Genomic DNA, 57,671 nt, shown 5'->3' on the forward strand with positions numbered 1-57,671 from the left:
AGGGCCGGGAGATCAGCCGCGAGCAAATGGCCCAACTCAACCTCCATCCGGACGCGTTTCACGGCGACTGGAACTACACGATCACGCCACGCGGACACCATCGGAAATAGAGCGATAATTTTCTAACGAGCCCTAAGGAATGATCTCGGTGGTGTTGTTGAACGGTGGGTACGCGATTTCCTCCCGTGTCACGCGACCGGCGGCCATTAGGGCGTCCACCTTGGGGCGGGCGTCCTCCATTTCCGCGATGAGATGCTTCACGGTCCGGCATACTAGGTCGAACTCCTTCCTCTTCGCGCGTCCCTCCATGTTCGCGAAGAGACATCGGCCGCCACAGACGTTTGCCACCGGGCAGCTGCGGCACGGTCCCTGCATCTCGAGGCGGTCTTTCAGCGTCTCTGGATCCACTTGGTCGAGTGTGCCGAGCCGGTTCCATTCGTATTCCGGGCCGATCGGACACGCGAGTATCCGACCGTCGGTCGTGATCGCGAAGGCGTCCCGGCCCGCCCCGCATGGAAGGCCCTTGGCGCCGGAACGGAGGCGCTCCATGACGCCTTGGAACGGGACGATCCCCAGGACCCGACCTCCACGCATCTCTTCGAGCCAACGCTTCTTGAGACGCGTGATCCCCGGAAGGTAGCTCTTCTCGATCCAGCCTCCGAAGTCGGTCCACGACCCTTCGGGGCTCCAGATCGCGTTGAGTTGCCAATGGACGTGGTCGAAACCTTGCGACAGGAGATGGGTCACATCTAGGTAGATGTCGGACTCCTCGCTCACGGTCATGCGCGCGACGAGATCTCCTGAGAAGCGGGGGCGGATCTTGGCCACCTTTTCCATGACGTGTCCGTGGATTCCGGGACCCCGGTGCGCGTTGGTGACCTCGGGTCGCCCGTCGAGCGAAACGAGGATCGTGTCGAGTCGGCGCACGCAGTCATCGGGGATCGAGTCCAAGAAGAGCCCGTTTGTCTGCAGGACGAAGTGCTTTGCCTGAACACGGTCCATGATCTCTCGCACCAGGGATACGCGTAGGAGCGGTTCGCCCCCGTAGAACGCCACCACGGCATCCTTGTCCCTCTCCACGAGGGCCCGGAGCGCTTCGGTAGGGTAACCGACTTCGCGTGGCATCACGGATGCCGGAAAGGAGCCTCCACAGTAGTCACATGCGAGGTTGCAGACCCCCGTCGTTGAGACTATGTAGAGCATGGGAGTCGCAACCGGTCCCCACCATAAAGCCTCGGTGGAATCCACGCCTCATGGATGTCGAAGCCGCCCTCGCGCCCGGAGAAAGAATCCGCAGGGGCGAGTGTTTCTCTCGCCGCCAATGACCACCGGTCTTAACCGATTTCCATGCGCAGCACGAGCATACCCGGACTCACTTCGGTCTCGGAAGATTTTCCAAGAAGCGATTTGGCGCCCGCGGCCAGATAGTGGCGGAGGAACAACGTGTACTTCTCGCCGAGGTCGTGGCGGATCTTGACCGTGACCGTGCGGCCGCTCCTCGCCACTTCGGTCTGTGCTTGTCGATAGTATCGGTTGATGAAATCGATGTACTGGAGGAACGTCTCGGGCGTCGCCTGGCCGAACCAGAAGAGCGAGATCTCCCGCGGCAGGTGGGCCCCAAGGTCCTCCCCGATCCGCGCGATTGTGTCGTCGTCGAGCGCGTCCAAAAGGCTTCGAAAGAACTCTCGCGACATCGCGACGTGACCGAACTTCTCCGCGAACCGGCCGTACCGCGAGTAGCGAAGGAGAATCGAGGCGATGAGGTGGTTCACGCTCTCGCCGCGGGCCTCGGCGTCGGCCTGGAGGATCTTCTCGACCTCGGCTGGGAGACGGACGCTGCGGAGGACGGTCTTTTGGGATGGATTCACGATGCGCCGACCCATTCGCCATTATTAAGTATTTCCACAGTACGCGCCAGCATTCGCCATTATCAGGTATTTCCACAGTACGCGCCAGATGTGTTACGATGTACACATCGACCTCTTGGGTCACGACGCCTACAGTGGGTCGGTGACATGAACCATGGAACTGATGAAGCGCGTAAGAATCGTAGGACTTGTCCTCGTGGCCGCCGGTCTTGCCGTGGCCGGAGGCGGCTTCCTCTACGGAATGCCTCAGGCGACCGACGGCCTTGCTTCGGCGCAGGCCTTGTATGAGGCCCAGGGCGTGAAGCTGAGCTACAACGAAGCGGGTCAACTCGTCGACCGCGGGACCCCAGAAGGCGCTCAGAAGATCCTCGCGCTTCTGGAGCAGGACTGGAAGTACCCGGTCAACCACAAGAACCTCGACCCCAACGATCCGCTCGTCAACACGCGTGACGAGTTGATGTATCAGTACGCCACCATCACGTACCATGTCCTCCACAGCGAGGTGACCGTGAAACTGACCGACAAGGACGTTCCGATCACCTATCAAGGCGTGACCTACGACAAGCCCGGTGAGTACAAGATCCCCGTCGGGAAGTTCTACGCCCAGCTCGACCGCACGAACCCGATCGAAAAGCAGCTCCGCGACGCGTGGACGCCGCAGGCATTGGCCCTGACCGGGATCCTTGCCACGGGACACGCGAACCAAGCGGTGGGCGACCTTGCCGCCGCGACGACCTTGGGCATAGGATCGGTGGGGCTCCTGTTCGCGGTCGTCGGAGCCGGCCTGCTCTGGGTGAGCCTCGCAAAGGATCCCGTGCCCGATGCGAAACGCCGTGCGGCCGTAGCGGACGCCATCCTGTCGGTGAAATAGCGACTCTTTGGCCCTGTCCAAGTGCACCCGCGAGGGTCCACAACCGGGTGGGATCCTCGAGCCTCCACCCGTGCATCTTCCTCCAAGCGTGTCGCCTCCCCTCACGCTTGGAGGAGGACGCTTTTCGCCACGCCCCGGTCCGTTGTTTGTCGCACGCTCACCCGTCGCACAATGGTGGCTTTCTCGTCGCCGAAAATCGTGGGAGTACTAATGTAGAGGGGTCGGGACTGCCAGGGTCCGAGGTAAATGGTCCAAGAAGGCGACAGCCGCCCCGACGGGCGTACTCAGACTGGTTGCGCTGGGGCGTGCGCGGGCTGCGAACAGGGGCCGCAGACCCGGCCGAGACAGGATCCCCCAGATTCGCACCCAGCCCACGTGGAGACGCAAGCCATCACTGCACGCGTCCACCTCGTCGTCAGTCTGACCTTCTTTCTAGCAGGGCTCCTCTGGCTTGTGTGGACCGGACCCACCTTGGCCGGTCTCATAGGTTCCGTTCCCCTCATCGCGATGGGGGCTTTCAGCATCCTGATATTCGGGACGAGCCGGCTCTTGCTTGCGGGCGCGGGCGGACGCCGGGTGGCCGGCTCCGGTTTCGTGCCGTTCGTGCCGCTCATCCTCGTTTCGATCGGGAGCGGCGCGGCTTTTCTGTCCGGGAACGGGGACGATCGCTTGGCGGGGGACGGCGTCATGCTCTGGTCGGCCGGTATGATGGTCCATGTGGGGCTCATGGGGGCCACCGTCCGCCGCCCCAGGATCGTCGGCACGGCATCGCAACTTGCGCAAGGTGCAGGGATGCGTCTTCTCCACGGCGCGGCGCTGGCGTATGGAGCGGCGACGATCATCGCGATCCCGCTCGCCTTCCGCGGAGCAATCGCGCTGCCGTCCGCCTATCACCTGCTTCTAGCGGGCTTCGTCACTAACACTCTCATGTCGGTGGCCTTGAGTTTGCTTCCACGCTTCACGTCGGTCCATCCGCCACCACGGGTCGTTGGCCTGATCGCGGTCCCGGCCGCGGTCGGTCCCGTCCTCCTTGCTTTAGGCATCGTCGGCGATCCGACCATATTCATGGTCGGGGCGATACTGGAGGCGAGTGCGCTCATCCTTTTTGCCTGGACCGTGTTCGCGCTTCTCGTGCGTTCGACCGCGAGGCGGCCGAGCTTCGTCGCGTACGGGTGGGGCGCGTTGGCCATCACGGCCGGTGCGGCGCTCGGCCTGCTGTTCGCGATCGACCCACCGCTCAGGGCCTTTGCGCCGGCTCACGCGTTCACGAACCTGTTGGGATTCGTGGGGTTCTTCATGCTGGGCGCTTCCATGGACATGTACGCCCCCGCGATCTCCATCCGGGCCGCCCGGTTGCGCGGCCAATGGGTCGCGACGATGGTCTTGGCGATCGTCGGACTCTCTGGATCGGTGGCGGGCGTCCTGCTCTCCTTAGACATGGTCGCGCGCGGTGGACTGGTCCTTTATTCGATGGCGTTGCTGATTCACGCTTTGGGCGCCGTCGCGACGCTTAGGAGGACCGTGGCGTTGCGTCCCATGGCCGCCTGACGTCCATCTTCTTCGCTTGCCACAGGTCTTCCATGGTCGCCTTGGATTTTCCGGCCCAAGACTTGACGCGGATGGTCGCTGCGTGAGGATACCCGGCCGGGGGCGGGCAGGCACCTGGCCGACTTTGGTAGGACCCGGAGCGCCCGAGGTACGGGGGCGCGGCCGGCTGGTCACCGGCGCTTTCTTTCCTAATGCCCGCCCGGGGTGGCCGGGCACCCGCCGCATGCGTGTTCGTCCGGTCCCTGGGCGAGCATGTCGCTCCATGCGGGCGGCGCCGCTGGGTGGAGTCCGAGGGCGTGGACGTCTCCCTCGACGACCGTGCGCGTCAGGCGCGTGATCTCCACGAAGAACGGGTTTGCCCCCGAGGAACCGACAACCTCCTCCATGCGGCCGAGAAAACGCCCAGTGTGCGACTCGAGGAACTTACGCGTGGCGTCGAGGCAGGTGGCAGCGCCTTCTGCATCGCCCGCACGCTGGAGGACCGCTTCCCGGTGGCCAAGCGCGTAGAGGAAATCCAGTTCGAGCGCCACATGGTCCACACGGTCTCCTCCCGGGGCCGGAGCATAACCGAAGGCGCGGTAGAAACCCGAGATATCGGCAAGTTCACGCGCCTGCATGAAGGCGTGGGATGACGTGTAGTCCGTTTCGTAGGGCGAGCACGAGATCCTGCCCCCGAAAGTCGCATGGTAGGCGCCCTCGAAGGATTCGGCGTCGGCGAAGATCTCTCCTGCTTGGCTCAAAGTCTTGATGTTTCCCGACTCTGCCGGCGGTCCATCCGCGCCGTTGATTCGCGCGAGGCCCTCGCGCCACTCCGGGCTGCGGATCACCGCCCACGAGCGCCTGTCCGCGGCCAGGAAGCCCCATCTAAGGAGCGCGTACCGCTCCATTCGCGCCTCGGCGTCGGTGGGGGACATCTCATCCCTTCCTCAACGGAGGGTCGTCGCCCCCGCGCGCGTTCTCCATGCGCCGGCGAATGGCCCATGCGATGGCCGCCGCGGTGGCACCGGCCGCGATCGCGCCGGGTGTCGCGATGCCCGGGATCGACGACTTCGGCTTCTCGTCGGATCGGCCCTCGATCTGGAAAGAATGCCACTCGTAGGAAGGACTCTTGCGCGCGCCGACCTCGCCCTCGCCACCATCCCAGACGGCGAAGTTCATGGCTCCCTGCCCGCCGACCTTCAATGGCGGATATTGCGCGGGCAGGGGGCGAAGGAAGACGACGCTCCATGCGCCGTTTTCGAACGCGCTCTTGATCTGCAGATCGGGGTCCTCCGTGCGTGTCAGAGTGCCAAAGCCCTCGGTGACCATGACGTTGGCACGGCCTTCGTGAGGACGGTCCCCCACCTTGGCGAACGCCGCGTCGTTGGAGGGATTGTAGTAGTCCGCGTACTCGGGGTAGTGCGTCGTGCGGGCAGTCTCCTGCGCGATAGGGTCTTCCCAGTCCGGCTTCCACTGCCAGACGACGACGGGCTTCCCGGGTCCACCCATGAAGAAGGGCGGCAGTTCACCCGGGAGGGCGGGGAACATCACGGCGCACGCGTCCCGGTGGCTTCGGATGCCGACGTTGCCGTCACGCTTGGGATTCATCCACGAGAGGCGCACGCCGAATCGGCGACCATCGGTGAGCGCCTGCACGTCCAAGGCGGTGACGGCACCGCCACCGATGGGAAGCGTCATCTTCTGGGACGAGAGGTCGACGCGATAGGGCGGGCCGGCTTGCCACGCGGCGTCCGCGGGCGAGAGGGGGACCTCGTCCACCTTGCGCGCGAGGATCTTGGCCGTTTCCGCAGGTTGTGCCATGGTGTCTCGTTCCTCCTGTTCACGTGATGTTGAGTCGCGGGATCCCGAGGGCCGGATCGAACGGGTCGCGAACGACTTGCGGCTCGTACAACGGCGTCCGCGCCACCTCTTTCCCCTCGGCGTCGTACCCGATGGCGTCGTCGCCCTTGATCGCGAAGCGTTCGATGATTCGGTCGGTGCTTCCGAAGAGTTGGATGAGACCCACGATCTCCGGGTCGTCTTTGGCATTGCGGTACGTCTCGACCGCGTGGGGCACGCCGGGCCCGAACATCTGGATGAGCGGTTCGAAGGGGACGTGGATGGGGGGGATGTAGTAGACGTTGGGCTCAAGGCCGAGCTGTGGGTAGAGCGGGAGGCCCAGCTTCTTCTCGTGGACGAGGAAATCGAGAGGGTTGTCGGGTCTCGACTCGTCCGGGGGGCTCAGGAAACCGTTGATGCGGATCTTCCCGATGCAATTCTGCACGCATTGTGTCTGAAATCCCTTTTCGATCTGCGGAAAGCACGCGATGCATTTCTCTGAGACCTGCGTCGTCGTGCGGAAGAACGGCTTCTTGTAGGGGCATCCTTTCACGCATTCACGGTAGCCGCGGCAGCGGTCCTGGTCGATGAGGACGATACCGTCCTCCTCTCGCTTGTAGATGCTTCCTCGCGGGCACGCCGCGAGGCATGCGGGGTACGTGCAGTGGTTGCAGATGCGAGGGAGGTAGAACATCCACGGCACGTGCGGGATGAGCATCTTGACACCCTGTTGGACTATGTCGGCGACCTCGTCCTCCCCGATGTTCGGGTGCGCGTAATCCTCGTCCTCGGGACGATACCCGAGAACGCGCTCGCCGGAGGGCTTGGCCTCGAAGATCGTCTTGCCCCTGTACGTTTCCCCGTCCCACTCTTGGGGGCCGAGGAGTTCGAGGACCTTCTGGTCGTAGGCAAGGGGAAAGCCGCCGCGGGGCTTGGTCTCGACGTTGTTCCAGAACATGTACTCCTGACCGCGCCCGCTCGTCCACGCGTTCTTGCACGCGATGGTGCAGGTCTGGCACGCGATGCACTTGTTCGTGTCGAAGACCCAAGCGACCTGCCGCTTCGGGCGACTACCCTCGTACATGTAGTCCATCTCACGGCCTAGTTGCCAGTTGTAGACCTTGGGCATGGGATCAGATCCTCCGTATGTAGCCGCCGGCAACGAAACGCTTCACGGCATCCGTCTCGTACCCGGGTCTAAGACCTAGGGCGGCGGGTCGCCAAAGACCGCCGTCGGGGGCACCAGGTTCCGCGCGCGTGAGTCTCACGAACGATTCCTTCGGCGCGCCGTTCACGGTGTAGATGTCGACTTCGTATCCCTTTCCGATCTCTTGGCCGAAGAAGTTCTTGCGCGCCACGTCCTCGCCCATGAGGGTGGGTCTTAGCCAGGCGCGCGTCGCGGACTGGTGGGCACCGTAACGGAACATGGCCTGATAGCCGGTCGTGGGGCTTCGCGCGAGGCCGTCCGGGTTCGTCTCGTGGCCCTTCACGCTCCCGAACGTCGAGACGTACATGTTGTGGAACGTGCGCGCGACGCCGTGAGGGATCCCTGGGTAGTAACGTGCGCGTAGCAGGCCTCTTGCGACCTTGTATTCCTCCGTGCCGGTCTTCCAACCGCGGTAGGGCCGGTCGCCTGGGTCCCCGTCAAGCCAGACGTAGTCCCCGTCATCGATACCGAGTGACTTGGCGTCTTCGGGATTGATGTCAACGTATCCTTCCCCGACCCATGGCGTCCGCTTGTCGCGGCGGTACATGTCGCCAAAGGGGCCGAACCAGACCGCCATCATGTCAAGATCGACGGGCGTCGTGTGCGCGCCATGGCGGTACTTGGGTGTGATGTAGACATGCGAGAAACCGCGGGCGCGCAGGGGGTGGCGCGTCGCGACGAGCGCGTCGGCCGTGACCATGACGTTGCGGACTTGACGGCTCTCGGAGTCCAGGTCCGACGTCTTGAATCCCCAGTCCTCCGGTGTCTTTGGCGCGATGAACGAGTGGGGACGCGCGACGATGACGTTGGGCTCGTAGACCGTCGCATCGACCGGCTCGCGATGGACGGGAAGATTCTCTCCATGATCCCGGAAGTCGGACTCGTCACGGTAGAATTCGAGGCGCCCCGTCTTCGTGTACCAGGGTTTGCTGTCGTGGATCTGCTCATAGCCCATCGTCTTCGGGGTCGTCCGCGTCATGAGAAGCGCGGGAATGCCCTGCTTCGCCTTTTCGTGCAGTTGGGCAAAATCGTAGCCCTTGAGCGTCGCGCTCGTGTCGATGATGCGCTGAAGGTATACCTCGGGTCGTCCCTCAAGGGCGAACTTGAAGTAGTCGCTTAGACGCGCGTCTCCCGTCTCGCGCGCGAGAGCATCCGCGATGCCTGCGACGATATCGAGGTCGGAGCGCGTGTCGTGCAGCCGCGCGAATGGCGTGACGGGGAAGACCTGGAAGAACGGGTTCGTGACGCTCGCCGTGAAGTCTGGACTCTTCGTCTCGGCCCAGGAGTCGACGGCGAACACGATGTCGGCATACTCGCACGAGGCCGTCCACCACCAGTCGGCGACCGTGATGAGCTCCATGCGCGGAAGCGTGTTGTTCACGACGTCGTAGTGCCACTTCGCGTTCCCGATGATGCTGTTCGAGTTCGACAGCATCAGGGCCTTCGACGGCGTAGGCATGTGGCTTGGGCCGGTGAAGAGCTTCTTTCCAGCGCGCAGCGGCCGGTCACCGTAGTTCCAATAGTGCGCGGATTCGTACTTGAAGAGCTTGCGCTTCTTGACCGCCGAAGCGGCAAGGGCGGGATCGAGCGAAGGGGCGAACGGGTCCTCGGTCACCCAGGTGGGAAGGCCGTTGAAGAACGCCGACCGGTAGTTGCCCGCATAGGAACCGACGTTCCCGCCGGGCTTTCCGACGTTGGCGGTGAGGGACGCGACGAGAAGGACTGCGCGATCCTTGAGGTCCGCGTTGAAGAAGTGGTTGGGCCCCATCCCGCAGGCGAAGAGCGTCTTTCCCGGATGGGCGGCGATGTCGCGCGCGAGACTCGTGACGGCCTCGGGCGCGAGCCACGTGATCTTCGAGACCGACGCGGGATCGTAGCTTTGGGAAAGGTGCTCACGCAATACGGCGAAGAGGGGCCGAGCGTTCACCTTCTCGCCGCCCACGAGCGTGACCTCGTGCGCGCCATCGAGGTCAGGCTGGATGTCGCCTTCGAGGAACCGCGCGCCCGTGTCGTCCATGGTCACGACGCGTGGCGCGTTCGCGGCCGCGTCCCATACGACGTAGTCCCCCCACGCTTCGCGCAGCGCCGTCGTGAGGATCGGCTTGCCCTGGAGGCCTGGTGCGACCGCGGACTCGCCCTCCTTGAGGACGAGGACCTCCGCGAGCTCGGCCGGAGCGTATCCCGGGATGATGTCACGCGCATTCAGCCGCTCGTGCGTGTCGGTGCGCACTAGGAGGGGAAGGTCCGTGAAGGCCTTCACGAAGGCTTCGTCGTAGAGCTTCTCGCGGAGGATGACCTCGGCGAGACCGAGGGCGAGCGCGGTGTCGGTGCCGGGGCGGAGGATGAGGACTTCGTCGGCCTTGTTGGCGGTCGCTTGGTACTCGCACGCGATGACGACGACCTTCGTGCCCTTTAGACGCGCTTCGGTGAGCCAGTGGCTGTCCGGCATCTTGGTCGTGATCCAGTTGATACCCCAAAGGGTCACGATGTCGGCTTGCTCCACGTTCACGAGGTCCCAGTCCATCGTCTGCTGGCCCGTGACCAGGGGGTGGCCCGGCGGGAGATCGGTGTGCCAAGCATAGCTGTCCCACCCACGTGCACCGTATGCGTGGGCCGCGTCTACTTCACGGATGCCGGCGTCGAGGAGCGCGAGGCCGTTGGCCAGTCTGTACATGGCTATGAGGCGAAGCGCGCCGAGAAAGGCCATGCCGCCGCGGATCTTGATGGCCTGCGTCCCGGCGCCGTGCATGGCCTCGATCATGGACTCGTCGTACTCTTGGGCACGCAGGCGACGAGCACCCTCGTCGCCGGAGTACGTTCGGGCGATGTTGTCGAGCGCCTTGGCGGTGAGGGTGAAGGCCTCGTCCCACGTCGCCTTCACGTAGGTGTCACGGCCGCGTTGCATGTACTCGGCGGCTGGTCTTCCGTCCTCGCCGCGGGGAAAACCGGCTTCGGCCCATCGCTTGAACCCCGCGCGGATCATGGGCGATTTCGGGCGGCGGTTACCGTGGATTCTTCGCAAGAGCGCCAGGCCCTTTTGGCACAGACGCGGGTCCCAACGCGCGCTCATCTTGTTGCCATAGATGTCCGTGGCCTTGCCGTAGCCGTAACTGGGCCCGATACGCACTATGTAGTCGTTCTTCACGTAGGCCTTGAGATAACAGTTGTGTGTATCATTGGGGGCGCAAAGGAAGACAAAGGACGAATCTTCCAAGAACAGGTTGCGATAGATCTTCTCCCAACCTCGATCCGGGTACGCCTTGAGCGGGTTGTCCACCCGCACCACGGGCTGTAACGCCGCCAGGGCCGGGCCCTCTGCGCGGGCTAGGATCCCTTGAACATCGAGTAGATCCTCCGCGAGGACGGCGCCCGCACCCGCGAGGGCGGCCTTCTTCAGAAACGTCCTGCGATCGAGCCCCGGATCCGCGCTGGTCACGTCCTGCCCCGTCCGTGTTCCGTCGCATCCTTCCGTCTCGCTACGTCGCACGCCATAGAACCATTCCCCTCGTCGATGTCCGAGGAGCGAGAGAATCACCCATGTTTATTGTCCCTGACGTGTCAGGTTTTCGGCTTTTCATCGGAAGGAGATCAGAGTAGCGCGGGCGCGAGAGTCCTGGTGGCAGCGATCGCAAGTACCGCCCCGAGAGATCTTTGGACCGTGAGAGCCGACAACCTGAACGCGCCGACCCTTGAACCCAGGAGTCCACCGAGGACGGCGAACGGCCCGAGGGCCCAAAGTAGCGAGAGATCGAGATCGGTCAGGAGAGCTCGCGCGGCGAGGCCGCTCACGGAATTAAGTACAATGAAGGCCGCGGCGACCGGTGCGGCGCCCTTCGCGTCCGTCCAGCCGGCGAGGATCAAGAGCGGGCTGAGGAATATCCCGCCACCGATGCCGGTCGCGCCGGCCAGGAAACCGAGGCTCGCGCCCGCGCCAAGTGCTGCGAAGAAGAACGTGGGCGATCCTTCCTCCACGATCGGACGTGATTTCAAGGTCGGAAGCAAGAGAAGTCGCGCCGCCGCGAAGAGAAGCGCAGTGCCGAGGATGAGCGCCTGCACGCGCGGCTCTATGTGATGGGAGCCCCCGATGAACGCGGCGGGGACCGATGCGAGCGCGAACGGTACGAGGACGCGTGGCCTGAAATGCCCGGCGGCCTTGTAGTTGGCGAACGCTATCCCCGCGACGGCCACGTTGATGACCAGGACGGGTGCTGCGACGTCGGCCGGCGCGAAACCCGCCAGCATCAGGACCGCCAAGTACGCCGTGGCCCCCCCGTGGCCGACCGAAGAGTAGATGACGGCGGCCACGAAGATGCCAATCGCGACGAGCCACCCTTCGAGCATCGTTCAGGTTTTCCTCGCTTGCCCCTTGTGCTCCGCGACGGTCTCGTCGATCCACGTCTGCGTGGCGACCGCGCTCGGGAACCCGATAGTCGTCGCGGCAAGCAACGCGGTGTGGCGCAGTTCCTCTGTCGTTGCCCCGGCCCCCAGGGCCCGTCGTGCGTGCGCGTGGACGGCGCCTTCCAGTCGCGCCCCGATGCTGATGCCGAGCTTCACAAGCGATTGGGTCTTGGCGTCGAGCGGTCCGGCGCGCGCGCAGGCCGAACCGAGTTGGTCGTGCGCCGCCGCGATCTCCGGGTGCTCGTCCTTCAGTTTGGTGTACGCTTTGGGTAGTTTTTCCATGGTTTCACGTCCCGTTTCGTCTTCTTGGGATGATAACTATGCTTCCCCGTTCTATGCCGTGAGGCGAGCTCATGAGCGGTCACTCTCCCGTTGTCGCGGCCGTGTCTCGCCGTGGACCCGGCGGAGGTGGTCCTTGAGCCCCGCTTCGCGTAGCGTGGCGCCACACTGCGAGCACGCGATGAAAGCGCCGCGCTTGCCCGGTGGAGGCTTGCGTCGCGAGTTGCCAGTCGCACCCCAGAGGCCGACGCGTCTCGCGACGAGAAGTCCGCCTCCGATCACGGCGACGAGCAGGGCGGCTGCGGTGAAGACCTGCGAATACCGTTCGGTGATGGGGGCGGGTTCGCCCTCAGCGGAGGCGAGGACGGCGAGGTCCCACGCATCGTACGAGGAGTTGCTATGGTCGCCGTTCGCTGCGAGGCCGGCGAGCTCCATTGTGACGGGACCTGTCCCGGGCTCCGGAGCGGTCCATTGGACGCGCCACTGCCGTTGGTTCGCGCCCTCGTGGGTGAAGCTGAGTTCGCCCCACGTCGAAGGCGCGAATGGGGTCTCTTCATGGCCGCCCGCCGTCATGTCGTGCCAGGTGTCTCCCTTCTTGCTCAGCATCACCGCGTCGCTGGCGAGGGGGACGGCGAGCTTGCCGGCCGACGCGCGGAGGTTGAAACCACCCGCGTGGCCACCCTGCGTCGTCACGCTTGGCGGTCCGCCAAGGATCGAGATCTTGAGATCGTAGTTTCTCCCTGGCGCGTACGTCTGGGGAAACCCGTCGAGGACCACCTCGACGTCGGATGCGGGAGACGGCGAGTGACAGACGCACCCGGTCGCGGCGTAGCCGACGATGCCGTGAGGATTCGCCTCCGCGGCCGAAAACGCCACGAGGAGGAGAGCGATGGCAGCGAGCGAGACCTTCAGCGAGGCGCCGACGCGGCGAGCGAACCGCCGCCCGTGGGCCTTTGGCGCCTGTTCGCATCCATCCCGGGCTGGTGGCGCGTCGCAGACGTCGGCCGGGCCTTCGCGTAGGATCCCTCGCGGGCGGGGCGCCCAGGTCTTCCCACGGGACTGGTCCGCAGGCACGGTTTGAGGCATCGTCCGTTCACCACCCGCCCTTCGAGTCCGCCCCACGGGCGTTCAATATCTCGCGAGCCTCTTTTCGAAAGTCGATGGGAAAGGCCTCGGCGCCGACGTACGCGGGGAAGACGATGGGAACGACCGGGAACAGGTCCACGATCGACCAGAGATCCATCCATAATCCCCGGGCCGGCTCTGTGGGCCCTATGACGCGGACCGAATCCCCGATCTGGCCCGCCCTCTTCACGATCTCGTTTACGGCCACCGCGGATTCCGCGGCCCTGGATATCGAGGCGCTGCACGGTTCGGTCCGCGGGCACGCGACGAGGACCATCCCGCAGGCGCCCCGGCGAAGGCTCGCGAGCATCAGGCCGGGGCTCACCGCGGCAGCGCACGGGACTTCCAATGGGAGCACCAGCCGCCGGAGCCTCTCTCGATCCCGGTCGCCCGTCACGGACGCGAGGGCGGCCGGCGAGCCGACGAGGAGGAGGGGCCCATCCCGCTGCGTGCTTTGCAACAGGAACTCGATCCGCCGAAGGAGTGAACCCTCCGTCGACCCGGATAGCTCCAAAGCACCCGAGGGGCAGGCCGCGACACAGATGCCGCACGAGACACACGTCTCCTTCGAGACTCTTGCGGTCCCGTTGGTCGCGATCGCGTTCACGGGACAGGCGTCGCGGCAAGTGGTGCAACCACGCGCCGCTTGGCACTTTTCTTCACTCACCACGGGCACCGTGACGGTGACGGGGACCACGTACGATCTCGCGGGCTCAGTCTCTGACGCCTCCCGTACCCGTCGCACGTCGATGACGTGCCTTGCGTCCTTGCCGAGCGGGCGGTAATCCGTTGCAGAAGAGGCGGTGGCCGCCGCCAAGAGCGCCAGCGTCTCGAGGGGCATGGGCCCGTGCAACACCGTGGAAACGCTGGCAGCCGGAATGGCCTCGAAGTTCATGTCGTCCACTTGCGAAAGCCTCGCGAGCTCCGCCGTGAACGGCGACAGGTCGCGCGTCCCGTTGGACACGGTCACGACGCACTCCGTGCCCTCGGCCACAAGATTCGGGGCGATGCGTCGTGGGTCGGGGGGGATCGTGTGCGTCAGCACGATCGTGAACTGGGCCGGCAGGAGAGATCGCAACTTTGCCGCGAGCCTCTTTCCGGGCACGCCGCGTCTCGCATCGTCGACAACCACGACGGCCGTCTTCATTCTTCGTCACTCCCCGCGTTCGACCGCGAAGGCGCATGTTCCGGACGTGGTGTCGAAAGGACCTCCTGCACGTCTAGGCCCTTCATCGCAGGCGCCGTACCGATCTCGAAGGCAATGGCCGCACGTTTGTGGAACCTCGGGTACGCCCCCTCGATGGTCCCGGTGATGGCCCTTTGCCTGGAACCGGCGGCGAGGTGGCGGACCAAGTGCTCACTCTGTCGATCGAACGTCCGTGAGAGGGCCGGGTAGGTCGCGCCCCGCCGTTCCCCCGTAGGCGCGAGATCGGCCTCCACGAAGCCCCGAGCGTGTCTCTCGAATCTGGCCCGGGATCGTGGCACGCCTAGTGGCGACGCCCTTGACCGTGATGGCATTCCCGACTTGGTCTTTCCCCGTGTATCCGCGATCACGGCTGCATCACCGCCGCTTTTACGTCCTCTTGACTCCAGAATGGCGCGCGCCGACTCGCAGCCTCGGTGAAGAGTCTGGAGATCTCCGGGCGCCCCGCCCCCCGGCGAAGAGGTCCAAGGACATCGACGAGGTTGTCGTCGCGCATGAGGCACGGTTTGAGGAGTCCATCATGGGTAAGCCGAAGTCTCTTGCAGGCGCGGCAGAAATCGGGATTGTACTGCGGACGCGTGACTTCGACCGCTGTGCGGGCCAGTCTGAACCTCATGCGTCCGTGGAGCCGGTGCCGTTCCTCCGAGACCGCCATGCCCTGCAATCGGGTCTCGAAGTCCGCAAGGTCGATCCTTTCCTCCAGCAGACCCGGAGGTGAGCCGGGAGGAGCGTGGAGCTCGATGAACTGTACCATGACGCCCTGGGATGCGGCCCACCGGATGAACTCATCGAGACCGTCGGTGGTCCTCCGGGTGACGACTGCGTTGACCTTGACGGGGTCGAGGCCGGCCGCCACCGCCTCGCGGATGCCATCGAGCACCGGTTCCAAACGCCCCCCGGTGGCCTTCGCATACCCGGACGCGGTAAGAGCCGGTAGGCTGACGTTCACGCGCGTGAGGCCCGCCGCCTTGAGTCTTCGCGCGTTTCGCCGCAAGAGCTGTCCATTAGTGACCAAGGAGACCTCTTCGAAGAGGGGCGCCGCGCGTGCGACGATCCTGGCTATGTCGCGCCGCAGGAGCGGCTCGCCTCCGGTGATCTTGAGAAAACGGATCCCGAGGTCGCTCGCCACCTCGCATAGGGACTCGACCTCATCCGCGGTCATGATGTCGGCTCCCGGCCGCATACCCTCACGGTGGCAGAACCAACAGGCCAGGTTGCAGTCGCTCGTCAGGCTGATGCGCAGATCGTCGACCGGGCGTCCGAACGGATCTACCAATGGGCCGGCGCCGCCAGCCGTTGCGATCATCGCCGGTGTGCATTCGCCGCGACCGCTCCCCTTCCCCATCAGGCCACCCCCTTCGCGCGGCAATCGAGGCAGAGGGAGGCCCAGGACGGTGAGTCGACAGTGCCGATCATGGTCAAGATGCGCCTCTGCATGGAGGCGGACGCGATCACCGAGCTGCACTTCCTGCAACTGACCACGGCCTCGCGTTTGAGCACGCGTCGGCCCGACTCTACGAGCGCCGAATCAGCCACCCTCAATAGCCTGATGGCGCCTTCTTTCGGCTCGGGACACGCCGGGAGGCACAGTGCGCACCCGACGCAGAGCGAGGGGTGGAACGCGATGTTCAGCCCCGTACCCGTCTCTTCCGTCCGCAGTGCACCCGTGGGGCAGACCATGGCGCACGTGCCGCAAAGGGTGCACGCATCGCCTAGGCGGATCTCGCCGAGGCTCAGCGCGGGGTCCTCGATGCGAAGCGACCTATTGGTCGCCGCCGCGAGCGCCGCCACGACGCGCGGCGGCGCATCGTGGTCGAAGGGGAGCGTGACGGATGCCCTGGGCATGCCGTTCGGTGCGGGCTCGACAGTGAGGCGTTCCGGACCACAGACGAGTCCATCCGGAAGATCCGAGGCCTTGAGGATCGCCTCGGCGGCCCTGGTCGATCGGGGCTGTCCCAATCCTTCTGTGGCAGACGTCTCACGGGCTGACCGGCATGCACTTGTGCAAGGGACGAGAGCGACCTGGGAAGCGCCAAGGAGGAGTCCCGCAATCAACCAGGTCGGCGGCACCATTCTCGTGCACGGGACCTCGACCGGATACCAGCCCTCGGCCATCGGGAGAGGGACGTTACCCGCGCAAGCGAAGACGAGGCCGGCGGGAGCAGGGGCGGTTTCGAGGATGGCGCGAACTTGCGCCTCGATCATCTTCGACGAGAACGCGGGATCCATGAGTGCCCCCGTCGGGCAGGCGGAGACGCAAAGGTCGCATCCCGTGCATCTTCCCGGATCGATCCTCATGAGGCCGCCGTCGGTCTCGATCGCTTCAAAGGGGCATGCCCGCACACAGGCGCGGCAGCCTGTCTGGAAGGCGCACCGGCGCGGGGCGAGGACGGGAATGGATTGGTACTCGAAGTGGACTCCCGTGAAGAGCGCCCGGCGGCTGAGGCTTCGTGCCAACCGGGCCTTGCGGCCCTCGGGAGGCGAATCCTCGAACGCTCGCGCGCGTGCCACGGCTGCGTCCACCATTACGGGCCGACCGTCTCCCTTGCCGGGTGGTGGGGGGATCTGGATGCCGAGCGGGTCGAGGCCTGCCCTGATGGCAGCCGCCTGGAACTCGGCGATCAATGGCCTTCCATCGCAGAGCAGAAGGACAAGACGGTCTGACCTCGTGGCCTTGATGCGGCGTTCCGCCTCGTCCGGTCGGTGGCAGAGATCCCTGACGCACTCCATCACCTCATCGGCGCCCTCAAGCCCGAGGTCGCCATCCGGGCGATCCGCGCATAGGAGCACAAGTACGCGCCTCACGCATCGACCTCCTTCACCGCGGAGCCGCCTAGGGCCCGCAATACGGCGACATCATGCGCGAGAAACGCCTGTGCCGAGTCGACGACGAGCGCGTGGAAGCCGAACCGATCGTGCGCGCGCACTGCGTCGCGGAACCCGGGGAACCATCGCGTGACGTGACTCTTGAGAAATGTCAATTGCGAGTCGCGGATCGCTTCCGCCGCGTCTGCGTTCGTTTCCTCGAGCGCACGGGCTTCCGCCCCCGCGAGGACGGCCAAGACCTCCAGTTCGACCGACGCCTGGTCAGGCCTTCCTTCGAGGCCGCGCACCGCTTCGATGCCGTGGTCAGTGTAGAACCGCGTAAGCTCCGCGAGGTCTTCTCCCGGGCCGCCTGCCTTCGTGCCGAGGTACTCGAACCCGAACGGGGGACAAAGGACGCCCTCCGCGTTGGAGGCGAAGAGGCGTGCGTACGACGCACGGGCCGCTTCCACGTCGACGCCGCGCGTGAGGGTCTTTGCGAGCCGACCGAGTTCCAACCTCAGGGGAAGCGACGCGGCCCCATCGGCCAGAAGTCGTCCCGCTTCATGGTCGAGTCGCTCCAGGCGGGCGGGGTCGGGGAGGAGGAGCGCGGAGGCGTGGAACCCGTAGAGTCCTTCACGAAGCGAAGCTAGCCGACCTTCGCCCTCATTCAACCTTCCCCATCCCCCTGTCGGGCAGGATCTCGTAGACGACCGCGGCGAGGAACACGAGTGTGACACCGATGACGAAGAGGCCCGGTGCGAAGGGAACGCGCGGATTGCTGAACTCCTCGCTCGACGGGGGAAACCCCCATGGAGCGGCGAAGAGGAAATAACTGGTCACCATCAGGACCGCTCCCGCCGTCACCATCGCGAGGGCCACGACACCTCTGCCCCTCATTGCGGCCCACTCTCCTCGACTGGAAGGATCGGGAACGCCTTCATGAAAAGAAGGAAGAGCATCGCCCCGAGCGCGAAAAGGCCGAGGATGACGCCTATCTCGACCATGGTGGGCGAATAAGAACCGGCCTCGTACGGCATCAGCATCCCCACGGTCTGCGATGGCACCACAATGAGGTAGCGCTTCTCGATCGCCGCGACGTTCACCATGAGGCCCACGAGGACCAAGGGCCCGATGGACCACTTCTTGGTGAACGCCATCCAGACGAGCGCCGCAGCCGAAAGGGCGAGCAGCGCGACCGCCGACCAATAGATGCCGGAAAACGCTCCCGTGAGCATTGCGGCGGTCACGCGGGCGTCCGCCGCACTCGCGGCGTAGACACCGGTGAGGAGGTCTACCAGGATGAAGTAGAGGTACGTGAGCGTCAAGACGAGGAGGAAGAGACCCAGCAGCTTGAAAACGGGTCGCCCGAGTCTCTGCTCTTCGCCGAGGACGCGCCGCAGAAGGGCCGCGACGACGATGAGTAATCCGACACCCGAGACTCCCGCGAGTACTACGAATCCCGGCGCTTGGAGCGCGCTGAACCAGCCCGGTCGGCCTACCTGCAGGCCGAAGACGAAACCGAGTGTCGAGTGGGCCGTCACTAGCAATGGGACGATACCGAGGGCGAGCCAGAAACTAGTCTTCCGGTGCCGCTCCCGTTCAACCTGCGTGTCCCTGTACCCGGCCGCCCACATCCTATGGAGCCATTGTAGCGGGCCCGGATGCTTGGCACAGATGGCCGCGTCGCGGCGTGCGTCTAGGTAGAAGTAGACGAGGCTCGCGAAGAGGTAACCCGACGTGACGAGGGTGAAAGTGCCGAAGAACGGCGATTGTGGCCTCGCGTAGAGGAAGAGGTTGATGAGACCGCGCTCTGGTCGGCCGATGTCGATTATGATGCTCAACGCACCCAGAATGATGGTGATGACGGTGAGAAGCTCCGCGATCCGAGCGACTGGCCGCAGTTCCTTGATGTCCATCAGGCGGATGAGCGCCGCAATCACTATGCCGGCGAAGCTTACGCCGATGAAGTAGACCACGAAGACGATGTATAGGCCCCACGGGGCACCGCCCATGGTGCCGACGTCGCGCATCCCTGTGACGATCTCCCCTTCCTCTAGCTGCCGCCAGTACTGGGAGAGGCCGAACGCGAAGATGGCGGCTGCCACGAGGAACGCGATCCACCAGCCTGCCGTCAGCTTGCCCACGCCGTACGGAAGGCCATCGATTGCCCGCTCCTCTTTACCCGTAGCCATTGCCATGTCTAGAGCCTCCCTTTCACCGTTTCAATGGGTCTCGACTCCGCGGTGGGCGGAGTGCCGCCGATGTAGTGGACGCGGGGCGACGTGCCTGCCTCCTCGAGGAGCCTGAAACTCTTGTTCTTGGCGAGAAGTTTCGAGACGGAGCTGTTCGGATCGTCCAGGTCGCCGAAGATGAGGGCGTCCACCGGGCAGTTGGCGACACACGCGGGTTGGAGTCCCTTATCAAGCCGGTGCACGCAGAAAGTGCACTTCTCCATGACACCCTTGTAGTGGCCGCTGCCCGAGACGAGCCGGCCGTCAGGACCGAAGCGCTTGTCGTGGTCGGGGTTCTTGTACGGGGGAACCGCGCCTCCCGTAACAGCGACGATCGAGGGATCGTGCCAATCCATGTATTGCCGCTTCTCGGGTGCTTTCCAATTGAAGTAGTTGACGCCGTAGGGGCAAGCGACCTCGCAGTAGCGGCACCCGATGCAACGCTCGAAATCGGTGAGCACCAGCCCGTCCTCGCGCTTGAAGCGGGCGCCGACGGGGCAGACTTTCACGCAAGGCGCGTTGTCGCAGTGCTGGCAGGGACGAGGAAGGAAGGTGACCTTCGAGTCGGGGTATTCGCCCTCCTCGAAGCGGAAGACGTGCATCCAGAACTCCGCCTCCTGCGTGTTGTTCTCGATCTTGCACGCCATCATGCACGCTCTGCAACCCATGCAGGCGTCGAGGTCGATGACCATGCCGTGCTTCACCATCAGGCGACACCTCCGATGTCCTTGGTGACGCTGACCTTGACGTGGAACGACTGGTCGGCGGTCATTCCGACATAGCCCGGACCGGTGAAGAACAGCGCGTTCGCGGTGGGTCCTTGGCCGACCGATCCGGTGTGCCGCGCGACATTCCCATAATGGTGGGGTAGGCCGACGACATCGGGCCGGATGGTCTCTCGCAGGGCTGCCCGCACCCTGATCTTTCGCGTCTCGCCCGTGACGGCGTTGTGCGATTCGACCCATACCCAGTCACCCTCGCCGATGCCGTGGGAGCGCGCAGCCTCCGTGTTGATCTCCAGCATCTGCTCTGGAGCGAGCTCCGCGAGGAGGGGAACCTGCGAGGCGCGGCCTTGCTTGAACTCTATCTTCTTGTAGGAGACGAGGGTGAAGGCGTACTTCGCCGGGCTCGAATCCATCGTGGGGGCGCGCCAAGTGGGGAAGGCCGTGTAGTCCAGCCAGTAGAGCTTGTTCGCCTCCGCCTCGGAACCGAAAGCCGTCTTCATGGCGTGCTGCGTTTCGACCAGGGATGCACCATAGAAGCGGTGGACTATGACCTTCGTCGGGTCCAACGCACTCTTGAAGGGCGGGCTGCTTGCGAAGCCATAGAACTTCTTCGCCGACACGGCACCTTTGACCTTGACTCCGTTCTTCTCGAAGAAGGAGACGCCCTCGGTTATCCCCTGCTGTCTTGCCCAGGCGTCGAAGACTGCGCGCGTCGTCGGTTTCGTTTCAGTGGGAAGGGCGTTCGCGTCCTTCAGCCCGAGCACGCGGTTCATCTCCGCGATGAAGCCCTTCGCGCCCGTCAGGTCGCCCGTCTTCTCGCAGAGATCGATGTAGATGTCTATCTCGCCCTTGGATTCGAACAACGGATCGGTGACGGGGACGCGGATGACGGAGGCGTCGGTGTACATGTCGCTCCCGCTGTTCGGTCCTTCGTACTTCTCCATGGTCGCCGCGGGCAGGATGACGTCCGCGAAAAGGTCGGCCGTTCGCGACATCCAGGGGTCGATCGCTGCGACGAACCTGTACTGCCCCAACATGCGTTCGATGTCCGGTTGCGACGCGAAAGAAACGCTCATGTTTGCCATGTGGATGAGCAGGACCTCGGGGATTGTGGCCGGATCGACCCCCCATTTGGCGGGGTCCTTGAAAACGGTGGCGATGACGCCGGGATTGCCGCTGTTGATCGGGTAGTACTTGCTGTCCGCGAGCGCATAGTTGTAGCCCGTCGCCTTGACCTTTGGGTGTCCGAGTTTTTCGTAGTTCTTGTACTCCTTCCACGTCGAATCGATGCGCTGTCCGCCGACGGCCTCGACGGCGCCAAGAAGCATCATCACCATCAGCATGATCCTGATGGCGCCGAAGCCGTGCTCCTGCTGCGACATGTGGTATGCCATGATGCTCACAGGGCGGTAGGGTAGCTTCACGCCCTCGAGCTCGATGGTGCTTCCGATCTGCGCGTTCTCGACCAGGTCCTTGGCGACTTGGCGGATGGACGCCTCCGGGACGCCGCACACCGAAGCGGCCCACGTGGGAGTATACTGCTCGACGTGCGTCTTGAAGAGTTCGTACCCCGTCTTCGCGTTCTTGCCGTCGATCGCGTAGCTCCCCTCGAGGGCGGGGGTCACGCCTGCCGCGTCGAACGGAACGGCGGTGCCCGTGGCGGTGTCCCAGACAAGTTCCTTCGCCACGTCGGTCTCCTTGCCGTCCTTTGTGACCTTGACGGTCTTGGTGAGGAAGAGCCCGTCCTCGCCGACGAGATATGTCGCGTTCGTGTACTTCGTGAGGTATTCGCGATCGATCTTGCCACCTGCCATTATCATGTGGGCGAGCGCTAGTCCGAACGCCATGTCGGTACCGGGCCGTATCGGGATCCAGTCGTCGGCGTGCGGACCGGCGCCGCGCTCGCGCGGGTCTATGTGGACGACCTTCAGGCCCCGGTCCTTTGCTTCGACAAGTTGCCGGTTCCACGTGATCCAGCAGTACTTGTTCCCGCCGCCGTTCGTAAGGTTCCAACCCCAGGACAGGACGTACCGCGTGTGCTTGAAGTCCGGATGCAGAACACCGTGGGGACCGATCGTGTACTCGCAGGCCCGGTAGCCCGCGTCGCTGCAGTAAGCGCCGTGGCCGAACTTGACGGTCCCGAGCGCGGTCGTGAGCGCGTCGTCATAGATCGTCTCGGACTTGCTGCGGCCCTTCTGCCAGACGATGCCCTTGTTCTTGGCGCGCGCTTCCTTGACACGGTCGGCGACGATGGTGAGCGCTTCGTCCCAGGAAGCGGAGCGGAAGGTGCCGGGGACCCCCTTTCCGTTGGTCCTCACCAACGGCGTCTTGATCCTGTTCGGGTCGTAGAGGCATTGGATCTGTGCGATGCCCTTCGGACAGAGTTTCCCGACATTGCGCGGGTTGTTGGGGTCTCCTTCGAGCTTCACGACGCGGCCGTTGATCTTGCGGGCGAGCATGCCGCATTCCTGCTTGCCGATCCAGCACGTCGTGGGCACCCACTCCTCCGTCAACGGCGCAGGCGCCCCGTCGGCCGCCTTCACGGTCTCAAGCAGCGGCATCTCCGACATCTTCATGGCGACATAGGTCGCCGCTCCGGTCGTCGCCGCAGCCTTCACGAACGTGCGTCTTGTCATGCGCATGTTCTTCACTCGCTCCCGTTCGCGCGTTTCTGGGCAAGACCTCCCATGCGGGCTTTCTCTTCCGGATCCTCTTTTTCTTCGTCGTCTGTGGGACCGGCCCGCTGCGCCGTCTCTGTCGACTCTGCGCGTCTCAGTTCCTGCTCCAGTTCGCGCTTTCCCTTCTCGTACTCGCCCTTCGCCTTGCCGACGCTGCGGGCAAGCTCGGGGATCTTGTTCGCTCCGAAAAGGAGGACGATGACGACGAGGAGGAGTCCGATCTCAGCGGGGCCGAGGTTGAAGGCGAATATTGGCGGCAGTTCGTTCAGCATGGTGTCAGTGCTCCGATTCGTGTGGTCATTGCATCACGTTCTTTCGAGGATAGTGTTCCGACGGACCGGCCCGACCGGGGTTGATCGTAATAGGTCGGGTCGGCCGACGGAAGTGGATGTTGCGTGGCGAAGAGCAAGCGCCTTGCATCCATGCGGCAACGACAGGGGTGGGTCATCACATGCTTAGGTCGCAGTCGAACCGCAACGTAGTATTGTTGCCGCGCCACCATCATCCACCTGATAGGTCAGTAGAAACAAGCCATTTCAGGAGCGCGAGCGTTTCTCTTGGCTGATTCTCGGACGTGATAAGCGACGGGCGAGTGGATACGGGGGGAGGGGAAACGCCCTCGGAGGCCGCGGGGTCTTATTGCCGCCACCGGACTGGTCGGGCGTTTGCATCTTTTGACGCGCCAGAAGATCCGACGGACCAGGCGCCTCGACGGATCCCGTGCCACAAGAAGGCGCATCGCGGCGGAAAACGCCGGAGTGATGACGACCCACGGCTCGCCCGTCACGAGCGCGTTGTATGAAATCCGGCCCGCGGGTACTGAGCGACGTCTCGGGCAACGCAAGAGAATCCGGGAGGCGCGGGTCCCAGTGGGCTTGGTTGATTAGGTCAAGGACCTTGTAGGGGAGCCTCCGTGCCCGCGCCTCTCGGTGTAGGGTTCCGTAGGTCCGGCTCGGGTCTTCTAATCTTTCCCGGACTGGTAAGGATAGGGATGCGTCCGTCCTCTTGGCAGTGACGCCTCGCGAACATCGCAAACTGATCGAAAATATCGTGGTCACGGATGAGGCCCTTGCCACCCAGTCACCTCTTCTCGGGGACGATGCGACCGCATTTCGAGATTGTCCGGACGGTGCCCGCCGGCCTTGTACCGGAGACCTGGTCTAGCGTTGCTACACTTCCAGGATCCGAGTTATCCCCTGTTCACCACGGATGCTGCAGGGTCGTTGCGAAGGGTCGGTTTTCCGCCCATCGTGGCACGGTCGTACTGGTCCTATGTGAAGGCGATCGACGTGTTGAAGGAAGCTGTCCCCGCATCGGCGGTTCCCGAGACGAACTGGTTTCTCGCGCGCCTCATCCAAGTCGCTCTCGACTGGTGGAACAGACCGCCTTCTCTATTGACCTCGAGGGAATCGCCGGTTCTCGCCGACGAGCCCAAGGCATCAACCCCGGACATGTAAGGTGGAACCGTGATCAGGTGTGCGATAGGCGCCGGGTGCCCCCATGCGTGGTCGGGGCCCACGGATCGCCCGATGACGATGCACGGAATGGCCAAGTACACGTCTACTCATTCCCCGTCCAGTGCCCGTAATACGCCAGACGAATGGTCACGTGCTTCTGTTGACGATCGACCGCCCCGAGGCGATGAACGCGCTCGACCCCGAAACGAGCGACGCGCTCACCACCGAATGGCTGCGTTTCCGGGACGACGAGGCACTCCGCGTCGCGGTCCTCACAGGTGCGGGCGACAAGGCCTTCTCGGCAGGCATCGACTTGAAGAGACTGGGGGAATGGTATGGTCGTGTCCCACCGGAGCGGCGCCGCGAAGTGTGGGACCGGGAACCAGGCCTCGGTGGGATCACCCGCAACCTCGACGTCGGCAAACCCGTCATCGCCGCCATCAACGGCCACTGCCTCGGCGGCGGACTCGAACTCGCCCTCGCCTGCGACATGCGGATCGCGAGTGAGAAGGCCACGTTTGCGCTGCCCGAGCTGAAGTGGGGCATCATCCCGGGCCAGGGAGGGACCCAGCGGTTGCCGCGGACTGTCGCTCCCGGTCACGCGCTCGAAATGGTCCTCTCGGGAACGGCGATCAGCGCCCGGAGGGCATACGAGATCGGCCTCGTGAACGCCGTCACGGCGCCCGCCGAACTCATCCCGAGTGCGCTCCGGTTGGCCGAAACCATCGCGTGTAATCCGCCCCGCGCCGTGAAAGCCGCGCGTGAGGCGGTGCTACGAGGGCGTGACATGCCGCTTGCGCAATCGTTGGGTCTTGAGCGATCGCTCGCCGAACCGTTGGATGAAGCGTTCGAAGATCGGGTCGGCTAGGGCCCCGGGTAGACAAGCTAAGGCGAGGGGCGGGCCCAAGTGCCACCCGTCGCGGTTCGTCAGCGGCCGTGGGTGTCATCGCGTCCTTTCGCGATCGGTTCGGCGGGATCGCCGGGGTCGGGTTTGGCGCCTGCTCGGTGCACGATGATCTCCAACCTTATGGAGGAGAGGAGCATGGCGATGGCGACCGCGAACAAGAGCAGGTCCCCGTCGCCGAAGGAAAGCCCGAGATCGGGAGGGGGTGCCGTGATCAGCGCTGCCACGGGCCTCAGCCCTCGCCCAGTCTGGCTTTCGCGCACGAGTTGCCAAGGCAGGTTTCGTAGTCCCCGGGTTGCGGCGGTGCCGGCGTCCCCCAGACGTGATCCAACGCGAGGCCGAATCGCCCTTCGGGATCTTCCCGCGGGTGCAGAGCCAAGATCACTCTCTGCGCTGGTTCGATGGGGCGGGAGAACGGCGTGTCGCCCCAGTAGGCGGGGATCTGGTGTTGTCCTCCATCGACGGGTCCAGAAAGCGTCATATCGACGCCTCCGGGCCCCACGGATGCGGGCGCGCTGCCCCGGTTGTCGATGACGAGCATCAGGTGGGGGAGCGGGTCATCGTTCCAAGGTTGCCAATGGGCCGCGACACGCAAGTCTGGTTCCGCAAACGCCACCGGCGCGGCGCATCCGGTCGCGAGAACCATCAGTGAGAGCGTGGCGATTCCAGCTCTCATCTCGACCGCCCACCAGGAGGGGGTGCCCTCTCCGAAGGAGTCCTTGTGAAGAGAACGAAGGCAAGAAGCGCCACGACCACCACCGGAAGCGTCATCATCTTCCCGAGGAGGCCCGTGAACCAACTCCAGCCTCCCGAGGAGTAACTCCCGAGGAAGAATGCCAGTCCCGTCGCGAGGACTGTCGTCACGAATCCTGAGATACGGGCGGCGCTGCCCATCTGGAACCGAATATCCTTCTTGCAGCCAACGTGCAAATATAGGGTCGTCCCGGTTCTGCGGGTTGATTCTCAGTCGCGAGAAGAAGGCGGGCACCGGCACCTCGATGCCGGAGGCAACGAGTGCGGCCGATTTCGGATCTGTCGATTCGCATGGCTCGAGGCCGCAAGATACCGTCGTAACCAGAGCGCCCGTAAGCACCCAACGGGCAAATATGGGGGTGCAAATATGCATATGTCAAGAGATAACGAAGGCTGCACAGCGGCCCCCCTGCGCGTCTCTCGCCGCACCCGGGGGGACGCGTGTCGTCGTCGGCTACGACATGGTCAACCCGGAACGGCTCCGACGTATACGGTGGCATGACGGGGCTTACCATCGTGGAATGCGACACGGACTCGCGAGAGCAAGGCGAACGGAGGACGAAGCATGGATCGGGACCCTTTGGACGAAATGCACGCGGAACTCTGTAAGGTCTTCACGAGCCCCGCGCGAATCCGGATACTCGGCCACCTGCGGGACGGCGAGCGGTCCGTGGGCGACCTCGCCGAGGTCATTGGACTCCCCCAACCCAACGTCTCCCAACACCTTACGGTCATGAGGAGCCGCGGGATGGTAACGACCCGCAAGGCGGGCGCCACCGTGTACTATCGCCTCGCCAACCCCAAGATCCTGAAGGCGTTCGACATCATCCGCGAAGTCTTGGATGAGAACCTCTCCGAAGTCGGCCGGCTGGGCAAGCGAGGTCGATGAGGATGGCGCCCCACGACGACTCCGTGAAAGTCCTTCTCTGGCTCGCGGTCGCTGTCCTCGGCGCCGCCGCGCTCTCGGGCCTCCTCGGCGGATGGATCTGGGGTGGGGGCTGGATGGGTGGGATGATGGGATTCGGCCCCGTCTGGATGCTCGGTGCCGTCGCCATCATGGTCCTCATGGCGACCCACATGTTCAGCCATGGGGCCCACTCGGGCCGCGACCACGCAAGCCACGGCTGCATAGATCATGCGGGATCCCACGAGAGTCGTACGACGCCGTCTGAGGACGCGCACGCGATCATCGAGCGCTGCTATGCCTCCGGCGAGGTCTCCCGTGCCGAGTACCTTCAGATGAAGAACGATCTCCTCGGGGGTCGCCCCCGGTGAGCGAGACCGTAGTCGTCCTCGGCGGGGGCGTGGGCGGGCTTGTCGCGGCCACGAGATTGCGTGAGCGGCTGCCCCGAGAGCACCGCGTCGTCCTCGTTGACCGCACGGGCCAGCACCAGTTCGCGCCATCGTTCCTGTGGCTCATGACGGGCGACCGAGAACCCGCACGCCTTTCTCGCGACCTCCGCGTGCTCGAACGCAGGGGCATCCGCGTCGTGGTGGCGGAGGTCGAGGGGATCGACCTCGCGCAGAAGGAAGTCCGAACGACCGGCGAAACTCTTCGCTACGACCACCTGGTCGTGAGCTTGGGCGCGGAACTCGCGTCCGAAACGGTGCCGGGCCTCGCCGAGGCCGGCGAGACCTTCTACACGCTCCCGGGTGCTACGCGCCTACGGGACAAGCTCCGAGCGTTCAAGGGCGGCCGCCTGGTCGTCCTCGTCGCCGCCACGCCCTTCAAATGTCCCGCCGCACCCTACGAAGCGGCGCTCCTTCTTGAGTCCCACCTACGCCGACGCCGCCTACGAGCGAAAGTCGAGTTGGACGTGTACACGCCCGAGAAGCTCCCCATGGCCGTGGCAGGTCCAGCAGTCGGGACCGCGCTTCGCGGCATGCTGGAAGCGCGCGGTATCCGGTTCCACCCCGAGCACAAGGTGAAGACGGCCCGCCCCGAGGATCGGCTCATCGTCTTCGAGAACGGAGCGCAAGCGGCCTACGATCTATTGGCCTACGTGCCCCCGCACCGGGCTCCGCGCGTCGCGCGCGAAGCGGACCTCACGAACGGGTCCGGCTGGGTCAGCGTGGACGCAGGCACCTTGGTCACGAAGCACCCGGCCGTGCACGCGATCGGGGACCTGGCGGCGGTGAAGCTACCCTCGGGCCTCTTCCTCCCGAAGGCCGGCGTCTTCGCCCATGCAGAGGCCGAGGTCGTGGCGAACAACATCGCCGTCGAGATCACGGGCAGGGGGACATCCCGCCGCTTCGATGGCCATGGCTACTGTTGGGTCGAGACGGGCGAAGGCAAGGCCGCCTTCGGGAGCGGCGATTTCTACGCGGCGCCAGTGGCGAAGGTCAAGCTGCGCGCGCCGACGCGATACTGGCACTGGGGGAAGCTGCTGTTCGAGAAATACTGGCTATGGAAGTGGTTCTGAAGGAGACAATATGCGGATAGGAATAGTTCTTTCCACAAATGAACCGGAAATGGCGTGGAACGCCCTACGTTTTGGCGTGACGGCCGTCAAGAGCGGGCATACTGTGAAACTGTTCCTCCTCGCGCGCGGCGTCGAGGTCGAGACGATCAGGGATGCCCGATTCGACGTCGCCGGTCAGCTGGGGGCGTTCGTATCGGCAGGCGGCCGCGTCTTCGCGTGCGGGACCTGCCTCACGCAGCGGAACATGGAGGCGACCGAGGCGTGTCCCGCGTCTTCCATGAAGGAGCTCCTGGCGATAGTGGCGGAGTCAGACAAGGTGCTCACGTTCGGGTAACGCGGTCGGCGCGACGCATCCTGCACCGATCCCGAAAGTGACGACTGACGGCAAGGGGCGAGAGTCTCATTTCAATCCCGCCTCGGCGGCCCTCTGCGCGGCGGGATCTTCGTGAGGAGAATGATGATTCCGAGGCCCACGAGCGACGGCAGGTCGAACCAGATCAGCTCCGATTTCACGCCGTCGGGCCAGGCGCCGGCCGAGATGGTTCCCAGAAGAACCGCCAGTGAGATGCCCACGCCGACCAGGAGGGTATGCCAAAAGGTGTATCTCGCGATGCTCTCACCAGTGGCAAGCGTTCCCTCTGGCAGATATCGTCGATGCACGCTTCTCGGTGCCGATTAGCGGAGGTGAGAATCTGAATGGCGGGGATTCCCGAGCGCCTTATCAGCTCTTGACCGCCTCTAAGCGCCACGCCCGCATGCATCCCGATCAGAGCGCGATCTGGCGCAAGCCGGAGCGGCGAGCGAGACGATACCGTAGGGGATCATCCTTCTTCACCTAGGGACCGTCTTCGACTTGGTCAGCGGCCCTCCCCCTTGGTGAAGACCTTCCCGGGTCGCCAAGGCGTCCCGAGCATCGGCAGGAGGTACCTGTCGAGTCCGATCCAACCCGCGGTCTTCCACGCGAGGATGAGGAGGATCGCAAGCAGTAAGAGCATGGGATTGCTGCTGGCGGTGCCTGCCATCATGAAGTTCCAGTTCATGAAGGCCCCAAAGCACGCCGCTATCCCCACGAAAGCGCCCACGATGAGCGCTACCCCGATGAGTAGTTCGCCCGCGACGACCACCTTCGCGAACCACGAGTAGTGGCCGCCGGCGACGAGGAAGTTGATGAAATCGCGGTACCAGTCGAAGGATATCGGGGGTCTCCCCGGTGCGGCAGGCATGGCCACCGCGCGCTCCCAGAAGGCCTTCAACGCCGTCCCGTCGCCCACCCACTTTGGGTCTCCCACCTTATGAAGGCCCGCGTTGACCCACTCATAGCCGAGATAGAGGCGGATGACGACCCACGCCCATGCCCATTTCGTCCCGTCGAGGATGTCACGGACGAACGGCGGATCCGTGACGTATTCGATGTTCGACACTGTCGTGGAGTCGGTCTTCTTGACGGTCATGGTAGCATCTTCTGAGTTCAAGAACCCACCAGTCGGTCTTAAACCCGTTCGAAAGGATATTCCGGAAACGCGCTTCTCCAGAATGATTGGCGACCGTGAGGATCAAGATGCAAGATCCCTGGTGGGTCAACGGGCCTACGACGGGAGATGTGTTTCGATCCGGCGAAACGCCCTGCGGTTCCTTATACGGGGTCTAACCAGGTAATCAGAGGCGATGCGGCATGGCGAAAGACCCGGTCTGCGGCATGAGCGTCGACGAGCGGACGGCGGCCTTCACGACGATGCTTGGCGACGTTTCCTACTACTTCTGTTCCGAGCATTGTAGGGTCTCCTTCGACAACAACCCTGCTCCGTACCTTTCATTGGCGGGCGATCCGCACTGGCGACCGGCAAGGCGGCGCGCATAAGACAGCCAAACTGCTTGGTGGGCGATACGCGCTGGGATGAACGGTTGGTGAGCCACGAACGACGCAAGGCCTCCCGCGCGATCGACTACGCTTTCCCCGGGTAGAAACAGGCCGCCCGTTGGCCAATGGCCTTCTCTTCCAGCTCCGGTTCCGACAGGGCGCAATCGGGACGCGCCCGGGGGCAGCGTGGGTGGAACCGGCACCCGCGCGGCGGATCCATGGGGGACGGGACGTCGCCCTTAAGGATGATGCGTCCGGCCCGGCGCTCCGGGTCGGGCACGGGAACGGCGCTGAAAAGGGCCTGCGTGTAGGGGTGCTGCGGATCCTCGAACGTCGTCTCCACGGGGCCTAGTTCCACGATCTTGCCCAAGTACATCACGGCCACGTCGTCGGCCATGTGCCGGATCACCGATAGATCATGACTGATGAAGAGGTAAGTGAGATGAAGCTCTGCTTGCAGTTCCCGTAGCAGGTTCAAGATCTGTGCCTGCACGCTCACGTCGAGCGCGCTCGTCGGTTCGTCGAGGACTATGAACTCCGGGCCCGTGGCCAGCGCCCTCGCGATCCCTATCCTCTGTCGTTGGCCGCCGGAGAACTCGTGCGGGTAGCGGTCCGCGTGGTCCCGGTTGAGACCCACTTTCCGCAGGAGCTCCGGAACGCGCTCCTCTATCTCGTGACGGGTGAGGCCCGCGGCGAAATGCATGGGCTCGGCAAGGGTGTCACGGATCGTCATCCGGGGATCGAGGCTCGACATCGGATCTTGGAAGACGATCTGGAGCCTTCGCCGTATCCGGCGTAGCTCACGTCCACGGACGGTCGTCACGTCCGCACCGTCGTACAGTATGCGGCCCGCCGTGGGCTCCGCGAGTCGAAGGACGGTCCGGCCCACCGTGGTCTTGCCGCATCCGCTCTCGCCGACGAGCCCAAGCGTCTTGCCGCGTTCGACCTTGAAACTCACGCCGTCGACCGCTTTCACGCTTGCGGCGCTCGCCCCCAGCATGCTGCGTCGTACCGGGAATTCCTTTCTTAGCCCATCGACTTCAAGGAGCAGGGCGCGAGCGAGGCCGCCAGCCATCACCGGGACCTCCCTGGTCGCCCCACGCCTGCCGCTTCGCCAAGTTCGCGAGGCACATCGTGCGCGCCGTCGTAGAGGTGGCACGCGACCCGGTGGTCTTCCCCTGCGTCGAACATCGGGGGCCTTTCCGATCGGCAGACATCGATCGCGTATGGACAGCGCGGATGGAACCGGCAGCCTTGCGGTGGATCGATGAGGTCGGGCACGAAACCGGCGATCACGGGCAGCGGCTCGCGACCCGCCTGAAGCTCGGGGATCGACTTGAGCAGGCCCACCGTGTACGGGTGACGTGGCGCGTGGAACATGTCGCGCGTCGTCGCCGTCTCCACGACGCTACCCGCGTACATCACCGCGACCCGGTCGCAGATCTCGGCGACGAGTCCCAGGTGGTGGGTTATGAGCAGGATGCTGGCGCGCTCCTCGCGTTTGAGGTCCTTGATAAGTTCCATTATCTGCGCCTGGATGGTCACGTCGAGCGCCGTGGTAGGCTCGTCCGCGATAAGGAGGTCGGGTTTGCAGGCGATCGCCATGGCTATCATGACGCGCTGCCGCATCCCCCCCGACAACTCGTGCGGGAACCGCGACAGGATGGCCCGTGAATCGGGGATCCCTATGCGACGAAGCATCGCGTCAGCGACGTCGAGCGCCCTCCGGCGACGCTCGCGAAGCTTGTTCGTGAGAAGCAGCTTCCGCGATTCAAGGGCCCGCTCCAGCCCGGTGAGGGGCGTGACACCGAGGTCCTGATGCTCGAGCACCGCCTCCGCGATCTGGTCGCCGATGCGCATGACGGGGTTGAGGCTCGTCATCGGTTCCTGGAAGATCATGCTGATGTCGTTTCCGCGAAGGGTCCGTAACTCCGTTTCCCGAAGCCGGAGGATGTCCTTGCGGGGGCCCCGTTCGGGCGTGAAGGTGATCGTTCCGCTCGTGTACTCGGCGGGCGGGACGGGGTTGAGCCGCAGAAGGGACAACGCCGTGACGCTCTTGCCGCAGCCGCTTTCGCCGACAAGGCCCAGGGTCTCGTCGCGCCTGATGTCAAGCGTCACGCGGTCGAGGGCCTTCACGTCGCCCACGTACGTGTGGAAGACGAGGGAAAGATCCTCGATGCGGACAATGGGCGTGGGGTCGGTCAACGTCTCCCCCTAGGGTCCAGGATGTCGCGAAGGCCGTCGCCCAGGAGATTGAAGCCGAGGACAAACCCGAATATCGCAAGGCCCGGGAAGAACACGGTCCACCACTGGCCCGTGGCCATGTAGTCCTGGCCGAGGGCCACCAGCCTTCCCCATTCCGGAAGCAGCGTCGTCGATGACGAGAAACCGATGAAGGAGAGGGCGGCGGCGACGAGGACCACGGTGCCGATGTCAAGGGTCGCTTGGACGATGACGGGGTTCAAAGCATTCGGGACCACGTGCCTCGCGAGGATCTGCAGGTCAGGCAGTGCGGACGCCCGTGCGGCCTCCACGAAATGGCTTTCCCGCAACAGAAGGACTTGACCCCTCACAAGGCGCGTGTAGGGCGGCCACCAGACGGCCACCAGGGCAAGCGCCACGTTCTCGAGCCCCCGCCCGAACGCGACCACGACGGCCAAGGCGAGGACGAGGAGCGGCAACGAGAGGAAGACGTCGGTCGCCCGCATGAGCACGTCGTCGACCCAGCCGCCGTACCAGCCCGCGAAGAGGCCGAGCACGAGGCCGATCGCGACGCCGGCCAAGGTCACGGCGAGGCCCATGGCCATGCTGATCCGCGTCCCCCAGACGATCCCGTAGAAGATATCGGCGCCGAATTCCGTGGTGCCCAGGGGGCAGGCCCGTTCACAATCGGGAGAGCCTGGGGGAAGAAGGTCGTCTCCGAACGCGGGCTGCGGCTCGTACGGGTTCTTCCACTCGCTCGGCGTCGGGGCGATCACCGGTGCCGCGACGGCCACGATCATGTAAGCGAGGATGAGGCCGAATCCGAAGAGCGTAAGAGGGCTGCTCTTCACCCTGTACCAGAGGAACCGCGACCCCCTGGCCTCACGCCTACGGGGCATCGGGACGAGCGGGAGCGGGCGTCCCTCCGTCATTCGAGTCTCACCCGGGGATCGATCACGCTGTACGCTATGTCGACGAGGAGGTTCGCTACGAGGTAGATGATCGCGACCAACAGCGTGAACATCATCACGCTGTTAGTGTCGGCCCGCGAGATGGCGGCGGTCGACCAGCGGCCCAGCCCCGGCCACTGGAAAATGGTCTCGGTGAGCACGGCACCGGAAAGCAGGCCACCGAAGGTGAGGCCCACGACGGTCGCGATCGGGATCAACGCGTTGCGCCTTGCGTGTCCGCCGATGACGACCCGTTCGGCAAGGCCCTTGGCGCGTGCGGTGCGGATGAAATCGGCGGAGAGCACATCGAGCATCGACGCCCGCATCATGCGCGCTATCACCGCGAGGCTGGCGTAACCGAGCGTTATTCCTGGCAGGATCAAGTGGGAAAGGACGTCCTCGAACGCCGTCCAATCGCCCGCGAGGGCCGTGTCGACGAGGAGGATCCTCGTGGGCCCGCCGATGAGCGAGGGGTGCGCGCCCTCGACCGCCACAAGGTCGTTCGAGAACCGGCTCCCGAGAGGAAGATCCGGGACGAGCTCGAACGTCCGGTCGATGACGGTAGACGCGTACGGACTGACCGCCACGTTGGCCGCGATCACAACGAGCACGACCGCCGCAGCCTGCCAATACGGGCGTCCGAACGCTACGTCCTTTCGCAAGCGGGCGAGCGACGCAACCGCGAACGCGACGACCGCCGAAAGTCCGACAAGCATGGCCCACACGGTCCAGCCGAGGCCGAGAAGCAGCGCACACAGCACCACGCTCACGGCCACGTGTCTAAGGAGGCGATGGCGGGAAACGCGGGCGAGGTCGAGGGCGTCGGCCGCAAGGAGGCCAAGCACCATGGGAAGCCCCACGGCGATGAGGAGGAACAGGGCCTTCAGCAGCACGTCGCCTTCTTTGAAGAGCTGCGCCCCGTAAGGTGTGGCGAAGGCGAATTTCAGGATGAGGCCCAACCAGAAGATCGGGATGCTCACGCCTGCGAGGGCGAAGAACCGCGTGGCATGGTCGACGGCGGAGTCCTTCCTCACCGCCGTCAGCGTCCCGAGGGACACCCCGACGCTCACCGCGACGACCATGGCTACGAGCGTGAGCTCCAACGTCGCGGGGAAGAATTCGCCCATCACCTTGAGCACGGGTTGGTCGTTGACCACGCGGGAGAAGCCAAGGTCCCCGTTGGCGAGTCTCACTAGATAATGGAAGTACTGGAGGAACCAGGGGTCTCGAAACCCGTACTGGTCGGTGATGCGCTCCCGCTGGTCGGGCGTCATCTTCTCGGTGACGTAGGCCCGCTCCATGTGACCCTCGTTGGCCATCCACGCTATCCCGAACGTGAGGATGGTCACGCCAAGGATGACCGGGATGGAAAGGAGGAGGCGCCGCAAGACGTACGTCGAAAGCCTCATCTCACGTCACCTCGTCCTCGCGTGTCATGGCGACCGCCCCGGCCCGCCGGCCGAGGTGCCAACGTCGCGGGCTCACGCCTTCGATAGGGTCGAGTAGTCGCCCGTCGTCGGGGAGCCCGAGTGGAGGGGGCTGTAGTAGTACCCCTGGACGTAGCTACGCTCGACGTGGGTCTGCGTCCGCTGGTCCAGGAATATGTCGACGTACTTGTCCACGGCCATCTTGTTGATCTCCTTGAACAGGGCCGCCTGTTTCACGGGGTCGAGCTCCTGGAGGGCCTCGTCGATCTTCGCATCGATCGCCGCGTCCTTGAAATTCTGCTGGACCGGGTAGTTCCCCGTCGAGTGAAGGAACGGCACGATGTAGTCGTCCGTCGCGATGTAGTCGGGTGACCAGCCGAGGATCCAGAACGGGATCTGCTTGTTCTGGGTCTTGTCTAGGATCGAGTTGAAGGGCTCCGCGATCACGTTCACCGTGATGCCGCTCCGAAGCGCTTCGAGGTTCAGCTTGATGAGCTCGCAAGCTCCCTTTCGCACGTTGTTCCCGCTGTTGTAGTAGCAGCTGACCGTGAACCCGTCCTTTCCTTTCGAATCGGCGAGGAAGCCCTTCGCCTTCTCGACGTCGTAGGCGTAGGCCTTCAATGCGGCGTCGTACCCGGGCATCCCGCGGGGGATGACGCCCGCAAGGTCCTTGGCGCGTCCCGCCCAGACGTCCGAGAAGAACGACGGGAAGTTGAAGGCGTGGGCGAAGGCCTTGCGCACGTTGATGTCCTGGAAGAACCGGCAGTCTGCGGAACCGTCCGCCAGTCTCACGCACTCGTTCGGGTCTTCGATGTCGTAGTTGAAGAAGAACGCGTCGATGATGAGCGTGTCCGCCGGTACGAAGCGGGCAAGGCCCTGGATCGATGGCGTCACGCGGTCGAGGTCGCTCGAGGCGATGTAGATGTCGTCGGCATCGCCCGACTTGAACATCAGGAGCCGCGTGTTGAGGTCGTCGACGTACTGGATGATCACGGTCTTCAATTGAGGCGCGGTTCCCCAGTAGCCGTCGAAGCGATCCATGATGACGCGATCGCCGGGCAGCCATTTTCGCATCTTGAACGGCCCCGTGCCGACCGCATTAGTGTCGGCCCATGGGTCGCGCGTGATGCCGGGCGGCGGCAGACCGTCGCTCGTCTGACAGCTTCCCCATAGCGAGGCCCGTTCTTGGTGGCAGGCCTTGAACGCCGTGGGGCTTACGACGGAACTCGCGTAGAAGGCGAGGCGCTGGAAGAAGGCCGCGTTCGGGAGGTCGAGCTTGATCTGGATCGTGTACTCGTCGATGACCTTGACCGCCTCCTTGGCAAGCCAAGCGTCCCGCTCGCCCTGGGTATTGGTGCTGGTCCTCCTGTAGTCCTCTGCGCCGAGCAATATCGGCGTGATCACGGGAGCGCCGGAGCTCGGGTCGTTCATCAAGACGAGCCGGTCGAGGCTGAACTTGACCGCGGCGGCGTTGACGGCCGTCCCATCGTGGAAACTGGCGCCCTTCCGGATCTTCATGACGTAGGTCTTGCCGCCGTCCTTGATGCCGCCGTTCGCCACCGTCGGGATCTCCGATGCGAGGAGGGCCACGATCTTGTCGGTGTTCCCGCGTTCAGTGTCGAAAAGCGTCTCGTAGACCTGTTCGATCACCTGTCCGCCCGCGGTCTCGTAGTCGAACCCGGGGTCGAACGACTGCGGCCCGCTGATGGTCGCGGTGACGAAAAGGTCCTTGAACTTGTACCCGCCGATGGTCGGTGGTTCGCCGAGGACCACGATGGTCGCGCCGGCGGCGCCGCTCTTTCCGTTGGACGCGGTGACCATAAGCTTCAACGTGTAGGTACCGGCCGTGGCGTACGCGTGGGTGGCCGCGGTCACATTGGCGGCGTCCCCGGCGGTCTTTGCGGAGCCGTCGCCCCAGTCCCACTCGATTCCGGTCAAGGCGCCGGCGTCGGGCAGGATCGGGAAGTTGTCCGGCGTTATCGCCCGGCTGGAGTTGTAATCGCCGTTAGCGACCCACCCGTGGGACGCGGAGGCGTTCACGGCGACCGTACTGCCCTTCTGGATCACCTGGTGGTCGGCGCTGAAGATCGCGGCCGGCTCAACGTCGGCGGCAGTCGCGGAGGAGCCCACGGCCGCGGGAGAGACGCGGACGTAGACCAGCGTTGCGTCGTTGTTTGCCGTGCCCTTCTCGTTCGTGATCGAAAGCCTGACGATGAAGTCGCCGGGGATCGAGTAACCGTGCGTCGCCTTCGCTGTGGAGGCGGAACCGCCATCACCGAAGATCCAGGCATAGGTCGCGGTCTTGGCGCCGCCCGTATCGGAACCCGTGGAGTCGCAAGTCACGGTCTCGCCGACGATCGGGGCCGTCGGGGCGCACGCAGCCGCTACGGTGGGTGCAACGACTTGAGGTGGAGGTGTCTCGCCTTGGAGGCAGCCGCTCATTGCCGCAGCCACCATGATTACGGTCATGCTCCATGCAGGGATCGCGGGTAGAACACGGAAACGCATCTTCGCACCGACCTTTCCACGGCTTGGGCCGCTATTTAAGAACGGTCAACGTCGGTGAAAACACTTCCGGGTCAGCACCATATATATCTATTTGACAAAGCGAATGAAAAACCGATTGCCGAAAATATCGCCTTTTGGGGCACTTCTGGCGTTCTGACCAGTGGGACCACATCCATTCCGGCCTTGGCGGGCGGACGAGGAAGGCACGAACACGGAGTCGGTCGGCCGCTTCCCTTGCGGCGACGGGCGACGGACCCGTCTAGAGGAGTCAAGTACCGATTCTCATATAGGCGCGCGGAAATGCACTACTGTTCATGAACCGTCATTCGCGGTGATGATAATCGCCGAAACGCCGATGGAGGGCCCCTTGGATGATGAGGTGGTGGCAGCGGCGCTCTCGGACCTTTATTCGAGGAAGGTCCTCGCCGCATGCGTGAAGGTCGCAAGACCCGTGAAAGAGATCAGCGCGGCGACGGACATGCCCTTGCCGACGACCTACCGCCACGTGAACGACCTCGTCGCCCAGGGTCTTCTCGTGGTCGAGAGGAGCGCCATGACGGAGGACGGCAAGAGGTACGAGCTCTACCGCTCGCGGATCCGGTCGGCTCGCCTGGAATTCGATGCGTCGGGCTCCCGCGTCGTGTGGGAACCGAACGGCCCCGTGGAAGAGAGACTCGCAAGGATGTGGGCCTCGCTACGTGATGTGGAGAGATAACGATGGTGGATACGATATTGGTGTTGAGTGTGGTGAAGACTGTCACGGTGCTACTTGGTTTCGTGGTACTTTACCTCGGGTGGAAGGCGTACCATAAGACCCGCGCGACGCACCTTTTCTGGCTCGTGATGGGCATGGGCCTCATGACACTCGGCGCCATCTCAGAGGGTATCGCGTTCCAGGGGTTCGGTTGGTCGCTCGACCAATCGCACGTCCTTGAGTCGGTGGTGACACTCGCCGGATTCGCAGTACTTGTCTACTCGCTCTACGCGTGACCTCACGACGGCAATCCCGAAGCGCAGAGCCATTTATCGTGGAGGCGGCAGAGTTCTTGTGGGTGCCAAGGATGCATCAAGTCACGGTATGCTTCAACAAAGCCTGCCCACTTTGTCTACGCGTCTTGGACCACGTGTGCGCCAAGTGCCAGGCGGATTCCGTCTCGATCTCGGCCGTCGATCTATCGGCACATCCCGAGGCGGGGAATCGTTTCAGGATCCAGTCGTCGCCGACCGTCGTCCTTGATTCCGGCGCCGTTGTCATGGGACTACCGACGAGGGCCGGGTTCCACGAATTGGCAACGGGTTGAGAAAGCCGACCCCATGTGCTTGGGATCACTGGTGGAGAGGAGCCCCTGCGTTTCGTCACGTGGCCCGGAATGGCGCATCTGACTAGGCTCTTACGGCAATCTTGATTAGCCCCCGGTCCGTCTTGATGACGGAGGCATACGGTGGAGATCCGGCCGCGACACCTAGCCAATGGAATCGTGCTAGGCGTCACTTTGATGGCCCTTTCGCAGGCGGTGGCTGTACCGTTTTCGGACGAGTTCACGAGCCTCGACTGCGAACCGGCCTGCAACATCCCGGCGACACCGGGCCCCGCCAACGAAGTGACCATCGTGGTAAACCCTGCGAACCCGAACAACCTCATCGCGTCCGCGAAGGACTACACGCTATCGAACGGGTTCCAAAGGTCCTGCACCGTGTATCGCGTGTGGGCGGGCATCTATTACTCGAACGATGCAGGAGCGAGCTGGAACCGGACCTACATCCCAGGCTGGAATGGAACGGGCCCCGTCGGCGGTTATGATTGCATGAGCGACCCGGTCCTCGCTTTCGCCGGAAACGGAGTCGCATACCACATCGGGCTCCCGTACTCCGGAGCGGACATCAACCCGTGCCCGGCGCTCGTGGTCCATCGGAGCCTCGACCGTGGCGCGACGTGGCAGTTCCGGTCCTACCTCGCCTTCGGTCCACAGGATTGCGCCGACAAACAGTGGGCCGCCGTAGATACCGGCGGTCGTCTCTACATCGCTTGGGCGAATACTACGGGTCCGGTCCAAGGCGTCGCCGGCTTCCGGTTGCACCTTTCGTACTCGGACGACGGGGGCGCCTCGTGGGTCCACCGCGGGCCTATCTCCCTGACGGATACGACGCGACAGGACCAGGGTGTGTACGTCGCCATCGGGCCCCTTGGCCAGATCTACGCCACTTGGCGTGAGACGGTCGCGGGTGTCATCATGTTCGCGTCGAGCTCGAATGCAGGGGCCTCGTGGATGACCATCCCCGTTGGAGATTGCCTTTGCACCGGCGATTTCCTCTTGGCCGAGACGCAAAGCAGCCGCGGGTACCGTTTTCCCATGATGCCCACCATGGCCGTCGACACGTCGGGAGGCGCGAACCACGGGAGCATCTACATCGCCTACACGATCCTCGGTCCTTCGCAAAAAGCGGAGGTGCGTGTCGCGGCCAGTCGCACGGGAGGCTTTGACTGGACGACCACCACACCGGTAAACGATCAGGTGGCGACGGGCGCCGCCGTCGACGGCGTCGGCGCATTGACCGACGATTTCATGCCGGCGATCTCCGTCGGGCCCCGCGGCGATATCCACATCGCATATTATTCGACGCGCGAGGACGGCGGGTTCGGATCGGCCAACATGCTCAAGCTCAATGCCTTCTACGCGCACAGCACGAACGGTCTCGTCTGGGACCCTAACGTGCGATTGAGCACCGAGGCGTTCGACCCCGCGCTGAGCCACCATCAGGAGGGTTTCGCGTTCATGGGCGACTACATCGGGATATCATCGAACGCCGACCGCGCGCATGCCATTTGGGCGGACACTCGGAGCGGGCAACCTGCGGCGATGACGGCCACCGTGGTCCGCTAGACCTCACACAGCCAGGCGCGGTGTAATGGCGGAAGTTTGAGGATCGGCCCATAGACGTCTTCGGATTACCCATTCGAGCATGGTTTCGCGCTAGGGCCACGCATGAAACTTCATGATGCCGCCCCCTCATCCCGATTGGATGGAGGCGTCACTGTGACGGGTCGCCGGGTGGTGTTGGCGCTCGTGTCGGGCTCCCTTCTCCTTGTTCCAGCATTAGCGTTAGGCCCGTCTGGCGAGTTCCAGACGCTGAATTGCGATCCCGCTTGCAACGTCGTCGCATTCAGTGGGCCCGCGAACGACGCGAGCATCGTCATCAATCCTGCGGATCCTCGAAACCTGATCGCGGCGGCAAAAGACTACTCGTTGACCACACCGTCGGGCCTGTGGTGCAGCTCGGTGCGCGTTTGGTCCGGGGTGTACACGTCCCTCGACGCAGGCGCCACGTGGACAAGCTCGTTCATCCCCGGCCACAACCTGACGGATCATCCGCTCTCGAACTACACGTGTTCGACCGATCCCGTGGTCGCCTTCGATTCCCAGGGCGCGGCATATTACTTCGCCCTCGGGGTGAACGGGTCGCAGGACTCCCCCGACCTTTTCGTCGCCAAGTCCATCGACAAAGGCTTGTCGTGGCGGTTCCTCTCGGTGGTGGACCAGTGCGCCGGACGACCCGCGGCCGCGGCCGACCGGGAGACGAACCGCGTGTACGTCGTGTGGGTCCACCTTTGCGAACCAGGTGCCACGGGAGCCATCACCAAGCCGGTGAGATTCGCTTATTCCGCGGACGGCGGCTCGTCGTGGCTGAAGACTGCTGCGATTTCGGGTTCGGCGATATCGGAAAACGAGGGACCCGCGGTCGCGACCGGGGCCCTCGGCCAGACGTACGTCGCGTGGAGGGACGTCCTCGCCGGCGCGATCCTCGTCGGCGTGACCAACAACCTTGGGCAATCCTTCGTCGTCACGATGGCGGCAGTATGCACGTGCCAAGGGGACGTGCATCTTCGGCCCGTGGGGCCATTGAAGCAACCCGATCGTGAGGACGAGGAGGACATCCTGCGCGGCTACCCATACGTCTCCATCCCGGCGATGGGCGTCGACCTTTCCGGCGGGCCAAATCACGGTAGCGTCTACATCGCGTACACGGATTTCAGCCAAGAGCGCGGGGAAGTGCGCGTCGTGTCGAGCAGGACCGGGGGTTTCGACTGGTCTCCCGCCGTCCCCGTGAACGACCAGATAGTGGTGTCGTCGAACGCCGCATCGTTTGCGCCCGTGGCGGACGAATTCATGCCGGCATTGGCCGTAGGCCCGGCGGGAGACGTCCACGTCGCCTACTACTCTACCCGCATGGGCTCCATGCAATCGATGCTCGACCATCTGCTTGGCGTTCCTTCCGGGGAGCCACTAGACGCCTACTACGCGCACAGCGAGGATGCCATCGTCTGGGATGCGAACGTCCGATTGTCGTCAGAATCCTTCGACCCGTACTTCTCATACCATCAGGACGGGTTCCGCTCCATCGGCGATCTCCTCGGCATCGCGGCAGGACCCGACAGCGCCCACGCCGTCTGGTCGGACACGAGGACCGGCACAACCGCCTTGATGACGGCCAAAGTAGAGCGATGACCATTCGGTGGGCGCAAGTGTTGACCGGTACGCGGTAGGAAAACGCGTTCTGTAAGGGTGGTCCGGCCAGATCGTCTTTGAAACCGCGGTGACACGGCACTGATTATCTTCCCCGATGGCCTAACGATGTCTGCCATCCAGACGGATGCGTTGGCGCGAGGACCGCCAGAAAGGCGCCGGCGCGAAGGACCCGAACAGCGCCGTGCAAAGAAGTAGATTGAGGAGGCCGACATCGGATCATCACCGACCACCCCTGGGGGAGCCCGCTCGGGTCCCCCGGGCCTCCCATCCGGGCGATAGGGGCCTTCGTGGAACCCAGCCATCTCTATGGGGAAAACATACTCACCACTTTTTCTATGCCCGCGCCGTTTCCGGGTGGAGAGAATGCCTTCCCAGCCTAGAGCCGACCTGATACTTTACAACGGGACCGTCTTCACGGTGGACGCGAAGGCGACGGAGGCGCAGGCGGTGGCCGTGGCAGACGGCCGCGTCATCGCCGTCGGAAAGGATCGGACGATCAAGGCGATGGCAGTCCCGAAGGCGAAGAGGATCGACCTCAAAGGCAGGTTCCTTCTCCCGGGTTTCATCGACGCCCACACGCATCTTGCGAAATACGGCGTCCTCCTTTCCCAAGTGCCCCTTGGCCAAGCGCGTTCCGTAGAAGACGTGGTGCGTCGCCTCGCCGCCGCCTCGTGTAAGGCCCCGCCAGGTGATTGGGTCGTGGGATACGGATGGGACGAGACCAATTGGACTGTCGCCCGCTATCTCACGAGAGAAGACCTCGACAAGGCGAGCAGCACACACCCGATCCTCGCAAGCCGCGTTGACCGCCACATGGCAGCCGTCAATTCCACCGCGTTGCGGCGCCTGGCGCTTCCAGCGGGTCTTCACGGCGTCGAGGAGATGGCCGGAACGGCGACGGGTGTTCTCAAGGAGAGCGCATGGGACGCCGCGCGACGGTTGGTCGAACCGGAAGGAACGGATGCCGGCACGTTTCTTGACGCGGGCATCAAGGAGGCGGCTTCGCTCGGGGTAACGTCCGTCCACAACCTCGACTGCGCAAACGACCTCGCGGCGTACGGCGCCGCAGAGAACGCTTCGCGCATCCGAGCCTACCTCATGCACGGTGCGGCCCAGATGGAAGCGTTGACTTCGCTCGGCGTGACCCGCGGCGTCGGAAGCGAGTTCCTACGACTCGGGGGCGTCAAGTTCTACGTGGACGGAAGCATCGGAGCGAGGACCGCCGCATTGAGAAACGATTATGACGACGCGCCGGGGGTGCGAGGAGAACTGACCTACCGTTCCGACGAACTCGCGGAATGGTTCGCGAACTGCGACCGGGCCGGCCTCCAGATCGCGGCCCACGCGATAGGGGACGACGGGATCGAGCAGGCCCTCGACGCCTTTGACGATGCGGATGTATCGACGGAGGCTCGCCACCGGCTCGAGCATTTCGAGATGGCGAGCATCGAGCAGATGCGAAGAGCCGTCTCGATGGGGATACTCCTCTCCATGCAACCGAATTTCACGGGAGAATGGGGGAGACCTGGGGGCATGTACGAGCGGCGCGTCGGGAAACGCGCATCCACGATGAACGCGCTCCGTACAGCCGTGGATGAGGGCGCCACCCTCGCTTTCGGGAGCGATCACATGCCTTTCGGGCCGCTCTATGGTCTCCATTGGGCAGTGAACGCCCCGTTCGATTGCCAACGCATCTCGGTCGAGGAAGCGCTCCAGGCGTACACGATCGGCGGAGCGTTCGCGAGTTTCGAGGAGATGTCCAAGGGATCGATCGAACCCGGCAAGGCCGCAGATCTCGTTGTCCTTGGAAAGGACCCGCGCGACGAACCGGAAAACATCGACGCCATAACGGTCGAAATGACGGTCGTCGCTGGGGCCGTCACATTCAAGAGATAACCTGGTCGGTCGTCATTGTGCCGGGTGTTTTTTCGGCAGATCGGTTTCGGGCGCGGAAGGGTTTTATCATGGGGCCAAAAGATGCAGACTAGATGATGAGCCCACCCTCGAAGCTGCCGCGCAAGGTCACGCGGCAGGAGTTCAAGAGCCTCATCGTGAGCCTCCCGAAGGGACTCTGTGCCTACAAGATCCCCGAAGGGCTCAAGGTGGAACGATTGGAGGCGGAAGACCCCGTCGAAATAGCGATCGGCGACGTGAACGCGGAGAACCTCTGGTATTACGAAGAGACCGATGAAACGGACGCCCGCGGCGAATCTGTGCTGGCCCTACGCCGCTACCAGTGGGATCCCTTCGCCGGCATAATGTGATCGCCCGCGCCTATTTGCGGCGCGTCGCCAGCGCGGTCGCGCGCTTGGCAACCGCCTCCGGCGTGAAGCCGTGCTTCTCATACAGCCGGTCAGGCGAGCCGGTCTCTCCTAGCCCCTCGACGCCGACGAAGTCCACGTAAGTCGGGTGTTCCTTGGCGAGGACGCCGGTGACGGCGGCGTAGAGGCCACCGGGACCCTCGTCGGCCGCCACCACTATTCCTCTCGTCTCCCGTCCGGCCGCCAGGATAGCAGCCAGGTCGACCGGTTTCAGGGTGGACGCGTTGATCACGCGCGCCGAGATGTCCTTACCGACCAAGATGTCGGCCGCCTTTTCGCAGATCGCCACGAGCGCGCCATGCGCCATGAGTGTCACGTCGCCGCCTTCGCGGCGCGTCTCCCACTTGCCGAGGGTGAACCGGAACGAGGAATCGTGGATTATCGGGACAGGGTTACGTCCTACGCGCTGGTAAGTAGGGCTTCGAAGTCCCGCGAGGACCTGTGTTGCGGATTCCGCCTCCACCGAATCGGCGGGGGCGACCACCGAGAACCCATGAAGGCTCGTGAACACGGTCGTGTCCTCAAGGCACTGCGCGCTCTCGCCGTCTTCGCCCGTGTGCAGCCCGGCGTGCGTCCCCATGATGTGGACGCCGTAACCCGCCCGGGCAATCAATTGTCTTACCGGTGCGAGTCCGTGGTATGTCAGGAAACAGGCGAACGTGGCAGGATGCGCGTTCCACCCGGCCGAAGCAAGACCTGCCGAGGTCGCGAGCATGTCCGACTCCGCGATGCCGTGCTCTATGAAGCGGTCGGGGAAGGCCTCGCGGAACTTATCGTGGCGCGTCGAGCCCTTGAGTTCCGCGCTTTGCGCGATCAGTCGCTTGTCCGCCGCACCCGCTTTGATGAGGCCGCGTCCATACCCTGCCCGCGCGGGCTCCATCGCGACGCTCATCGGGACGCCCCCCTAAGCTTCGCGTCGGCTGCGTCGAGCTCCTTGAGCGCCGCAGCGAATTCTTCCTTGTTCGGGGCTGACCCGTGGAAGCGGGGATTGTTCTCCATGAATGAGATGCCTTTGCCTTTGATGGTCTTCGCGAGGATCGCATTCGGCGTCCCATCGCGCGCGGTCGCCCTTGCGATGGCAGAGCGCAGCGCCTTGAGATCGTGCCCGTCCACTGCCTCCACGTCCCAGCCGCAGGCCTTGAACTTGGCCTCAAGGTCCAACGATTTAGTCGTCTCGACCCAATCGTCGTTTTGGACCCGGTTCTGGTCCACGATCACTATGGTGTCGAGGCCGTGGTGCCTTGCCGTCTCAAGCCCCTCTTGGATGCTGCCCTCCTGCATCTCGCCGTCTCCGACGACGACGAACGTATGGTAATCAAGATCGCGTCCGTTGATATCCCGTTCGAACCGCCGCGCAAACTCGAGGCCGTTGCCGAAACTGACACCGAGACCGAGCGAGCCTGCGGGAAACTCCACGCCAGGCGTCTTCACCGTGGAGTGCCCGGGAAGCCCGCCGAGCGTCCGGTAGGTGGCGAGAGATTCGCGCGCGATGAAACCGAACTCCGCGAGAACGGCGTAGACCGCCGGAGACGCGTGGCCCTTGCTGATCACGATGCGGTCGCGCCCTTCCCAAGAGGGGTCGTTCGGGTCGTAGCGGGCGTCCGAGTAGAGCGCGAGGAGAATCTCGACGCATGAGAGGGATCCTCCGGGATGTCCCGATGCGGCCAGTGCCGTCATACGGACGATCTCGCGGCGGACCCGTACGGCTTTGGACTCTAGGCTCCCCCCTTCCGTCACGGCGATGAGCGGTATCTTCGGCCCTCCTTTTCATCGTTGGCAAAGTCCTAGGGGTATTTCAGCCCGTAAGGCAAGCTTCCATTGGACTCGCTTCGCCTCGTCCACTTGTGGCCGCTCCCATAGCGCGTGACGGTCGCTTTCGGGGTCTTCGATCACGGGGCGAGGTCATTTCAACCCAGACAGCGGTCCTTCAACGCGCGCACTCCGCGACGATGGCCCTCAATTCACGCTTTGCGACGAAAGGCTAGTCGTCACTTCCAGCAAACAAAACGGATCGCCCCACTCAAGCGCTCTTCGACCAATAGGGCCTGGTGTTCGTCCAAGCGCCCGACGAGGTCACCGTCCGTCAGAATCACGATTCCAAGGGGCGACGGGCTGCGAATCTCACGATGGCCTTCTCCCTTATGTAGTCCGGGGGGCGCCGGCGGCCGACAGCCCTCATGTGACACTGGGCACGGCCACCGGGGCCCGTTCGAGGTACTTACGCGTCCGGTCCTTCCCTGAAATAGTACGATGCAGGTACGACACCTGATGAGTCTGCTCTTGGTCGAGGTCCGGCTTCCGGCAGGCGGGTGTGGTCTCGCGAGGGCCACGCGGGAGGATCCGGACGTCGACGTGCAGCTCATCGATGCGATCCACCACGAGGGCGGCGCGTTCACGGAGATATTCCGGTTCTCCGGGACCGGCGCCTCGCGGCTCTTTGAGAAGGTGTCAAGCCTGGACGCTCCACAGGGTGCTCGCGTCATCGAGAGCGGCCCGTCCTCGCTCGTCTGCGGGCTCGTCCGCCGCTGTCGATGCGTCCGTAGTGCTCTCGCCGCGCAAGGGTGGTTCCCGTTGAGCGTGCGCCTCAAGGGGGGAAGCGAGTTCGTGAGCGTGGCGGTCGGCGGGCGGGAGGACGGAAGGCGGCTGCTTGCTTTCCTCAAGAAGAGGTACGAAGGCTTCGAGCTCGTCCGCGTCTCGCCGCTTTCGACGCTTTCGGCCGCCTCAAAGGCACCGAGGCCGACGGCCCTCACGCCGCGTCAAAGGGAGATCCTCCGCGCCGCGGTGTCGTCGGGATATTTCGAACCGGCTCGTGGTGCCTCCGGTTTGGAGATCGCCCGGAGCATGGGCATGGACAGGGGATCTTTCGCGAGGCAGTTACGGGCGGCGCTGCGCAACGTCGTGAAATCCGTCGCCGAGTGACTCTTCAAATAGGGTCCCCATTGTGGCAATCCAGCTTCATCCCCCCGCGAGCCCGTACGCCCGTCTAGAGAACCGTGACTTCCCAGTTGGGCCCGCTCGAATTAAAGCTCTTGGCATCGTTGCGATCCGTCGAACGCGCCACGGTCCGCGCCCTCGTCGAAGCCCTCAAGGAGCGCGGCGAACGAGTCACGTATGCGACGGCGAGCACTGTCCTCGGCAGGCTCCAGGCCCGCGGTTTCATCTCACGAGAAAAGGAGGAGCACCGCGGTTCGTTCCGCTACGTATATCGCTCGCTACACAAGGAGGAGGAGGCGCTCAGGGCCTTCGCAAGCGACGTCGATCCCCTCCTAGGCACGCTCGGCATACCGAACCTCTCCTGGCCTCCCAGGGAGGTGACCACTCTTGACGAGCACGGGGACGGGCGCGCCCGGAACTTTCGTCCCCGAGACTGAGTTCTTCCCACGGCCAAAACGACTGGCGCGTCCTTCGCGTGCCGCCCACGCTCCCCGCGCGCCAATGGACGCCGCACGACTTCGTCGACCGGCCGGTCTCGTCCACGTGGTGAGAGAGAGATGCAAGGAGTGCGGCTTCTGTTGGGACTTCTGTCCGCTCGACGTCCTTGAACAAGGCGACGCCTCCAACGAGAAAGGGTATCACTATCCCCGCGTGAAGGCCGGAAAGGAAGCGGCGTGCGTGAATTGCGGCATGTGCGCCGAGGTCTGTCCCGAGTTCGCGATCTTCAGCACCGAGAAGGAGGTCGAGACCCATGCCTGAGCAGAAGGCGGTGCTCACGGGGACGCATTTCATGAAGGGCGACGAGGCGGTCGTCGAAGGCGCCATCGCCGCCGGATGCCGTTTCTACGCCGGCTACCCCATAACCCCCTCGAGCGAGGTGGCCGAGCGGATGTCGAAGCGGATGCCGCGCGTCGGGGGAACGTACATCCAGATGGAAGACGAGATAGGGAGTCTTGCGGCCGTGCTCGGTGCTTCGTGCGCGGGGGCGAAGGCCATGACGGCAACCTCCGGGCCCGGCTTCTCCCTCATGCAGGAGAACCTCGGCCTTGCCATCATGATGGAGGCGCCGTGCGTCATCGTGGACGTACAACGGGGAGGGCCCTCCACCGGGCTCCCGACGCTCACCTCGCAGGGCGACATGCTCCAGGCGCGCTTCGGCAGTCACGGCGACTACGAGATCATCGCCTACTCGCCAAGCAGCGTCCAGGAGATGTTCGACCTCACGATCAAGGCCTTCAATGCGGCAGAGAAGTACCGCACGCCGGTCGTGCTCCTTGCCGACCAGGTGGTCGGTCAGATGACGAGCACGCTCATGGTGCCAGAGGAGGCCTCCATCCATCGCACGACACGCGCCACCCCGACGGTGGCTCCATCCTTGTACAAGCCCTTCGACGCGAGACACCTCGTCCCCCCGATGGCGTTGGCCGGCGGAGGTTTTCGCGTCCATATGACAGGCCTGACACACAACGAGCGAGGGGCCCCGGCGACCAATGCCGAGGCACAAGAGCAACTCGTGCGGCGCCTCGTGAGGAAGATCCGCGAGAACGCCTCCGAGATCGTCGAGGTGGAAGAGCGCTTCATGGAGGATGCCGAGGTGGCACTCGTCGTCTACGGATCCACCTTGGGTCCCGCTCTCGAAGCGGTGCGGCACGCACGCGCCGAAGGCATGCGAGTCGGGCTTCTTAGGCTCGTGACGCCATGGCCGTTTCCGCGCGAGGCCATCCAGAAGGTCTCGGCCACCTTGCGCGCCTTGGTCGTCGCCGAGGGGAACCTCGGTCAGATGGTCCATCCCGTCCGCGAGTATGCGAAGTGCCCCGTCATCCACCTCGGCATACCAGGAGGACGGATGCTACGCCCCGACGAGATCCTCCGCACGCTCAGGGGGGTGGCGGCCTGACGGAGGCGCAAGTGGCGACGCGGCACCCGAAAGACGATCTCCTTCGGGTCGCAAGACTTCCCCACATCTGGTGCCCCGGCTGCGGATTGGGAAACGTCCTGAGGTCCGTGGCGGAGGCAATCGGGGGGTCGAGGATACCCGTGGAGCGCCACGTCTGCGTCTCCGGCATCGGTTGCACGGGGCGTTCGGCCGGTTACCTCAACATCGATTCCTACCACACGACGCACGGGAGGCCCATCCCCTTTGCGACGGGCCTTAAACTGGCAAATCCCGCCCTTGAGGTGACCGTCATCTCCGGCGACGGCGATCTCACGACCATCGGGGGAAACCATCTCATCCACGCCGCCCGCCGCAACATCGACATCAACGTCGTCCTCGTGAACAACTTCAATTACGGAATGACGGGCGGCCAGTTCGGGGCCACCACCCCGCACGGGGCGAGGACCACGACGTCCGGGTACGGCAACTTCGAATATCCTTTCAACCTGCCCCTCCTCGTCGCGGCGGCGGGGGCGCCCTTCGTCTCGCGCTGGACCACGCTCCACGTGCGGCAGCTGCGGCGCGCCATCGAGGACGCTTTCGAGTTCGACGGGTTCACTTTCATCGAGGTCATCTCCCCTTGTCCTCCAGGCTTCGGGAAGAAGAACGGCTACGCCGACGCACTCTCGGAGATGAACCACTTCATGGAGCAGGCCGTCGTGGACAACGAGGCCGACCTTTGGGAACTCGATCTTTCCATGAGGGCTGACGAGCCGTTGATCGTCGGCGATTTCAGACGCGGCAAGCGGCCCTCCTACGGCGAGGCCCGAAGCGAGATACTCTCGAAATCGGGGGTAACGCGATGAGGACGGAGATACGCGTGGCGGGTTTTGGCGGTCAAGGAGTGATCACGATGGGGAAGATCCTCGGTCGGGCGGCGGCACTCCATGACGGCCGGCACGCTGCCCTGACGGAGGATTACGGACCTGAAAAGACCGGCGGCTGGAGCAGGGCGGACCTCGTGATAAGCGACGACGTCATCGGGTATCCTATCATCGAGAAGCCCGGCGTCTTCGTCGCTTTGTCCCAGGACGGGTTCGAGCGGTTCAGATCCTCCATGGACGAGGAGACGACGTTGATAATCGAATCGGAACTCGTGAAGCTCCCCGCGAGTTCGGAGCTCAGGGCCCACGCGATACCCGCGATGCGCAGCGCCTTGTCGCTTGGCAAGAAGGTGGTCGCGAACATCGTGATGATGGGAGCGGTCGTGGAGTTCACGCGCGCCGTCTCGCCCCAGGCCGTGCAAAAAGCCCTGGGCGAGAGCGTCCCAAAAGGGACAGAAGGGCTGAACGAACGGGCCTTCGAAGAGGGGCGGCTCCTTGCGCGGGAGGCGTCACCGTGACCGGGACGAAAGGCGACCGCGTGCTCATCATCGGGGCCGGCATCGCCGGGATACAGGCGGCGCTCGATCTGGCCCACGCGGGCGCCCCGGTGACTCTCGTCGAGCGGGGTTCCGCCATCGGCGGGCACATGGCTGCGCTCGACAAGAATTTCCCCACGCTCGACTGCTCCATATGCATCGAGGCGCCGAGGATAAGCGACGCCGTCCGGCACCACAACATCGAGGTCCTCACGCTCAGCGACGTCGTGGCCGTCTCCGGCTCTCCGGGGGACTTCCGCGTGGAGATCGTCAAGAGGGCGCGCTACGTGACCGACCAGTGCACGCGCTGCAACGAGTGCTCGCTCGTCTGCCCGCAGGCACGCCCCAACGGGTTCGACCGGGGCCTCTCGACGCGCAAGGCCATTTACACGCCGTTCCCGCAGGCGGAACCCGGTGCCTACGTCCTCGATCTTTCCTCATGCCTCAACGAGCCCCCGAACTACCTTCCATGCGGTCGTTGTTTGGACGCCTGCGCGCCCAAGTGCATCGATTTCTCCATGAAGCCGACGGAACTCCTCGAACGTCGCGCGTCTTCCGTGATCGTCGCGACGGGCTTCGACCTCCTCGAGGCGGGCGAGATCCCTGAGTACGGCTACGGATCGCACCCCGACGTCCTCACCGCGATGGAGTTCGAGCGGATGCTCAACGCGGCGGGGCCGACCTCAGGCGAGATCCTGAGGCCCTCGGACGAAAAGCCTCCGAAAAGCATCCTCTTCGTCCTGTGCGTCGGCTCGCGCGACGAGCGCTTCTGCCACTACTGCTCGCGGATCTGCTGCATGTACTCCGTCAAGGAGGCCCTCCAGGCAAAGGAGCACGGCGTGGCCGACGTCACAATCCTCTACATGGATCTTCGCGCGTACGGGAAGGGCTTCGACGATTTCGTCGAACGGACTCGATCCGAGGGCGTGCGCTTCGTCCGCGGACGTCCATCGAGCGTTGCCTCGGACGGGAAGACGGTCCGGGTGCGCTTCGAGGACACATCCGAGCGTAAGGTCCATGAAGAAGCCTTCGACATGGTCGTCCTCGCTCCCGCCGTCCTCCCGGCGCGCGGTACCAAGGAACTCGCCGGGGTGCTGGGAGTGGAGCTCGACAGCGACGGTTTTTTCCTCACGCCCGGGACCTCCGGCGACCTTCAACGGACGAGTCGGCCCGGGGTGTACGTGGCGGGCTGCGCGAGCGGGCCCAAGGACATCCCGGACACCGTCGCCGAGGCGGGGGGTGCCGCGGCCAAGGCGCTGGCGCACGTGGAAGGTCGCTACTGGCCCGAGGAAGAGAAGGTGGAGCCCATCGATGCCACGGGCGATGCCCGGGTGGGCGTCTTCGTCTGCGACTGCGGATCCAACATCGCGGGCACCATCCGTGTGCCCAAGCTCGTCGAGGACGTAATGAAAGTGCCCGGTGTCGCCCACTCCGAAGAGGTGATGTTCGCCTGCGCCGCGAAGACGCAAGGAGACATCGCGAAGACGATCCGCGACAAGGGCCTGAACCGCGCCGTGGTCGCGGCGTGCTCGCCAAAGACCCACGGCCCCACGTTCCAAGGCGCCTGCTCGAGGGCGGGGCTCAACCCGTTCCTCTTTGAGATGGCGAACCTCCGCAACCACGCGTCCTGGGTCCACAAGAAGGAGCCCGACCTTGCCACCGAGAAGGGGTCCGACCTTGTGCGCATGGCGGTGGAGAAGGCGAAACTGCTTCGACCGCTCACGGTGACCAGGCAGAAGGTGGAAAAGCGCGTCCTGGTCGTCGGCGGCGGGGTCGCCGGCATGAGCGCCGCGGAGGCGCTCGCCTCGCATGGCATCGAGACCCACCTCGTGGAAAAGGGGAGCGAGCTCGGTGGAAACGTCCGCCGCCTTTCGCACGTTTCCGGCATCGACGTTCCCGCTGCCGCATTCCTCATGGAGAAGGAGGCGACCCTGCGCCGGGCGGGCGCGAAGATCCACCTCAGGGATTCCGTCGAGGTGATAAGCGGTCACGTGGGGAACTTCCACGTGTCCCTCAAGAGCGGGGAGAGCCTCGACGTGGGTGCGGTCGTACTTGCCACAGGGGCCACCCCTGTCGATACGGATGCGCTGGGGCGCGGGACGGATCCTCGGGTACTCACGAACGTCGAGCTTGAGGCGCGCTCCGACCCCATCAGGGGGGAGCGCATCACCTTCCTTGGATGCGTGGGATCGCGCTCCGACGGGTCCGGATGTTCCCGGTACTGCTGCAGATCGATGGTCTCGCAAGCCACCCGGCTCCAAGAGGCCGGAAACAGCGTGCGCATCGTATCCAAGGACCTACGGACGTACGGGCGCCATGCCGAGGAGGCGCTTTCCAGGGCGGCCCGTTTGGGTGTCAAGTTCTTCCGCGTGTCATCCGACGGACCCATAGAGGCGGCCATCGGATGGCGCGACGGGGGCATCGCCTTCAACGACGCCCTCAGCGGGGCCGAGGTGCTCCTTCCGACCGATAAGTTAGTGCTCGCTGTCGGGCTTCGGTCCGCCGCGTCATCTCCCGCCGAGCAACTCAAAGTCGCCCTCGGGGAGGACGGCTTCCTCCTCGAAAGTCACCCGAAGCTCGGCCCCGTGGAGGCCGCCGTCGCGGGCGTCTTCTTGGCAGGCGCCTGCCAGGGCCCGAAGGACGCGGGCGAGGCGATGGCGCAGGGGCTCGCGGCCGCGGCGAAGGCCTCGGCCCTGCTCGGCCCCGGCGAGATCGAGCAGGAGCCGCTCAAGGCCGTCATCGACGCCGAGAAGTGCACGGGTTGCACGCTCTGCGCGCGCGTCTGCCCGCATGGCGCCATATCAGCCGAGCCCGGAAAGCCCGCGCGACTCATCGAAGCCGCATGCGCCGGGTGCGGGACCTGCGCGGCCGCTTGCCCCGCCGACGCGATCACCATGCCCTCTTTCACGGACGAACAGATACTGGCCCAGATCGACGCGGCCACGGAGAACGCCCCGCTCGAAAAGGTCGTGGTGTTCGCCTGCAACTGGTGCTCCTACGCGGGCGCAGACACCGCCGGCATCGCCAAGCTCCAATACCCGGCGTCCTCCAGGGTCATCCGGACGATGTGCTCGGGCCGTGTTTCCGAGAAGTTCATCCTCCGCGCCTTCGAGCGCAAGGCGGGAGCGGTCCTCGTCACCGGGTGCCATCCGGGCAGTTGCCACTACCTGACGGCGAACCTCGAGACGGAGAAACGCATGAAGCGATGGAAGTCGCGCCTCGCGGCCAAGGGCTACGACCCGGAGAGACTGGGCCTTGCCTGGATATCGGCCGCGGAGGGGAAGCTCTTTGCCGCGAAGATGGCGGAGTTCGACGGAAAGCTCCGCTCCTCCCCGGTCGCGGTGCCGACGCCGGGGGAGGCGTCGCGATGAACGGTTCCCTATCGGTCCTGGAGGTGGACGATGCCCTTTCCGAGCGGATGATGAGAGCGGCCTCCCACGCCCCGGCCGCATGCTTCCAGTGCGGGACCTGTGCCGCCACGTGTCCAGTCCTTTCCGGGGAGGGCCGTCGTGTCTCCGCCCGCATGATCCTCCGCCGGGCCCAACTGGGCGTTCCGGGAGGCGAGGATGACGGCCTCTGGGCCTGCACGGCGTGCCGGTCTTGCGAGGTACGCTGCCCCCGCGACGTCCACATCGTCGAGGCCGTGATGGGGATGCGCGGCGTGTCGCTTTCCGACGGCAAGGCCCCGCCAGAGTTCCATAGGCTTCTGTGGAGTACGCTCGAAGAAGGGAATCCAGGGAACCATCCGCGTTCCCGGCGCGCGGACTGGGCGAAGGGAAGCGGGCTGCCCGCACCCGGAGGCACGCACAAGCTCTTGCTCTACGCGGGCTGCGCCGCGGCATACGATGAGCGGATCCAGAGGACCGCCCGGGCCGCCGCGCGCCTTCTCGTCTCGAGCGGAGTCGACGTCGGGTGGCTCGGAGCCGCGGAGAAATGCTGCGGGGACGCGGTGCGCTCGACGGGCGAGCGCGGGCACCTCGAACGCCTCGTCGCCGCTAACGTCGCCGCGTTCAACGCGACGGGCGCAGAGCGCGTCGTGGCGCTATCGCCCCATTGCTTCGACATCATGAGGAACCTCTATCCGCGCTACGGGCTACGGGCAGAAGTCGTCCACTCCACGCAACTGTTCTCGGAGCTCGTTGATGCCGGACGGCTCGTCTCCCCACGACGCGTGGATGCGACGGTGGCCTATCATGATCCATGCTATCTTGGGCGCTACAACGGGGTATACGAGGAACCCCGCAAGATATTGGAATCGATCCCCGGCCTCAAGGTCGTCGAGATGAGGGACAGCAAGGACAGCGCGCTCTGCTGCGGTGGGGGCGGCGGCGGCATGTGGCGGCGCGAAGAGGGAGAACGTCTATCGGACAAGCGGCACGCCCAAGCGGCATCGACCGGCGCGGAGATCCTTGCGACCGCCTGTCCCTACTGCATCGAGAACTTCGAGGACGCCACCAAGAGGCTCGGGGGGCCGGCCGTCTTAGATGTCGTGGAGCTTCTTTCCCCTGCAGGAGGTGCCTGATTGGTCTCGGCGAAGGAAGGCGAATGGAAGGGCATCTGGGTGTTCATGGAACGCGCCGATCAAGGCTTGGCACGCGTGGGGCTCGAACTCCTCGGTCGCGGCCGCGCGCTCGCCGATGAGGTACATGAGGTACTTACGGCAGTGATACTTGGCGACGCGGTCGAGGCGCAGGCTTCGCTCGCCGCGACCCACGGGGCGGACCGCGTGATCGTCGTGGAGCATCCGCTTCTTCGCAATTACTCCACGGAGAGCCACGCGAAGGTCATGACGGAGCTTGTCTCCGCGAGGCGTCCCAACATCGTCCTATTCGGCGCCACGCCCGACGGCCGCGATCTTGCGGGGAGGCTCGCCGTGAGGCTTCGGACGGGACTCACCGCCAACGCCGTCCGGCTTGAGATCGACCGGGAAAAACGGATCCTTCTCGCCGGCGTCCCGGGCTTCGGCGGCAGCGTCGTCGCGATGATAAAGTGCGAAACGGGCCGCCCCCAACTCTCCACCGTACGGGCGGGGGTCTTTGCGCCTTGCGCTGCGGACGCGGAAAGACGTTTCGAGGTCGAGCGAGTGCGCGTCGATCTTACCGAGGCCGACGTCCCGGTGCGCCTCCTTGGAAGAGAATCCTTGGCGGCCGAGGACGTGGCGGCGGCGGAGCGGGTCGTTGTCGCGGGGTTGGGCGTCGCCGGAGACCTTCGTCCCGTCGAAAGGATCGCGCTCGCGATGGGTGCAAGTCTCGCGGTCACGAGGCCCCTCGTCGATGCGGGCGGGTTCGGGCGGGACCGACAGGTGGGGTCGACGGGGATCGCGTTGCGCGGAAAACTCGCGATCGTCGCCGGGGCGAGCGGCGCGAGCCACTTCGTCTCGGGACTGCGCGACGTCGGATTGGTCATCGCCATAAACAAGGACGCGTCCGCCCCGATCTTTGAGCATGCCGACCTCTGCCTCGTGGGGGATGCGGCCATGATCCTCTCCCTCGCCACGGATGAACTCGAACGGGTCGAGAAGGTGTCGGTTTGACGCTCGACGTCGTGGTCGCCGTCAAGGTCGTGCCCAAACCCGAAGAGGTCTCCTTCAACAAGGAGACGAAGACGTTGGACAGGGCGAAGGCCGAAAACGTCCTGAACCCTTCCGACAAGTGCGCCATCGAAGCCGCCCTGCGGCTGGCGCAACGGCACGGGGGCGATGTCTCTGTCGTCTCCATGGGCCCTCCGTTCGCGAAGGCCCAACTCGATCTGGCGATTGGCATGGGTGCGACGAGGGCGATACTCGCAAGCGACCGGCTTTTCGCCGGCTCGGACACCTACCCCACATCCCGGGTCCTCGCCGCCGCGATCCGGTTGACGGGTAAGTGGGACGTCGTCCTGTGTGGCGACGAGGCGGCGGACTCCGCGACGGGCCAAGTGCCGCAGGGGATAGCGGAATGGCTAGGGATCCCGCAGGTGACTTTTGCGGATCGGATCGATTATGAAGGCGGCCGGTTGGTGCTTCGGCGGCCGGTGGGGCGCACCATAGAGAGGGCAAGCGCGCCGGTCCCGGCGCTCGTCTCGCTCGTGGCGGGCGCGTATGAACCACGTTTTCCGGACTTCACCCGCGTAACGGGTTCGGAGAAGGAGAACACGGTCGAGGTCGTGGGTGCGGCTCAGCTGGGGCTAAGGGAAGAGGAGGTCGGGCTCAAGGGCTCCTTCACGACCGTCGCAGGGCTCGTCGAGGGAGAGGCCAAGGCGCGGCGGCGAAGGCTCGTAGAGGGCTCGATGGAAGAGAAGGCGCGCGCCGTAGCAGACGCGATAAGGGCATCCATGGGCCGGGCCCCGCGGACGTAGACGCCGGGCCGGCATCCATGTGAAACCCGTCCGTTCTTGAAATGGCCATCGTGGCAGAAGAAAGACAGGCCCCGTTGACGCCGGGTCAATGGCCGCCGACTCCGTGCATTCGCTTGGTAGATCGGCTGCCTCACTCATCGCCTTCGATGACGTCGCCTTCGGCTCCGTCATCTCGTCCACTGCTTGGGGACACTAGGGGACGCAGTGGAGTCGTCGGGATCTGATTCGGGTGACTCCCTCCGGTCGTCACCCTCTCAAATCCCGACTTCGTCCATTCGCGACCTCGCTCACGCTCGGTCGCTCATGGACTCGTCGGGATTTGAACCCGAGGCCTCTCCCATGCCAAGGGAGCGATCTACCGCTGATCTACGAGCCCAAATCGCGTGCGCGCGATTTGGGCTCGGAGACGAGATGACGAGGCGCCCGAGGGCGCCGAAGTCATCGAAGTCTACGAGCCCGGCTTTGGGGAGCCGAAACCGCGCGACGAGCGATATTGGTGACCGGGCCACGTTTGAAGCGCCCTGGCTGGTTCGCCAAAGCCAGCGCTGGTTAATAAAAGTGAGCCATTGGCGTCTTGGCGCTCAGACGCGGCGGCGAGGGCGCGTCAAGGCCACGGCGACGGCGGCCAGAGAGAGGAGAGGTAGCTCCAAGCCGGGAACCCGCGCAGGTTGATCCCCTTGCGTGAGCGGCGCGATTTCGCCGATCGGCGACGGAAGAGGTGTTCCCTGCGCGACGTTCAAGGTGAGCAACCTCGGCGCGTTCACGTCGTTTCCGAAGTATGCGGGGGTCGCATCGTCGTGGATCGATATCGGGTCGGCCTGAAGGTAGTATTCGCCGCCCGCGGGGAACGTGACGTTGATCAGGAACTTGCCGTCCGCGTGAGTGTGGACCTTGTGGGTAAGTATGGGGGCCCCGCCTTTCGAGGCGAAGAACTGGAAATCGACTTCCGCATGCTGGAACGGGAGGTCGCCAAGTAGGTGCGCGAAGAACTCAAGGCTTTGGGGCGTTCCCGATTTCAG

General features: G+C 64.5%; 56 protein-coding genes and 1 tRNA gene (1 of these 57 running past the window's edge). 26 read left to right on the forward strand and 31 right to left on the reverse strand.

Annotated elements, in window-relative coordinates; all coding sequences use genetic code 11:
- Positions 1–132: 132 nt before the first annotated feature.
- Together HY556_04495 and HY556_04500 are read right to left on the reverse strand one after the other, a co-directional pair.
- Complete coding sequence (locus HY556_04495) at positions 133–1,203, reverse strand: TIGR04084 family radical SAM/SPASM domain-containing protein (protein ID MBI4393045.1); 1,071 nt, start codon at positions 1,201–1,203, stop codon at positions 133–135.
- Positions 1,204–1,334: 131 nt separating this feature from the next.
- Positions 1,335–1,868: a hypothetical protein gene (locus tag HY556_04500; protein MBI4393046.1), complete on the reverse strand. Its 534-nt coding sequence runs from the start codon at positions 1,866–1,868 to the stop codon at positions 1,335–1,337.
- 154 nt (positions 1,869–2,022) lie between these two features.
- Between HY556_04500 and HY556_04505 the strand changes: the two genes are divergently transcribed.
- Together HY556_04505 and HY556_04510 are read left to right on the forward strand one after the other, a co-directional pair.
- A complete protein-coding gene (locus HY556_04505; protein ID MBI4393047.1) occupies positions 2,023–2,739 on the forward strand; it encodes a hypothetical protein in 717 nt (238 codons plus the stop codon).
- Between the two features lie 375 nt (positions 2,740–3,114).
- Positions 3,115–4,287 carry a hypothetical protein gene (locus tag HY556_04510; protein ID MBI4393048.1) on the forward strand — a complete coding sequence of 391 codons (1,173 nt, stop codon included), beginning with the start codon at positions 3,115–3,117 and terminating at the stop codon, positions 4,285–4,287.
- Between the two features lie 188 nt (positions 4,288–4,475).
- Here HY556_04510 and HY556_04515 read toward each other — a convergent pair whose 3' ends face one another.
- The 16 genes from HY556_04515 to HY556_04590 all read right to left on the reverse strand — a co-directional run bounded on the left by HY556_04515 (position 4,476) and on the right by HY556_04590 (position 23,029).
- The gene (locus HY556_04515) at positions 4,476–5,201 is read right to left on the reverse strand and encodes a molecular chaperone TorD family protein (GenBank protein MBI4393049.1); all 726 of its coding nucleotides are present in this window, start codon (positions 5,199–5,201) and stop codon (positions 4,476–4,478) included.
- 1 nt (position 5,202) lies between these two features.
- Positions 5,203–6,087, reverse strand: coding sequence for a hypothetical protein (locus HY556_04520; protein MBI4393050.1), 885 nt, complete (start codon positions 6,085–6,087; stop codon positions 5,203–5,205).
- A 19-nt stretch (positions 6,088–6,106) separates the two neighbouring features.
- Positions 6,107–7,234, reverse strand: a complete 1,128-nt coding sequence (locus HY556_04525; GenBank protein MBI4393051.1) for a dehydrogenase — start codon at positions 7,232–7,234, stop codon at positions 6,107–6,109.
- A gap of 4 nt (positions 7,235–7,238) precedes the next feature.
- Positions 7,239–10,748, reverse strand: a complete 3,510-nt coding sequence (locus HY556_04530; protein ID MBI4393052.1) for a molybdopterin-dependent oxidoreductase — start codon at positions 10,746–10,748, stop codon at positions 7,239–7,241.
- A 152-nt stretch (positions 10,749–10,900) separates the two neighbouring features.
- Positions 10,901–11,653, reverse strand: coding sequence for a sulfite exporter TauE/SafE family protein (locus tag HY556_04535; protein ID MBI4393053.1), 753 nt, complete (start codon positions 11,651–11,653; stop codon positions 10,901–10,903).
- A gap of 3 nt (positions 11,654–11,656) precedes the next feature.
- Positions 11,657–11,992, reverse strand: coding sequence for a carboxymuconolactone decarboxylase family protein (locus tag HY556_04540; protein MBI4393054.1), 336 nt, complete (start codon positions 11,990–11,992; stop codon positions 11,657–11,659).
- 69 nt (positions 11,993–12,061) lie between these two features.
- Positions 12,062–13,063 (reverse strand): hypothetical protein, encoded by a 1,002-nt coding sequence (locus HY556_04545; protein MBI4393055.1) that lies wholly within the window; start codon positions 13,061–13,063, stop codon positions 12,062–12,064.
- A gap of 19 nt (positions 13,064–13,082) precedes the next feature.
- Positions 13,083–14,261 carry a 4Fe-4S binding protein gene (locus HY556_04550; protein MBI4393056.1) on the reverse strand — a complete coding sequence of 393 codons (1,179 nt, stop codon included), beginning with the start codon at positions 14,259–14,261 and terminating at the stop codon, positions 13,083–13,085.
- A gap of 403 nt (positions 14,262–14,664) precedes the next feature.
- The gene (gene moaA / locus HY556_04555) at positions 14,665–15,663 is read right to left on the reverse strand and encodes a GTP 3',8-cyclase MoaA (GenBank protein ID MBI4393057.1); all 999 of its coding nucleotides are present in this window, start codon (positions 15,661–15,663) and stop codon (positions 14,665–14,667) included.
- Entirely contained in the window at positions 15,663–17,123 is a 1,461-nt protein-coding gene (locus HY556_04560; GenBank protein MBI4393058.1) for a 4Fe-4S binding protein, read from the reverse strand. Before HY556_04560 ends, moaA begins: the two co-directional genes overlap by 1 nt.
- Positions 17,120–17,794 (reverse strand): molecular chaperone TorD family protein, encoded by a 675-nt coding sequence (locus tag HY556_04565; GenBank protein MBI4393059.1) that lies wholly within the window; start codon positions 17,792–17,794, stop codon positions 17,120–17,122. The genes HY556_04560 and HY556_04565 overlap by 4 nt, the downstream gene beginning before the upstream one ends.
- A complete protein-coding gene (locus HY556_04570; GenBank protein ID MBI4393060.1) occupies positions 17,787–18,020 on the reverse strand; it encodes a hypothetical protein in 234 nt (77 codons plus the stop codon). The genes HY556_04565 and HY556_04570 overlap by 8 nt, the downstream gene beginning before the upstream one ends.
- Entirely contained in the window at positions 18,017–19,321 is a 1,305-nt protein-coding gene (gene nrfD / locus HY556_04575; GenBank protein ID MBI4393061.1) for a polysulfide reductase NrfD, read from the reverse strand. Before nrfD ends, HY556_04570 begins: the two co-directional genes overlap by 4 nt.
- A 2-nt stretch (positions 19,322–19,323) precedes the next feature.
- Complete coding sequence (locus HY556_04580; GenBank protein ID MBI4393062.1) at positions 19,324–20,058, reverse strand: 4Fe-4S dicluster domain-containing protein; 735 nt, start codon at positions 20,056–20,058, stop codon at positions 19,324–19,326.
- Positions 20,059–20,060: 2 nt separating this feature from the next.
- Positions 20,061–22,715 carry a molybdopterin-dependent oxidoreductase gene (locus HY556_04585; protein ID MBI4393063.1) on the reverse strand — a complete coding sequence of 885 codons (2,655 nt, stop codon included), beginning with the start codon at positions 22,713–22,715 and terminating at the stop codon, positions 20,061–20,063.
- Positions 22,716–22,726: 11 nt separating this feature from the next.
- A complete protein-coding gene (locus HY556_04590) occupies positions 22,727–23,029 on the reverse strand; it encodes a twin-arginine translocase TatA/TatE family subunit (protein ID MBI4393064.1) in 303 nt (100 codons plus the stop codon).
- 894 nt (positions 23,030–23,923) lie between these two features.
- Here HY556_04590 and HY556_04595 point away from each other — a divergent pair.
- Positions 23,924–24,214 carry a hypothetical protein gene (locus tag HY556_04595; protein MBI4393065.1) on the forward strand — a complete coding sequence of 97 codons (291 nt, stop codon included), beginning with the start codon at positions 23,924–23,926 and terminating at the stop codon, positions 24,212–24,214.
- A gap of 121 nt (positions 24,215–24,335) precedes the next feature.
- The gene (locus tag HY556_04600) at positions 24,336–25,082 is read left to right on the forward strand and encodes an enoyl-CoA hydratase/isomerase family protein (protein ID MBI4393066.1); all 747 of its coding nucleotides are present in this window, start codon (positions 24,336–24,338) and stop codon (positions 25,080–25,082) included.
- 59 nt (positions 25,083–25,141) lie between these two features.
- On the opposite strand, the gene HY556_04605 is transcribed toward HY556_04600, so the two are convergent.
- Positions 25,142–25,345 (reverse strand): hypothetical protein, encoded by a 204-nt coding sequence (locus HY556_04605; protein MBI4393067.1) that lies wholly within the window; start codon positions 25,343–25,345, stop codon positions 25,142–25,144.
- A 5-nt stretch (positions 25,346–25,350) separates the two neighbouring features.
- Positions 25,351–25,794: a hypothetical protein gene (locus tag HY556_04610; protein ID MBI4393068.1), complete on the reverse strand. Its 444-nt coding sequence runs from the start codon at positions 25,792–25,794 to the stop codon at positions 25,351–25,353.
- A 642-nt stretch (positions 25,795–26,436) separates the two neighbouring features.
- On the opposite strand from HY556_04610, the gene HY556_04615 reads away from it, so the two are divergent.
- Genes HY556_04615 through HY556_04630 form a run of 4 tightly spaced genes read left to right on the forward strand, consistent with a single transcriptional unit; the run spans position 26,437 to position 28,628 of the window.
- The gene (locus HY556_04615; protein ID MBI4393069.1) at positions 26,437–26,760 is read left to right on the forward strand and encodes a winged helix-turn-helix transcriptional regulator; all 324 of its coding nucleotides are present in this window, start codon (positions 26,437–26,439) and stop codon (positions 26,758–26,760) included.
- A complete protein-coding gene (locus tag HY556_04620; GenBank protein MBI4393070.1) occupies positions 26,757–27,146 on the forward strand; it encodes a hypothetical protein in 390 nt (129 codons plus the stop codon). Before HY556_04615 ends, HY556_04620 begins: the two co-directional genes overlap by 4 nt.
- Entirely contained in the window at positions 27,143–28,294 is a 1,152-nt protein-coding gene (locus HY556_04625; protein ID MBI4393071.1) for an NAD(P)/FAD-dependent oxidoreductase, read from the forward strand. The genes HY556_04620 and HY556_04625 overlap by 4 nt, the downstream gene beginning before the upstream one ends.
- Positions 28,295–28,304: 10 nt before the next feature.
- The gene (locus HY556_04630; GenBank protein MBI4393072.1) at positions 28,305–28,628 is read left to right on the forward strand and encodes a DsrE family protein; all 324 of its coding nucleotides are present in this window, start codon (positions 28,305–28,307) and stop codon (positions 28,626–28,628) included.
- Between the two features lie 71 nt (positions 28,629–28,699).
- Here HY556_04630 and HY556_04635 read toward each other — a convergent pair whose 3' ends face one another.
- Positions 28,700–28,954 (reverse strand): hypothetical protein, encoded by a 255-nt coding sequence (locus tag HY556_04635; GenBank protein ID MBI4393073.1) that lies wholly within the window; start codon positions 28,952–28,954, stop codon positions 28,700–28,702.
- 197 nt (positions 28,955–29,151) lie between these two features.
- Positions 29,152–29,745 carry a DoxX family membrane protein gene (locus HY556_04640; protein ID MBI4393074.1) on the reverse strand — a complete coding sequence of 198 codons (594 nt, stop codon included), beginning with the start codon at positions 29,743–29,745 and terminating at the stop codon, positions 29,152–29,154.
- Positions 29,746–29,966: 221 nt separating this feature from the next.
- Between HY556_04640 and HY556_04645 the strand changes: the two genes are divergently transcribed.
- Positions 29,967–30,152: a YHS domain-containing protein gene (locus HY556_04645; protein MBI4393075.1), complete on the forward strand. Its 186-nt coding sequence runs from the start codon at positions 29,967–29,969 to the stop codon at positions 30,150–30,152.
- Between the two features lie 85 nt (positions 30,153–30,237).
- Here the strand turns inward: HY556_04645 and HY556_04650 are convergent, their stop codons facing one another.
- From HY556_04650 to HY556_04670, 5 genes are all read right to left on the reverse strand, one after another.
- Positions 30,238–31,227, reverse strand: coding sequence for a dipeptide ABC transporter ATP-binding protein (locus HY556_04650; protein MBI4393076.1), 990 nt, complete (start codon positions 31,225–31,227; stop codon positions 30,238–30,240).
- Positions 31,227–32,357, reverse strand: a complete 1,131-nt coding sequence (locus HY556_04655) for an ABC transporter ATP-binding protein (GenBank protein MBI4393077.1) — start codon at positions 32,355–32,357, stop codon at positions 31,227–31,229. The genes HY556_04650 and HY556_04655 overlap by 1 nt, the downstream gene beginning before the upstream one ends.
- On the reverse strand, positions 32,354–33,286 hold the full coding sequence (locus HY556_04660) for an ABC transporter permease (protein MBI4393078.1): 933 nt from the start codon (positions 33,284–33,286) through the stop codon (positions 32,354–32,356). The genes HY556_04655 and HY556_04660 overlap by 4 nt, the downstream gene beginning before the upstream one ends.
- The gene (locus tag HY556_04665; protein MBI4393079.1) at positions 33,283–34,713 is read right to left on the reverse strand and encodes an ABC transporter permease; all 1,431 of its coding nucleotides are present in this window, start codon (positions 34,711–34,713) and stop codon (positions 33,283–33,285) included. Before HY556_04665 ends, HY556_04660 begins: the two co-directional genes overlap by 4 nt.
- A gap of 72 nt (positions 34,714–34,785) precedes the next feature.
- Entirely contained in the window at positions 34,786–37,200 is a 2,415-nt protein-coding gene (locus HY556_04670) for a PKD domain-containing protein (protein MBI4393080.1), read from the reverse strand.
- 373 nt (positions 37,201–37,573) lie between these two features.
- Here HY556_04670 and HY556_04675 point away from each other — a divergent pair, with 373 nt between their 5' ends.
- The 7 genes from HY556_04675 to HY556_04705 all read left to right on the forward strand — a co-directional run bounded on the left by HY556_04675 (position 37,574) and on the right by HY556_04705 (position 44,029).
- Positions 37,574–37,954, forward strand: a complete 381-nt coding sequence (locus HY556_04675) for a winged helix-turn-helix transcriptional regulator (GenBank protein ID MBI4393081.1) — start codon at positions 37,574–37,576, stop codon at positions 37,952–37,954.
- A gap of 2 nt (positions 37,955–37,956) precedes the next feature.
- Positions 37,957–38,229, forward strand: coding sequence for a hypothetical protein (locus HY556_04680; protein MBI4393082.1), 273 nt, complete (start codon positions 37,957–37,959; stop codon positions 38,227–38,229).
- Positions 38,230–38,354: 125 nt separating this feature from the next.
- The gene (locus HY556_04685; protein ID MBI4393083.1) at positions 38,355–38,540 is read left to right on the forward strand and encodes a hypothetical protein; all 186 of its coding nucleotides are present in this window, start codon (positions 38,355–38,357) and stop codon (positions 38,538–38,540) included.
- Positions 38,541–38,681: 141 nt separating this feature from the next.
- Entirely contained in the window at positions 38,682–40,121 is a 1,440-nt protein-coding gene (locus tag HY556_04690; protein MBI4393084.1) for an exo-alpha-sialidase, read from the forward strand.
- A gap of 102 nt (positions 40,122–40,223) precedes the next feature.
- On the forward strand, positions 40,224–41,744 hold the full coding sequence (locus tag HY556_04695; protein ID MBI4393085.1) for an exo-alpha-sialidase: 1,521 nt from the start codon (positions 40,224–40,226) through the stop codon (positions 41,742–41,744).
- Between the two features lie 384 nt (positions 41,745–42,128).
- Positions 42,129–43,661, forward strand: a complete 1,533-nt coding sequence (locus tag HY556_04700) for an amidohydrolase (protein ID MBI4393086.1) — start codon at positions 42,129–42,131, stop codon at positions 43,659–43,661.
- 92 nt (positions 43,662–43,753) lie between these two features.
- Positions 43,754–44,029, forward strand: coding sequence for a hypothetical protein (locus HY556_04705; protein MBI4393087.1), 276 nt, complete (start codon positions 43,754–43,756; stop codon positions 44,027–44,029).
- 10 nt (positions 44,030–44,039) lie between these two features.
- Here the strand turns inward: HY556_04705 and HY556_04710 are convergent, their stop codons facing one another.
- Together HY556_04710 and HY556_04715 are read right to left on the reverse strand one after the other, a co-directional pair.
- Positions 44,040–44,978, reverse strand: coding sequence for a transketolase family protein (locus tag HY556_04710; protein ID MBI4393088.1), 939 nt, complete (start codon positions 44,976–44,978; stop codon positions 44,040–44,042).
- Complete coding sequence (locus tag HY556_04715; GenBank protein ID MBI4393089.1) at positions 44,975–45,823, reverse strand: transketolase; 849 nt, start codon at positions 45,821–45,823, stop codon at positions 44,975–44,977. The genes HY556_04710 and HY556_04715 overlap by 4 nt, the downstream gene beginning before the upstream one ends.
- A gap of 531 nt (positions 45,824–46,354) precedes the next feature.
- Between HY556_04715 and HY556_04720 the strand changes: the two genes are divergently transcribed.
- The 10 genes from HY556_04720 (at position 46,355) to HY556_04765 (ending at position 56,652) form a co-directional block, all read left to right on the forward strand.
- Positions 46,355–47,005 (forward strand): helix-turn-helix domain-containing protein, encoded by a 651-nt coding sequence (locus tag HY556_04720; GenBank protein ID MBI4393090.1) that lies wholly within the window; start codon positions 46,355–46,357, stop codon positions 47,003–47,005.
- Positions 47,006–47,115: 110 nt separating this feature from the next.
- Complete coding sequence (locus tag HY556_04725; protein ID MBI4393091.1) at positions 47,116–47,457, forward strand: BlaI/MecI/CopY family transcriptional regulator; 342 nt, start codon at positions 47,116–47,118, stop codon at positions 47,455–47,457.
- A gap of 64 nt (positions 47,458–47,521) precedes the next feature.
- Positions 47,522–47,779 carry a 4Fe-4S binding protein gene (locus HY556_04730; protein ID MBI4393092.1) on the forward strand — a complete coding sequence of 86 codons (258 nt, stop codon included), beginning with the start codon at positions 47,522–47,524 and terminating at the stop codon, positions 47,777–47,779.
- A gap of 31 nt (positions 47,780–47,810) precedes the next feature.
- Positions 47,811–48,917, forward strand: coding sequence for a 2-oxoacid:acceptor oxidoreductase subunit alpha (locus HY556_04735; GenBank protein ID MBI4393093.1), 1,107 nt, complete (start codon positions 47,811–47,813; stop codon positions 48,915–48,917).
- Complete coding sequence (locus HY556_04740; GenBank protein ID MBI4393094.1) at positions 48,914–49,762, forward strand: 2-oxoacid:ferredoxin oxidoreductase subunit beta; 849 nt, start codon at positions 48,914–48,916, stop codon at positions 49,760–49,762. Before HY556_04735 ends, HY556_04740 begins: the two co-directional genes overlap by 4 nt.
- Entirely contained in the window at positions 49,759–50,298 is a 540-nt protein-coding gene (locus HY556_04745) for a 2-oxoacid:acceptor oxidoreductase family protein (GenBank protein ID MBI4393095.1), read from the forward strand. The genes HY556_04740 and HY556_04745 overlap by 4 nt, the downstream gene beginning before the upstream one ends.
- Entirely contained in the window at positions 50,295–53,687 is a 3,393-nt protein-coding gene (locus HY556_04750; GenBank protein MBI4393096.1) for a hydrogenase iron-sulfur subunit, read from the forward strand. Before HY556_04745 ends, HY556_04750 begins: the two co-directional genes overlap by 4 nt.
- On the forward strand, positions 53,684–54,838 hold the full coding sequence (locus HY556_04755) for a (Fe-S)-binding protein (protein ID MBI4393097.1): 1,155 nt from the start codon (positions 53,684–53,686) through the stop codon (positions 54,836–54,838). The genes HY556_04750 and HY556_04755 overlap by 4 nt, the downstream gene beginning before the upstream one ends.
- On the forward strand, positions 54,839–55,849 hold the full coding sequence (locus tag HY556_04760; protein MBI4393098.1) for an electron transfer flavoprotein subunit alpha/FixB family protein: 1,011 nt from the start codon (positions 54,839–54,841) through the stop codon (positions 55,847–55,849).
- Positions 55,846–56,652: an electron transfer flavoprotein subunit beta/FixA family protein gene (locus HY556_04765; protein ID MBI4393099.1), complete on the forward strand. Its 807-nt coding sequence runs from the start codon at positions 55,846–55,848 to the stop codon at positions 56,650–56,652. Before HY556_04760 ends, HY556_04765 begins: the two co-directional genes overlap by 4 nt.
- A 304-nt stretch (positions 56,653–56,956) precedes the next feature.
- On the opposite strand, the gene HY556_04770 is transcribed toward HY556_04765, so the two are convergent.
- Positions 56,957–57,028 (reverse strand) — tRNA-Ala (locus tag HY556_04770).
- Positions 57,029–57,233: 205 nt separating this feature from the next.
- Positions 57,234–57,671, reverse strand: the 3' end of a protein-coding gene (locus tag HY556_04775) for a hypothetical protein (protein ID MBI4393100.1). Its footprint extends 1,239 nt past the window's final position; 438 of the gene's 1,677 nt are visible here — the last part of the coding sequence; the start codon falls outside the window, past its right edge — the gene reads right to left on this strand; the stop codon is at positions 57,234–57,236.

It is taken from the genome of Euryarchaeota archaeon, from assembly GCA_016207515.1.
Classification (GTDB): domain Archaea; phylum Thermoplasmatota; class SW-10-69-26; order JACQPN01; family JACQPN01; genus JACQPN01.

What these genes read in the sequence shown, in the direction of transcription:
- HY556_04495 (MBI4393045.1), bottom strand. Translation starts at nt 1,203, where the DNA reads ATGCTCTACATAGTCTCAACGACGGGGGTCTGCAACCTCGCATGTGAC.
- HY556_04505 (MBI4393047.1), top strand. Translation starts at nt 2,023, where the DNA reads ATGGAACTGATGAAGCGCGTAAGAATCGTAGGACTTGTCCTCGTGGCC.
- HY556_04515 (MBI4393049.1), bottom strand. Translation starts at nt 5,201, where the DNA reads ATGTCCCCCACCGACGCCGAGGCGCGAATGGAGCGGTACGCGCTCCTT.
- HY556_04520 (MBI4393050.1), bottom strand. Translation starts at nt 6,087, where the DNA reads ATGGCACAACCTGCGGAAACGGCCAAGATCCTCGCGCGCAAGGTGGAC.
- HY556_04525 (MBI4393051.1), bottom strand. Translation starts at nt 7,234, where the DNA reads ATGCCCAAGGTCTACAACTGGCAACTAGGCCGTGAGATGGACTACATG.
- HY556_04535 (MBI4393053.1), bottom strand. Translation starts at nt 11,653, where the DNA reads ATGCTCGAAGGGTGGCTCGTCGCGATTGGCATCTTCGTGGCCGCCGTC.
- HY556_04540 (MBI4393054.1), bottom strand. Translation starts at nt 11,992, where the DNA reads ATGGAAAAACTACCCAAAGCGTACACCAAACTGAAGGACGAGCACCCG.
- HY556_04550 (MBI4393056.1), bottom strand. Translation starts at nt 14,261, where the DNA reads ATGAAGACGGCCGTCGTGGTTGTCGACGATGCGAGACGCGGCGTGCCC.
- moaA (MBI4393057.1), bottom strand. Translation starts at nt 15,663, where the DNA reads ATGGGGAAGGGGAGCGGTCGCGGCGAATGCACACCGGCGATGATCGCA.
- HY556_04570 (MBI4393060.1), bottom strand. Translation starts at nt 18,020, where the DNA reads ATGAGGGGCAGAGGTGTCGTGGCCCTCGCGATGGTGACGGCGGGAGCG.
- nrfD (MBI4393061.1), bottom strand. Translation starts at nt 19,321, where the DNA reads ATGGCAATGGCTACGGGTAAAGAGGAGCGGGCAATCGATGGCCTTCCG.
- HY556_04585 (MBI4393063.1), bottom strand. Translation starts at nt 22,715, where the DNA reads ATGACAAGACGCACGTTCGTGAAGGCTGCGGCGACGACCGGAGCGGCG.
- HY556_04590 (MBI4393064.1), bottom strand. Translation starts at nt 23,029, where the DNA reads ATGCTGAACGAACTGCCGCCAATATTCGCCTTCAACCTCGGCCCCGCT.
- HY556_04610 (MBI4393068.1), bottom strand. Translation starts at nt 25,794, where the DNA reads ATGAGAGCTGGAATCGCCACGCTCTCACTGATGGTTCTCGCGACCGGA.
- HY556_04615 (MBI4393069.1), top strand. Translation starts at nt 26,437, where the DNA reads ATGGATCGGGACCCTTTGGACGAAATGCACGCGGAACTCTGTAAGGTC.
- HY556_04620 (MBI4393070.1), top strand. Translation starts at nt 26,757, where the DNA reads ATGAGGATGGCGCCCCACGACGACTCCGTGAAAGTCCTTCTCTGGCTC.
- HY556_04630 (MBI4393072.1), top strand. Translation starts at nt 28,305, where the DNA reads ATGCGGATAGGAATAGTTCTTTCCACAAATGAACCGGAAATGGCGTGG.
- HY556_04640 (MBI4393074.1), bottom strand. Translation starts at nt 29,745, where the DNA reads ATGACCGTCAAGAAGACCGACTCCACGACAGTGTCGAACATCGAATAC.
- HY556_04645 (MBI4393075.1), top strand. Translation starts at nt 29,967, where the DNA reads ATGGCGAAAGACCCGGTCTGCGGCATGAGCGTCGACGAGCGGACGGCG.
- HY556_04650 (MBI4393076.1), bottom strand. Translation starts at nt 31,227, where the DNA reads ATGGCTGGCGGCCTCGCTCGCGCCCTGCTCCTTGAAGTCGATGGGCTA.
- HY556_04660 (MBI4393078.1), bottom strand. Translation starts at nt 33,286, where the DNA reads ATGACGGAGGGACGCCCGCTCCCGCTCGTCCCGATGCCCCGTAGGCGT.
- HY556_04665 (MBI4393079.1), bottom strand. Translation starts at nt 34,713, where the DNA reads ATGAGGCTTTCGACGTACGTCTTGCGGCGCCTCCTCCTTTCCATCCCG.
- HY556_04670 (MBI4393080.1), bottom strand. Translation starts at nt 37,200, where the DNA reads ATGACCGTAATCATGGTGGCTGCGGCAATGAGCGGCTGCCTCCAAGGC.
- HY556_04675 (MBI4393081.1), top strand. Translation starts at nt 37,574, where the DNA reads ATGATAATCGCCGAAACGCCGATGGAGGGCCCCTTGGATGATGAGGTG.
- HY556_04680 (MBI4393082.1), top strand. Translation starts at nt 37,957, where the DNA reads ATGGTGGATACGATATTGGTGTTGAGTGTGGTGAAGACTGTCACGGTG.
- HY556_04695 (MBI4393085.1), top strand. Translation starts at nt 40,224, where the DNA reads ATGAAACTTCATGATGCCGCCCCCTCATCCCGATTGGATGGAGGCGTC.
- HY556_04700 (MBI4393086.1), top strand. Translation starts at nt 42,129, where the DNA reads ATGCCTTCCCAGCCTAGAGCCGACCTGATACTTTACAACGGGACCGTC.
- HY556_04705 (MBI4393087.1), top strand. Translation starts at nt 43,754, where the DNA reads ATGATGAGCCCACCCTCGAAGCTGCCGCGCAAGGTCACGCGGCAGGAG.
- HY556_04710 (MBI4393088.1), bottom strand. Translation starts at nt 44,978, where the DNA reads ATGAGCGTCGCGATGGAGCCCGCGCGGGCAGGGTATGGACGCGGCCTC.
- HY556_04720 (MBI4393090.1), top strand. Translation starts at nt 46,355, where the DNA reads ATGAGTCTGCTCTTGGTCGAGGTCCGGCTTCCGGCAGGCGGGTGTGGT.
- HY556_04730 (MBI4393092.1), top strand. Translation starts at nt 47,522, where the DNA reads ATGGACGCCGCACGACTTCGTCGACCGGCCGGTCTCGTCCACGTGGTG.
- HY556_04735 (MBI4393093.1), top strand. Translation starts at nt 47,811, where the DNA reads ATGAAGGGCGACGAGGCGGTCGTCGAAGGCGCCATCGCCGCCGGATGC.
- HY556_04745 (MBI4393095.1), top strand. Translation starts at nt 49,759, where the DNA reads ATGAGGACGGAGATACGCGTGGCGGGTTTTGGCGGTCAAGGAGTGATC.
- HY556_04755 (MBI4393097.1), top strand. Translation starts at nt 53,684, where the DNA reads ATGAACGGTTCCCTATCGGTCCTGGAGGTGGACGATGCCCTTTCCGAG.